44 protein-coding genes (2 of these 44 running past the window's edge) are annotated in these 57671 nt (G+C 54.1%); 12 read left to right on the forward strand and 32 right to left on the reverse strand.

The features are described from left to right. The 3 genes from N7268_RS22520 to N7268_RS25250 all read right to left on the reverse strand — a co-directional run. On the reverse strand, positions 1 to 11218 hold the 5' portion of the coding sequence (locus N7268_RS22520; RefSeq protein WP_260864548.1) for an autotransporter-associated beta strand repeat-containing protein. Its footprint begins 7556 nt before the window's first position; only the first 11218 of its 18774 coding nucleotides appear in the window; its start codon is at positions 11216 to 11218; its stop codon lies off the left edge, out of view. 173 nt (positions 11219 to 11391) lie between these two features. Then, positions 11392 to 12039, reverse strand: coding sequence for a hypothetical protein (locus tag N7268_RS22525; RefSeq protein ID WP_260864549.1), 648 nt, complete (start codon positions 12037 to 12039; stop codon positions 11392 to 11394). A 98-nt stretch (positions 12040 to 12137) separates the two neighbouring features. Then, positions 12138 to 12437: a LysR family transcriptional regulator gene (locus N7268_RS25250; RefSeq protein ID WP_409929215.1), complete on the reverse strand. Its 300-nt coding sequence runs from the start codon at positions 12435 to 12437 to the stop codon at positions 12138 to 12140. A gap of 466 nt (positions 12438 to 12903) precedes the next feature. Between N7268_RS25250 and N7268_RS22530 the strand changes: the two genes are divergently transcribed. Then, positions 12904 to 14463 (forward strand): cyclic diguanylate phosphodiesterase, encoded by a 1560-nt coding sequence (locus N7268_RS22530; protein ID WP_260864550.1) that lies wholly within the window; start codon positions 12904 to 12906, stop codon positions 14461 to 14463. A 166-nt stretch (positions 14464 to 14629) separates the two neighbouring features. Here the strand turns inward: N7268_RS22530 and N7268_RS22535 are convergent, their stop codons facing one another. The 3 genes from N7268_RS22535 to N7268_RS22545 form a co-directional block, all read right to left on the reverse strand. After that, on the reverse strand, positions 14630 to 16291 hold the full coding sequence (locus tag N7268_RS22535) for a hypothetical protein (RefSeq protein ID WP_260864551.1): 1662 nt from the start codon (positions 16289 to 16291) through the stop codon (positions 14630 to 14632). 75 nt (positions 16292 to 16366) lie between these two features. Further along, complete coding sequence (locus N7268_RS22540) at positions 16367 to 17029, reverse strand: ZirU family protein (protein WP_260864552.1); 663 nt, start codon at positions 17027 to 17029, stop codon at positions 16367 to 16369. A gap of 54 nt (positions 17030 to 17083) precedes the next feature. After that, complete coding sequence (locus N7268_RS22545) at positions 17084 to 20896, reverse strand: inverse autotransporter beta domain-containing protein (protein ID WP_260864553.1); 3813 nt, start codon at positions 20894 to 20896, stop codon at positions 17084 to 17086. Positions 20897 to 21479: 583 nt separating this feature from the next. Between N7268_RS22545 and N7268_RS22550 the strand changes: the two genes are divergently transcribed. Next, positions 21480 to 22457, forward strand: coding sequence for a LysR family transcriptional regulator (locus tag N7268_RS22550; RefSeq protein WP_260864554.1), 978 nt, complete (start codon positions 21480 to 21482; stop codon positions 22455 to 22457). A gap of 109 nt (positions 22458 to 22566) precedes the next feature. Continuing rightward, a complete protein-coding gene (locus N7268_RS22555; protein WP_260864555.1) occupies positions 22567 to 23307 on the forward strand; it encodes a substrate-binding domain-containing protein in 741 nt (246 codons plus the stop codon). Here the strand turns inward: N7268_RS22555 and N7268_RS22560 are convergent. From N7268_RS22560 to puuE, 4 genes are all read right to left on the reverse strand, one after another. Then, positions 23276 to 24028: an ABC transporter ATP-binding protein gene (locus tag N7268_RS22560; protein ID WP_260864556.1), complete on the reverse strand. Its 753-nt coding sequence runs from the start codon at positions 24026 to 24028 to the stop codon at positions 23276 to 23278. The genes N7268_RS22555 and N7268_RS22560 overlap by 32 nt on opposite strands. Continuing rightward, a complete protein-coding gene (locus N7268_RS22565; protein ID WP_260864557.1) occupies positions 24025 to 25041 on the reverse strand; it encodes a FecCD family ABC transporter permease in 1017 nt (338 codons plus the stop codon). The genes N7268_RS22560 and N7268_RS22565 overlap by 4 nt, the downstream gene beginning before the upstream one ends. Further along, positions 25028 to 26083 carry an ABC transporter substrate-binding protein gene (locus N7268_RS22570; protein WP_260864558.1) on the reverse strand — a complete coding sequence of 352 codons (1056 nt, stop codon included), beginning with the start codon at positions 26081 to 26083 and terminating at the stop codon, positions 25028 to 25030. The genes N7268_RS22565 and N7268_RS22570 overlap by 14 nt, the downstream gene beginning before the upstream one ends. A gap of 185 nt (positions 26084 to 26268) precedes the next feature. Beyond that, positions 26269 to 27534, reverse strand: coding sequence for a 4-aminobutyrate transaminase (gene puuE, locus N7268_RS22575; protein ID WP_260864559.1), 1266 nt, complete (start codon positions 27532 to 27534; stop codon positions 26269 to 26271). Positions 27535 to 27641: 107 nt separating this feature from the next. Between puuE and N7268_RS22580 the strand changes: the two genes are divergently transcribed. Next, complete coding sequence (locus tag N7268_RS22580; RefSeq protein ID WP_260864560.1) at positions 27642 to 29114, forward strand: PLP-dependent aminotransferase family protein; 1473 nt, start codon at positions 27642 to 27644, stop codon at positions 29112 to 29114. A 71-nt stretch (positions 29115 to 29185) separates the two neighbouring features. On the opposite strand, the gene N7268_RS22585 is transcribed toward N7268_RS22580, so the two are convergent. The 4 genes from N7268_RS22585 to N7268_RS22600 form a co-directional block, all read right to left on the reverse strand. Continuing rightward, on the reverse strand, positions 29186 to 30394 hold the full coding sequence (locus N7268_RS22585) for a c-type cytochrome (protein WP_260864561.1): 1209 nt from the start codon (positions 30392 to 30394) through the stop codon (positions 29186 to 29188). A 3-nt stretch (positions 30395 to 30397) separates the two neighbouring features. Next, positions 30398 to 32290 carry an NAD(P)/FAD-dependent oxidoreductase gene (locus tag N7268_RS22590; protein WP_260864562.1) on the reverse strand — a complete coding sequence of 631 codons (1893 nt, stop codon included), beginning with the start codon at positions 32288 to 32290 and terminating at the stop codon, positions 30398 to 30400. A gap of 88 nt (positions 32291 to 32378) precedes the next feature. After that, positions 32379 to 32852: an ester cyclase gene (locus N7268_RS22595; protein ID WP_198904335.1), complete on the reverse strand. Its 474-nt coding sequence runs from the start codon at positions 32850 to 32852 to the stop codon at positions 32379 to 32381. An 11-nt stretch (positions 32853 to 32863) separates the two neighbouring features. Continuing rightward, positions 32864 to 34291: an aminobutyraldehyde dehydrogenase gene (locus tag N7268_RS22600; RefSeq protein ID WP_260864563.1), complete on the reverse strand. Its 1428-nt coding sequence runs from the start codon at positions 34289 to 34291 to the stop codon at positions 32864 to 32866. 315 nt (positions 34292 to 34606) lie between these two features. Here N7268_RS22600 and N7268_RS22605 point away from each other — a divergent pair, with 315 nt between their 5' ends. Together N7268_RS22605 and N7268_RS22610 are read left to right on the forward strand one after the other, a co-directional pair. Further along, the gene (locus N7268_RS22605) at positions 34607 to 35332 is read left to right on the forward strand and encodes a FadR/GntR family transcriptional regulator (RefSeq protein WP_198904337.1); all 726 of its coding nucleotides are present in this window, start codon (positions 34607 to 34609) and stop codon (positions 35330 to 35332) included. 24 nt (positions 35333 to 35356) lie between these two features. After that, positions 35357 to 36055, forward strand: a complete 699-nt coding sequence (locus tag N7268_RS22610) for a cache domain-containing protein (RefSeq protein ID WP_260864564.1) — start codon at positions 35357 to 35359, stop codon at positions 36053 to 36055. Between the two features lie 20 nt (positions 36056 to 36075). On the opposite strand, the gene N7268_RS22615 is transcribed toward N7268_RS22610, so the two are convergent. From N7268_RS22615 to N7268_RS22640, 6 genes are all read right to left on the reverse strand, one after another. Beyond that, entirely contained in the window at positions 36076 to 37557 is a 1482-nt protein-coding gene (locus N7268_RS22615) for an APC family permease (RefSeq protein ID WP_198904339.1), read from the reverse strand. A 278-nt stretch (positions 37558 to 37835) separates the two neighbouring features. After that, positions 37836 to 38747, reverse strand: coding sequence for a dihydrodipicolinate synthase family protein (locus tag N7268_RS22620; RefSeq protein WP_260864565.1), 912 nt, complete (start codon positions 38745 to 38747; stop codon positions 37836 to 37838). Beyond that, entirely contained in the window at positions 38747 to 40459 is a 1713-nt protein-coding gene (ilvD, locus tag N7268_RS22625) for a dihydroxy-acid dehydratase (RefSeq protein ID WP_260864566.1), read from the reverse strand. Before ilvD ends, N7268_RS22620 begins: the two co-directional genes overlap by 1 nt. Further along, on the reverse strand, positions 40456 to 41826 hold the full coding sequence (locus N7268_RS22630; protein ID WP_260864567.1) for an MFS transporter: 1371 nt from the start codon (positions 41824 to 41826) through the stop codon (positions 40456 to 40458). Before N7268_RS22630 ends, ilvD begins: the two co-directional genes overlap by 4 nt. Before the next feature lie 34 nt (positions 41827 to 41860). Continuing rightward, on the reverse strand, positions 41861 to 42508 hold the full coding sequence (locus N7268_RS22635) for a 2-dehydro-3-deoxy-6-phosphogalactonate aldolase (protein WP_260864568.1): 648 nt from the start codon (positions 42506 to 42508) through the stop codon (positions 41861 to 41863). Continuing rightward, positions 42495 to 43400, reverse strand: coding sequence for a 2-dehydro-3-deoxygalactonokinase (locus tag N7268_RS22640; RefSeq protein WP_260864569.1), 906 nt, complete (start codon positions 43398 to 43400; stop codon positions 42495 to 42497). The genes N7268_RS22635 and N7268_RS22640 overlap by 14 nt, the downstream gene beginning before the upstream one ends. 192 nt (positions 43401 to 43592) lie before the next feature. Here N7268_RS22640 and N7268_RS22645 point away from each other — a divergent pair, with 192 nt between their 5' ends. Then, positions 43593 to 44324, forward strand: a complete 732-nt coding sequence (locus N7268_RS22645) for a FadR/GntR family transcriptional regulator (protein WP_260864570.1) — start codon at positions 43593 to 43595, stop codon at positions 44322 to 44324. Positions 44325 to 44418: 94 nt separating this feature from the next. Then, complete coding sequence (locus N7268_RS22650) at positions 44419 to 44559, forward strand: hypothetical protein (RefSeq protein WP_003832695.1); 141 nt, start codon at positions 44419 to 44421, stop codon at positions 44557 to 44559. Positions 44560 to 44664: 105 nt separating this feature from the next. Here the strand turns inward: N7268_RS22650 and N7268_RS22655 are convergent, their stop codons facing one another. Beyond that, positions 44665 to 44856 carry a hypothetical protein gene (locus N7268_RS22655; RefSeq protein ID WP_260864717.1) on the reverse strand — a complete coding sequence of 64 codons (192 nt, stop codon included), beginning with the start codon at positions 44854 to 44856 and terminating at the stop codon, positions 44665 to 44667. A gap of 248 nt (positions 44857 to 45104) precedes the next feature. On the opposite strand from N7268_RS22655, the gene N7268_RS22660 reads away from it, so the two are divergent. From N7268_RS22660 to N7268_RS22675, 4 genes are read left to right on the forward strand one after another with little or no spacing between them, the layout of a single operon-like run. After that, the gene (locus N7268_RS22660) at positions 45105 to 45938 is read left to right on the forward strand and encodes an ABC transporter substrate-binding protein (RefSeq protein WP_409929224.1); all 834 of its coding nucleotides are present in this window, start codon (positions 45105 to 45107) and stop codon (positions 45936 to 45938) included. 1 nt (position 45939) lies between these two features. Then, positions 45940 to 46758, forward strand: coding sequence for an amino acid ABC transporter ATP-binding protein (locus N7268_RS22665; protein WP_260864572.1), 819 nt, complete (start codon positions 45940 to 45942; stop codon positions 46756 to 46758). Continuing rightward, a complete protein-coding gene (locus tag N7268_RS22670) occupies positions 46758 to 47543 on the forward strand; it encodes an amino acid ABC transporter permease (RefSeq protein ID WP_260864573.1) in 786 nt (261 codons plus the stop codon). The genes N7268_RS22665 and N7268_RS22670 overlap by 1 nt, the downstream gene beginning before the upstream one ends. Further along, positions 47533 to 48210 carry an amino acid ABC transporter permease gene (locus N7268_RS22675; RefSeq protein ID WP_260864574.1) on the forward strand — a complete coding sequence of 226 codons (678 nt, stop codon included), beginning with the start codon at positions 47533 to 47535 and terminating at the stop codon, positions 48208 to 48210. The genes N7268_RS22670 and N7268_RS22675 overlap by 11 nt, the downstream gene beginning before the upstream one ends. Positions 48211 to 48219: 9 nt before the next feature. Here the strand turns inward: N7268_RS22675 and ydhT are convergent, their stop codons facing one another. The 11 genes from ydhT to ttrS form a co-directional block, all read right to left on the reverse strand. Then, a complete protein-coding gene (gene ydhT / locus N7268_RS22680) occupies positions 48220 to 49032 on the reverse strand; it encodes a protein YdhT (protein WP_260864575.1) in 813 nt (270 codons plus the stop codon). Between the two features lie 3 nt (positions 49033 to 49035). Beyond that, positions 49036 to 49821: a thiosulfate reductase cytochrome B subunit gene (gene phsC, locus N7268_RS22685; RefSeq protein ID WP_260864576.1), complete on the reverse strand. Its 786-nt coding sequence runs from the start codon at positions 49819 to 49821 to the stop codon at positions 49036 to 49038. Continuing rightward, a complete protein-coding gene (locus N7268_RS22690) occupies positions 49818 to 50486 on the reverse strand; it encodes a 4Fe-4S dicluster domain-containing protein (protein WP_198904351.1) in 669 nt (222 codons plus the stop codon). The genes phsC and N7268_RS22690 overlap by 4 nt, the downstream gene beginning before the upstream one ends. A gap of 64 nt (positions 50487 to 50550) precedes the next feature. Continuing rightward, the gene (locus N7268_RS22695; RefSeq protein ID WP_260864577.1) at positions 50551 to 51228 is read right to left on the reverse strand and encodes a YdhW family putative oxidoreductase system protein; all 678 of its coding nucleotides are present in this window, start codon (positions 51226 to 51228) and stop codon (positions 50551 to 50553) included. 10 nt (positions 51229 to 51238) lie between these two features. Next, the gene (locus tag N7268_RS22700) at positions 51239 to 53341 is read right to left on the reverse strand and encodes an aldehyde ferredoxin oxidoreductase (protein ID WP_260864578.1); all 2103 of its coding nucleotides are present in this window, start codon (positions 53339 to 53341) and stop codon (positions 51239 to 51241) included. Positions 53342 to 53461: 120 nt separating this feature from the next. After that, a complete protein-coding gene (locus N7268_RS22705; protein WP_198904353.1) occupies positions 53462 to 54088 on the reverse strand; it encodes a ferredoxin-like protein in 627 nt (208 codons plus the stop codon). A gap of 543 nt (positions 54089 to 54631) precedes the next feature. Next, positions 54632 to 54817, reverse strand: coding sequence for a hypothetical protein (locus tag N7268_RS25145; RefSeq protein WP_313958455.1), 186 nt, complete (start codon positions 54815 to 54817; stop codon positions 54632 to 54634). After that, on the reverse strand, positions 54799 to 55779 hold the full coding sequence (locus N7268_RS22710) for an IS5-like element ISKpn26 family transposase (protein WP_000019445.1): 981 nt from the start codon (positions 55777 to 55779) through the stop codon (positions 54799 to 54801). Before N7268_RS22710 ends, N7268_RS25145 begins: the two co-directional genes overlap by 19 nt. A gap of 45 nt (positions 55780 to 55824) precedes the next feature. Then, positions 55825 to 56013, reverse strand: a complete 189-nt coding sequence (fumD, locus tag N7268_RS22715) for a fumarate hydratase FumD (RefSeq protein ID WP_260864579.1) — start codon at positions 56011 to 56013, stop codon at positions 55825 to 55827. A 92-nt stretch (positions 56014 to 56105) separates the two neighbouring features. After that, positions 56106 to 56690 (reverse strand): tetrathionate respiration response regulator TtrR, encoded by a 585-nt coding sequence (ttrR, locus tag N7268_RS22720; protein WP_260864580.1) that lies wholly within the window; start codon positions 56688 to 56690, stop codon positions 56106 to 56108. After that, positions 56665 to 57671: the 3' portion of a tetrathionate respiration histidine kinase TtrS gene (ttrS, locus tag N7268_RS22725; RefSeq protein WP_260864581.1), read on the reverse strand. The gene runs 775 nt beyond the window's last position; only the last 1007 of its 1782 coding nucleotides appear in the window; the start codon falls outside the window, past its right edge; the stop codon is at positions 56665 to 56667. The genes ttrR and ttrS overlap by 26 nt, the downstream gene beginning before the upstream one ends.

Genomic DNA, 57671 nt, shown 5'->3' on the forward strand with positions numbered 1-57671 from the left:
CGGTACCCACCTGCGTGACGCGACCGCTGCCTGAAATCACGCCAGCGAACGTCGTCGCATCACTGCGGTTAAAGGCCAGCGTGCCATTGTTGGTCACGTTACCCGTGATGGCGCCACTCGTGCCCCCGTCACCCAGTTGCAGGGTGCCGGCAGAAACAGTGGTACCGCCGCTGTACGTATTGCTGCCGCTCAGGGTAAAGACGCCGCTGCCGGTTTTGGTCAGCCCGCCCGTCCCGCTCAGCGTGCCGCTGAAGGTGGTGTCGCTGACCGCATTCTCCGTCAGCATCGCGCTGCCCAGCGTCACGTTGCCTGCCCCTGACAGGTTATGTGCCGTCTGGTTGAAGTTGTTCAGATCCAGCGTCGCACCGGATGCCACCGCCACGTTTGCGCTCTGCGCAAAGGCATTGGCGATCCCGGCTTTCAGCGTGCCGCCGTTCACCAGGGTGTCGCCGGTGTAGGTATTGACCGACGACAGCGTCAGGGTGCCCGCCCCGGCCTTGGTCAGCGTTTTGCCGTCCCAGCCGCTGGTGTAGGTACCTGCCGCCTGGTCGCCCAGCGCCACGTCCACGTTGAAAGCGTCACTGGCATTCGCCAGCGTGAAGCTGCCGGTGCCGTAGGCCTGGCCTTCCAGCCAGCTCAGGCCGTAGCCCACGTTATAGTCGTTGCCGCTGACGCGGCCTGCCAGACGCAGGTAGTCCACGGAGCTCGCCGCACCGTTGAGGTTCACGCTGCTGAAGTCGCCGCTGATGCCATTAGTGGTGTGAATGACCGTGTACTGGGTACCGGCTATTCCGCTGGCGCTGGCCGGGGCAGCCGTGCCGTAACCGCTCAGGCTCAGCGTGCCGTTCAGGTTCGCCGTCTGGGCAGTGACCGCCGGCTGGGTGCCTTTTGCCACCGTCAGCGTCGAGCCTGCCGCCTGGGTCAGCGCCCCGCTCAGCATCAGATTACTGGTTGCCGCCACCTGAGTCGCTGCACCGGCCGCCGTGGTCAGGCTGGCCGCATTGAACGCGCCGCTCTGACCGAAGGCCAGCGTACCGCCGCTGACCGTTACCGCGCCCTGCGTCGAACCCGCGCCGGTCAGGGTGGTGGTGCCACTGCCGGTTTTGGTCAGCGTGCCGCTGCCGCTCAGCACATTCGCCAGCGTGCCGTTCGCCGCAAAGTCCAGCTGCAGGGCCGCGTTGTTGGCCACCGCGCCGGTGCCCAGCGCCGCGCCGTTCTGCGCCACCAGGGTGCCGGCAGAAATGGTGGTACCGCCGCTGTACGTATTGCTGCCGCTCAGGGTAAAGACGCCGCTGCCGGTTTTGGTCAGCCCGCCCGTCCCGCTCAGCGTGCCGCTGAAGGTGGTGTCACTGACGGCATTCTCCGTCAGCATCGCGCTGCCCAGCGTCACGTTACCGGCCCCTGACAGGTTATGTGCCGTCTGGTTGAAGTTGTTCAGATCCAGCGTCGCGCCGGATGCCACCGCCACGTTCGCGCTCTGCGCAAAGGCATCAGCGATCCCGGCTTTCAGCGTGCCGCCGTTCACCAGGGTGTCGCCGGTGTAGGTGTTGACCGACGACAGCGTCAGGGTGCCCGCCCCGGCCTTGGTCAGCGTTTTGCCGTCCCAGCCGCTGGCATAAGTGCCCGCCGCCTGGTCGCCCAGTGCCACGTCCACGTTGAAGGCATCACTGGCATTCGCCAGCGTGAAGCTGCCGGTGCCGTAGGCCTGGCCTTCCAGCCAGCTCAGCCCGTATCCCACGTTATAGTCGTTGCCGCTGACGCGGCCTGCCAGACGCAGGTAGTCCACGGTACTCACCGCACCGTTGAGGTTCACGCTGCTGAAGTCGCCGGTGATACCGTTAGTGGTGTGAATGACCGTGTACTGGGTACCGGCTATTCCGCTGGCGCTGGCCGGAGCGGCCGTGCCGTAACCACTCAGGCTCAGCGTGCCGTTCAGGTTCGCCGTCTGAGCGGTAACAGCAGGCTGGGTGCCTTTCGCCACCGTCAGCGTCGAGCCCGCCGCCTGGGTCAGCGCCCCGCTCAGCATCAGGTTACTGGTTGCCGCCACCTGAGTCGCTGCACCGGCCGCCGTGGTCAGGCTCGCCGCATTGAACACGCCGCTCTGACCGAAGGCCAGCGTACCGCCACTGACCGTTACCGCGCCCTGCGTTGAACCCGCGCCGGTCAGGGTGGTGGTACCGTTACCGGTTTTGGTCAGCGTGCCGCTGCCGCTCAGCACATTCGCCAGCGTGCCGTTCGCCGCAAAGTCCAGCTGCAGGGCCGCGTTGTTGGCCACCGTGCCGGTGCCCAGCGCCGCGCCGTTCTGCGCCACCAGAGTCCCGGCAGAAATGGTGGTACCGCCGCTGTACGTATTGCTGCCGCTCAGGGTAAAGACGCCGCTGCCGGTTTTGGTCAGCCCGCCCGTCCCGCTCAGCGTACCGCTGAAGGTGGTGTCACTGACGGCATTCTCCGTCAGCATCGCGCTGCCCAGCGTCACGTTACCGGCCCCTGACAGGTTACGCGTCGTCTGGTTAAAGTTGTTCAGATCCAGCGTCGCACCGGATGCCACCGCCACGTTCGCGCTCTGCGCAAAGGCATCAGCGATCCCGGCTTTCAGCACGCCGCCGTTCACCAGGGTGTCGCCGGTGTAGGTGTTGACCGACGACAGCGTCAGGGTGCCCGCTCCGGCCTTGGTCAGCGTTTTGCCGTCCCAGCCGCTGGCATAAGTGCCCGCCGCCTGGTTGCCCAGCACCACGTCCACGTTGAAGGCATCAGAAGCCCCGGCCAGCGTGAAGCTGCCGGTGCCGTTCGCCTGGCCTTCCAGCCAGCTCAGCCCGTAGCCCACGTTATAGTCATTGCCGCTGACGCGACCAGCCAGACGCAGGTAGTCCACCGTGCTCGCCGCACCGTTGAGGTTCACGCTGCTGAAGTCGCCGGTGATACCGTTAGTGGTGTGAATGACCGTGTACTGGGTACCGGCGATTCCGCTGGCGCTGGCCGGGGCAGCCGTGCCGTAACCACTCAGGCTCAGCGTGCCGTTCAGGTTCGCCGTCTGGGCAGTGACCGCCGGCTGGGTGCCTTTCGCCACCGTCAGCGTCGAGCCCGCCGCCTGGGTCAGCGCCCCGCTCAGCATCAGGTTACTGGTCGCCGCCACCTGGGTACCGGCACCGGCTGCCGTGGTCAGGCTCGCCGCATTGAACGCACCGCTCTGACCGAAGGCCAGCGTACCGCCGCTGACCGTTACCGCGCCCTGCGTCGAACCCGTGCCGGTCAGGGTGGTGGTGCCACTGCCGGTTTTGGTAAGCGTTCCGCTGCCGCTCAGCACATTCGCCAGCGTGCCGTTCGCCGCAAAGTCCAGCTGCAGGGCCGCGTTGTTGGCCACCGCCCCGGTACCCAGCGCCGCGCCGTTCTTCGCCACCAGAGTGCCGACGGAAACAGTGGTACCGCCGCTGTACGTATTGCTGCCGCTCAGCGTAAAGACGCCGCTGCCGGTTTTGGTCAGCCCGCCCGTCCCGCTCAGCGTACCGCTGAAGGTGGTGTCACTGACGGCGTTCTCCGTCAGCATCGCGCTGCCCAGCGTCACGTTACCGGCCCCTGACAGGTTACGCGCCGTCTGGTTAAAGTTGTTCAGATCCAGCGTCGCACCGGATGCCACCGCCACGTTTGCGCTCTGCGCAAAGGCATTGGCGATCCCGGCTTTCAGCGTGCCGCCGTTCACCAGGGTGTCGCCGGTGTAGGTATTGACCGACGACAGCGTCAGGGTGCCCGCTCCGGCCTTGGTCAGCGTTTTGCCGTCCCAGCCGCTGGCATAAGTGCCCGCCGCCTGGTTGCCCAGCACCACGTCCACGTTGAAGGCATCAGAAGCCCCGGCCAGCGTGAAGCTGCCGGTGCCGTTCGCCAGCCCTTCCAGCCAGCTCAGCCCGTAGCCTACGTTATAATCGTTGCCGCTGACGCGGCCCGCCAGACGCAGGTAGTCCACCGTACTCGCCGCACCGTTAAGGTTCACGCTGCTGAAGTTGCCGGTGATGCCACTGGTAGTGTGGACAACGGTGTATTGTGTACCGGTAAGGCCGCTGGCCGTCACTGGCGCCGCAATCCCAAAGCCAGTGATGTTCAGTGTGCCATTCAGACTGGCCGTCGCCGCAGTCACTGCCGTTTTAGCTTGTGTATCGGCGACACCATTGAATGTGGCACCCGCCGCCTGTGTATAGGTTCCGCTCAGCACGATATTTGAGATCGGATTGACCGTGATAGCCGCGCCACTCGCGACATTCATACTGGCTGCGTTAAAGGCGCCGCTCTGACCGAAGGCCAGCGTACCGCCGCTGACCGTCACCGCCCCCTGAGCCGATCCCGCGCCGGTCAGGGTGGCCGTGCCGCTGCCGGTCTTGCTGAGCGCTCCGCTGCCGCTCAGCACATTCGCCAGCGTGCCATCCGCCGCAAAATCCAGCTGCAGAGCCGCGTTGTTGACCACCGCCCCGGTGCCCAGCGCTGCGCCATTCTGCGCCACCAGGGTGCCTGCAGAGATATTGGTACCACCGCTGTACGTGTTGATGCCGCTCAGGATCGTTTTACCTGTGCCGATCTGGTTCACTACGCCGCTGCCAGATATCACCCCGGCCAGGGTTGATGTGTCGCTGCGGTTAAAGGCCAGCGTGCCATTGTTGGTCACATTTCCGGTGAGGGAGCCGCCGGTGCCGCCATTACCCAGTTGCAGCGTGCCACCCGAAATGGTAGTGCCACCGCTCCAGGTATTGCTGTTCGTCAACGTAAGCGTACCGGTATTGGTCTTGGTCAGCGCGCCGCTGCCACTCACCACGCCGCTCATTGTTAAGGTCGTGCCGGCTGCAGTATCAAGGGTACCGCCACCCGTATTAAGGGTGGTTGCCCGGCTCGTGTTGAAACTGGTCGTGGTCGCCAGTGTACCGCCGTCAAAACTGAGCGGTCCTGTCGCTGCCCCCAGATTCGCATCGGCGGATACCTGCACAATGCCGCCATTAATTGCTGTGCCACCGGTCCAGGTGTTGGTTCCGGTAAGCAGCAGTGTTCCGCTATTTGTCTTGGTGAGAGAACCCGTACCGCCAATAATACCGCTCATTGTCAGCGTCGTACCGGCTGCCGTATCCAGGGTGCCGCCACCCGTATTGAGTGTGGTTGTACGGGCCGTGTTGAAACTGGTTGTCGTTGCCAGCGTACCGCCGTCAAAGCTAAGCGCCCCGGAGGTTGCGCCCAGGTTAGCATCGCTTGAGACCTGCAGCACGCCGCCGTTGACTCGCGTTCCGCCGGTCCAGGTGTTGTTCCCTGTCAGTACCAGTGTCCCCAGATCGGTCTTGGTGACAGAAGTCGCCCCCTGCAGGACGGAAGCGATCGTCGCAGTCATATTTCTGCTGGCATCCGATCCATCACCCACACGCAGTTCAGGCGTACTGCCATCCACCGGGGAGTTCACTAAAGCGATAACACCGCCATTAAGCACATAGCCAGTGGTCGTAAACTGCATTCCCGAGGTCTCAACCTGACCAAACGCGTTATCGACAGTAACAGTACCCGCCGTACCGCCAAATACCGCAAAGGATCTATTGCCGTAGGCCGAGTTACTTGACCCAGAAACGTCGGCCCAGGATGTTTGCCCCAGCAAACGCCAGGTTCCTGTGCCACCTTCTCCGCTCCCCTGGTTATAGTTAGCCGAGTTCATGCCGTCCCAGAAGGCCAGCAGTTGTCCGGTACTGTTAATCAGGTTCACCTGACCAGGTACAGTACTTTGCAGGGCAAGCGTTGTCCCCGCAGGAACCGTCCCCAACACCAGGCCATTGTTGGTCAATGTACCGTTGTAGTTAAAGACGCGATAGACACCGGCTGAGAAGGTTCCGCCAGCCGGAGTAGAGACATTCAGGCGTCCATCCAGCGTCAGGTTACCGTTGACGTCAGTACGGGTATTTTCCGCGACGCCATTCACTTTACCGAACTGGTAATTCAGGATTGAAAGATCATTGAGCGCCAGGTTGCCATTGATGGTCAGCGTGCCGCCGGTGCCGTTTTCACTCCCTGGCATCAGCGTCGCCCCGTTCGCAATGGTGACATTGCCGCCGATAGTCCCGGTACCGCCCAGCGTTGCGCCGTTCGCAACGGTTGTCGACCCGGTTGCAGCCGACTGATTGCCATCAATATACAGCGTGCCCTCTGACACCGTGGTGGCGCCGGTATAGGTGTTCGCCCCTTTCAGAACGGTCGTGCCTAAACCCAGTTTTGTGACACCACCCGCACCCGAAATGAGGGCATTTTGATCGGTCATAGAGCCGTTGCTGGCGTTGAATGCCAGTGCGCCTCCGGTCATGTTGACGTTTCCGATAATAGAACCATCGGTCGTACCATCGCCCAGTTGTAAAATACCGGCACTGATCGTGGTGCCGCCGGTATACGCCTGGTTACCCGTCAGCGTCAGCGTATTTGTCCCTAACTTACTCAGGGATCCCGTGCCGGAGATAAGGTTTGACCATGTCACGTTATTGCTGCGGTTAAACGCCAGCGTACCGTTGTTGGTGATATTGCCGGAAATCTCCCCAGTAGTACCGCCATTGCCCAGTTGCAGCGTACCAGCAGAAATTGTTGTGCCGCCCGTATGGGTACTGTTACCCGTTAACACCAGCGTGCCACTGCCTATCTGCTCAAAAGAGCCTGCGCCACTGATTCCGCCGCTATAGAGGTAGGTATCCCCCCTGTTGAACTTCAACGCTGCACCACTGGCGACAACGGATGAAGAAGCGCCAATAGTCCCCCGGCTTCCACCATCACCTACAATGAGTGTTCCCCCATATACGCGTACAGGGTAACTGTCTCCGTTATCGTATCGCGCATTCGCTAATACCATTGTACCGGAGCCATTTTTAGAAAAACCATTCGCTGGCCTGTAACCACCAACGTTATTGATATTACCGGTTAGCGTTAATGTTGTTCCGGCATCCGTGATAAAGCCAATAGACTGTTGGCTACCGCTGCCGTAAAACGAGGTAAAGCCCAGATCGATATCATTGGCCAGCGTCATGGTTGCAGTCGTCCGCAGATTTCCACCACCACCATAAGCAACATCTTGAGAACGCCCGGTTATTTTACCTGTGCCCACCGCATTGGCGGAGTTAATGACAAGCGTTCCGTACTCGCTCAGGATAATTCCACCGCTGCTGGTATTATTCCCTGTTATATAGGTTGTTCCGCCCTGGAACTCGAGTGACCCAGTCCCGGAAATATTGCCGCTGAAGGTGGCACCATTGCTGAAAACCCTGCTTCCACTGGCATTGATCACAATATCGCGAGCAATGGTTGCGTTCGTTTGTAAATGACCACCATTAAAGGTCAGTCTGCCGGAAACATCGCCGAGGTTGTTATCGTTAGAAACCACTAACACACCACCATTCAGTACTGTGCCGCCGGTATAGGTATTCACCCCACTAAGTGTTGTCGTTCCGGATAGTTGCGAAACGTTTCCGCTGCCGGAAATCACGTTTGAGACGGTCTTGCTGCCATTAAACCTGAAGGCCAGTGTGCCATTGTTGGTCACACTACCGGCGATCGAGCCATCGTTATTGCTCGTCCCGTCACCGAGCTGCAGCACACCCGAAGAGATTATAGTGCCACCGGTATAGGTATTGGCGCCCGTAAACACCGTAGTACCCGGGCCGTTTTGCGTCACAGTACCGGTGCCGGAGATAACGCCGCCATAATTGATGGTCGTCGCCGTTTTCGGCATAAACACCAGCGCAGCGTTGTTCACCACGTTACCCGGCAGTGCGCCATTAGTGGTGCCGTCGCCAATTTGCAGGGTACCAGATGAAATCGTGGTACCACCCGCATAGGAGTTTGCTCCGGTCAAAATGGCAGTGCCGGTGCCGATCATCCTCAGCGCCCCAGCCCCCGAGATGGTGCCTGATACGGCCATTGAGGTGCCACTGGCAGGCTTAAGCGCCAGCGTGCCGGCATTCGCGATATTCCCCAGGACGGAACCATTGGTGGTGCCGTCGCCGAGTTGCAGCGTACCGCCGGAAATGTTAGTGCCGCCCGTGTAGGTATTGGCACCGGTCAGGATCAGCGTGCCCAGGTCCGTTTTGGACAGCCCAGAGAAGCCTCCCAGAATAGCGTCGATGGTTGCCGTGTAACCACTCCCGGCTGCGGTTCCATCACCTACCCTGACAATGGTATAGCCGCTGCCCACCGTTGTTTCATTCAGCGTGAGTTCATCACCGTTGATCCGATAGCCGTCAGCCATAAACTGCAGGCCTGTCGCGGCAACTTGTCCCAGACTGTTATCGACAGTGACCGTACCCGGCGTGCCCTGGAATACCGCAAAATTGGTGCTGTACGCGCCATTTGCAACACCTGAACCGTCCGTCCAGTTGCTGTTCGCACCTGGGCCGGTATTCCAGATGCCGGAGCCGCCGTTGATCGCACTGTTATCATGACCTGTCGCACCGTCCCAGAAAGTGGTGCCGGCATAGTTATTGATCAGGTTAACCTGACCGGCGACGGAGGTCTGCAGCGTTGCATTCGCGCCAGCGGGCAGCGACCCCAACACCATCCCGTTGTTGGTCAGCGATCCGGCATAACTGATAATGCGGTAGACACCTGCATCAAAGGTACCTCCCGTCGAGGTGGTCACGTTGAGGGTTCCCGCCAGCGTCAGGTTGCCATTCACCACGGTCAGGTCATTAAGTGACCCGCCCACCGTGCCAGCCTGACCGAGGTTGTAATTGAGAACGGCACCTGAGGAGAGTGCCAGATTGCCTCTGATCGTGAGCGTACCGGCAGCATCCGCGGAAGCCCCCGGCGTTAAGGTGCCGCCATCGGCCACCGTGACGCTGCCGCCGATGGTGCCGTTACCGCCCAGCGTTGCCCCGGAGGATACCGTCGTCAGCCCGGTCGCCGAGGACTGGTTGCCATTGACGTACAGTGTCCCCGCTGAAACAGTCGTTGCACCGGTGTACGTGTTATTTGCTGAAAGCGTTGTGGAGCCACTGCCAGATTGTACTACTGCACCTGTGCCGGAAATGACGTTGTTATACGAGTTAATGTCACTGCGGTTAAATGCGAGGGTACCGTTGTTGGTCACGCTCCCGGTTCCAAGCGAACCTGTCGTCCCACCGTTGCCAATCTGCAATGTACCGCCGCTAATCGTGGTCCCACCTGTCCAGGTATTTGCGCCACTTAAGACCAGCGTTCCTGCATTTGTTTTGGTCAGTCTTCCGCCGCCTGAAACCACACCATTCATGGTTAACGTGGTAGCTGACGCAACATCAATGGCACCAGCACCATTGAGATCGACCGCGCGCCCTGAGGCAAAGGTGGCCGTAGAGGCAAGCGTACCGCCGTTAAACTGCAGGAGCCCCGTTGCCGCCCCCATATTACTGTCACTCGCAACAACGACCCGACTTCCTGTCCAGAAGCCGATCCCGCCAGTATGGGTATTATTACCGGTCAGCAGTACTGTACCGCCAGGTGTCCCTCCGCCATAGAAATAGAGCCGGCCACCGCCTGATACGGTACCGTTTAAGGTGATAACCGAGCCATTATAAGCATCAAAATTCGCAGAAGCATTCATAGCAATATTGCGTGTCAGCGTACTGCTCGACATCACGCGCAAATAACCGCCAGCGGTATACGTTATTCCGGTCGCCGCATTGCTACTCAGATTGCTTTCATCGTTGATTTGCAGCGTGCCTGCATTGATGTTTGTCGTACCGCTATAGGTATTGTTGGTCCCGGCGAGAATTACCGTACCGCCGTTAACGCCAAAACTGCCTGCTCCGGTGACGGGGCCAGCAAGGGTTAACACCCCGCTCGAACTGTTTGTGTAGCCCGTCACACCGCTATTAATCACAATATCGCGAGAGGTCGTAAAGCCCGCCGATGCAGACAATGTGCTTGTACCCGTAAACGTAATACGTCCTGAAGTTGCCCCCAGATTGCTGTCACTGGCGACTCTCAGGGTTCCACCCTGAATTTCAGTACCTCCGCTGTAGGTATTGGCACCGGAAAGCGTCAACGTACCGGCTGAGTTGCGGACAACACCACTGCCTGAAATGACACCAGCAAAAGTATTTGTATCGTTGCGGAAAAAAAGTAACGTGCCGTTGTTCGTGACATCGCCAGTGAGCCAGCCAGTTGAGCCATTATTGCCCAGTTGCAATGTACCTGAGGCGATGGACGTCCCGCCGGTATAGGTGTTAGCCCCCGTTAGTATTGTGGTCCCGCTGCCCATATTTTGCAGTGAGCCCGTCCCTGAAATCACACCGCCGTAGGTATAGGCATTGCTGCGGTTAAAGGCTAACACGCCGTTGTTGACCGTCGCCCCCGTACCCAGTGTTCCCGTGGTACCGCCAGTACCTACCTGCAGAGTACCGCCGCTGCCGATAGTCGTCGTCCCCGTCCAGGTGTTTGCGCCATTCAGCACCGTTGTGCCAGTGCCCGTCAGATTCAGCGCGCCACTACCCGAGACCACACCATTGAAAGTCGCTGTCACACCGGGGGAGACATTGATGTTACCGCCACCCAGATTAAGGGTCACATTGCGGGTTCCGTTAAAGGCGCCCGTGATGTTCAACGTGCCCATGGAAGACGGGTTACCCAATGTCAAAACCCCGGCAGCCGCGCCGAGGTTATTGTCGCTGGAAACTTCCAGTACACTGCCACCTGAAACGGACGTTCCGCCGGCATAAGTGTTGGCACCGCTCAGGATCAGCTTGCCGCCACCGGTTAACGCCAGCATTCCGCTGCCGCTAATAAGAGAGTCAATCGTTGCTGTTGCGCCGCTGCTCACATTCACCAAAGACTGCGATGAAAAGGTATCCAGTGTCCCACCGGAGAGGATGTAGCCATCGGTGGTGAAGCTCAGATCCTGTACCCGGATCAGCCCAGCAAGCGTGACGGTGCCACCCGGGGCACCAAACCAGGCGCTGTCACCTGCGGCATTGTTCCACGGCATTGTAATGGTACCGTTATACCAGGCGCTGCTGGACGTATCCCAGGTACCACTCCCACCAGAACTTTGCCCTGTCGGTGACCAGATGAGTGTGGAAGCATTGGCCGCACTCAGCAGCGCCATGCCTCCCAACACCCCCATGGCCGCCTTCCCGGCTCTTTTGGCCAGGCGGCGTTCGCTTTTCGTTTTACCATGGGATTTTGCAATCTCAGAGACAACCACCCAGCACTGGAGGCCAGCATTCCAGACAATTTTAAATACTTTATTCATCATTAGCTCACTAATAAATAAAAAACCGTTTGCTTTCTGCTAATTGCTCAGCCAACTCATCGATTTCTTTGTTTTATTCCAGCCCCAGTACGGGTGTTCTCATTCAGTTGTGGATCAATGCCAGCGTAATTTTCAATTATCCAGGCATTTAAAACGGATACTTATTTATGTATTCATAGCTTTGCCAGCATCGAATCCATTTCACGGATATTAATATTCATGCGTTTAGATATTTTTTTACGGTAGGTGGCGGCGGTTTTGTAATGAATACCCATCCGCCGGGCCGTTTCTATCAGCCCCATTTTTTCCGTCTGGATAACTAACCACTCCAGCTCTCGTTGTGTGAGTCTGACGCCCCTGACCTTTTCGATCTTGTCTAATATCAGTGGACTGATAGTGGTGATATTTTTCTTATTTTTAGTCAGATATATCAGGCGGATGAGCACATCCAACGATTCATCGCGATGCACGATGACATGAGGTTCGCGCTCAATTACAGCGGATAATAAAAAAGGATCAGACAGTGCCGTACAGACCACCACTTTATAATGGCCAGCCTGTACACCTTCTTTAATGTTGTCCAGGAATTGCAAGCCTTCATACAGCGGTTCGCTGCCGCTCACCAGTTCAGTAATAACCAGAACCTTTTCTCCCGCAGCAGCACACACGTTAAGGTGCGTTTTTAATGCAGAAAACGTGGATACTCTTAAACTTACTGCCTGGCCAGCATAGTTATCAACAAGTGCGCAAAGTCCTACAGCACTTAAATAAACACTGTCCATAACTAACACACGATTAAAAGGAAAAAACAACGATTGCATATTTCCTCGGACCCACTGGTGCTAAATTAAGAATAAAAAGATCAAGAGGATATAATTTCTTGATGGATAGTTTAGGATTTATCAATATTTGATTAAAATTAATCTTTGCCTTTCGTAACAAAGGTGTCGAAGTTGATGAATAGGGATTTAAGTTGTTGGCTTAAATTAATAGCATATTCAGTAGGTTCAAGATTGCGCCCCTCCCGAATGAATAAGGGTTCGTTAAAGTAATGCCTGACTCGCTTCAGATGGATACTCACTGACGATGGAGAGCAACCCAGAATCAATGACGCACTGTATAAGCTTCCTGTTTCAACAAATGCAATAAAAACAATTATCGATCGAAAATCGACCTCCAAAAGACGACGATATTTAAAACTACAATCCATTGAACTCATATTTACCAGCCATCCAATATTGCTTTTTTAGCTACCAATAGCACTTAAAGTATAGAGATTTAATTCACTATTCAATACACACACCCAAATCATGGATTGGCGCATAAAATCAGAAAACAACAAAAACATGACAGAACAAATCACCAAAAACAAATCAAGCAGCATAAAAAACCACTAAAATGAATGAAAGCCAGTTTTTTATATTCACCACCAAACCCAAACCAAATGTTAACAACCTTTCAAATGTTGAATTTAATGTCATCATTTAAAAAACTTTAATTAAAATTTAATATCGCCGTTCATAAAACCTCTCTATCATAACGTTCTTATTTTTTTCAACCCATTGCAACACCTGGCATCACTGTCATTCCTCAAACACGAGCGCAACACCTCCAGCAATATCTTTTAAAACAGAGCATTACAGATGAAATTAAAAACGATTTTACCACTGTGCTGATCGCCGAAAATGATAATATTGCAAAATGCATTAAACGTTCGTCCGCTTAAAACCTGTCTGACGCGTGCAATCGCAGCCAGTCTTTTATTTCTCATTTTGGGGATGGGTATTACGCTTTGGCTCACGTTTAAAAACGTCGCGCAGGATTCTAAAATAGAGGTTCAAAATGCTCAACAATCCATTGAGCGCGCATTCGACACTACACGTCAGATAGCCTTAACAGCCGCTGAGAGTCTGGGGAAGCCGTGCAGCAATGTCATACAGAAACTCAAAATGCTGATCAAAACTTCATCAGAAATAAGCAGTATTGAACTTGCTCATGGAAATCGTATTTATTGCTCAACGCTTCTCATTCCGGGTAAAGAGCACATTGATTTTGATAGCAAATTAAAAAATCAGTTTTATCTGATTCAAGATGATGCATCACAGCAGGAACAACCTCGCATTGTTTACCGGGAAGTTTTTGGTCATGATGCCATTGAGATAAAACTTTCTGGTCATCATTTGATCGCAGAACTTGACGAGTTGGGTATCAATTCACCTTTAAATGTCGTTATTGGTACCAACAACTGGCGGTATAAATCTGCCTCGGTTGATGAAAGTCCGGTTTTTGACCTGTCCGAAAATATAGAACAGGCTTCCACCCAATACCCCTTTCGGGTTATTACCAGCATGTCTTTAACTGATTATGCGGAAAATATCAGGCGTTATTCATTACCTAATGTCATTGCATGGGCTTTTTTTAGTCTGGTTCTTGGCTGCTGGGTCTTTAAGAAAACAAAGCAAGCCACGCTTCCCCGGCAAAAATTACTGCGTGCGCTCGAAGAGCGGCAGTTCATCCCGTTTATCCAACCTGTCGTCGATGCACAAGATGAACGCTGGACGGGATGTGAAATCCTTATGCGCTGGCAGCATCCCCGTCATGGCATCATTTCTCCTGACATATTTATACCGATGGCAGAAAAGTGTGATCTTCTGGTACCGATGACGCGCGCGCTGATGATGCAAATTCGCGAACAATTTGTGCCGATGAAGCATCAACTGCCTAAGGATTTCCATTTTGCTTTCAATATCAGTGCCAGACATTGCAGTGATTTCACTTTAGTGGATGACTGTCGGGATTTTATTAGCGCTTTCGACGGCTATCCCATTACGCTGATACTGGAACTGACTGAGCAGGAGTTACTGGTTGCTGACGACGTTGCCCGTAAACTGTTTGCAGAACTGCATAGCCTGGGCGTGCTCATTGCGATTGATGATTTCGGTACGGGCAATTCGAACTTAAGATACCTGCAGAAATTAAAAATCGACTTTCTTAAGATCGACAAGAGTTTCGTTAGTATGATGGAAACCGACCTGCCTTCACGCCATATCGTTGATAACATCATCGATCTTGCTGCGCGACTGAACCTCTCGTTGGTGGCTGAAGGTGTGGAAGATAGATTCCAGGCCGCCTATCTGAAAAATTGCGGCGTTGATTACCTGCAAGGCTATTTATACAGTAAACCCATTTCTGTAAATGATTTTATTGCAGCATTGCTGTGTAAAAATAAACAAGACAACGCGTAATAATCATTAATTTACCGGGATGCATATATATGCAAATTTAAACACGGCAAAATGTTTATTAACCTATTTATTCGTTTTGCTCTTCTAAACAGTCTCAGGTTAAACGCAAATAACCGGCCTTTCTTTCCATCCACAGAAAGACCGGTTGCCATCAATGCAAAACCACTCACTCAAGATTCGCTATGCATACGACATGACTGCTTTTTCTGGCATATGTCACCATGCCGTTACTCATCGCCAGCGTATTTTGACTCCCCAGCTCATCAACCCAATACGCGGCATTAGCCCAATTGCCATTAAAATTGTACAAAGGCCCCCACTCGCTCCACCAGCGTCCTGTTGAGGCCGAGCGTTCGCCATTGTGCGTTGATTCGTCGGCGGTTGGTCTGCGATAGCCCTGACCTTGTTTACCGCACCAGTCATTATTAAACCCGGCTGGTGTCGAACTGGTGATTAGCCATTTGTTGACCGTAAAAGTATAAACATAAGATTCTCCCCCTTCTTTCGGCTGTATCGTGATGGCGGCGGTGTTATCTCCGTTTTCCGGTCTACGGGTAAACGTCACGATTCCTCTTTCATTCACGCTTAACCAGGGTTTGTCATCACTCCAGTTGTAGCCACGGTTGCTGGCGGCGTTGCCATTCATCTGTAGCTGGAAGCGGGCCCCGACAAATCCGGTACGCGGAAAGCCGCTTTCCGTATCAAATGTGGCGCCATTGGCGCGGATTGTCGTTGTCACGGGAACCCCTGATTCTCCCGCCGCTGTGACCGGTTCACTCACCGTACTCACCAGGGTTCCCACCACGTTGTCATAGCTTGCGGGTGTCGCTTCCACCACCAGGTAGCGGTTTACATCTTCCGCGACGGGGATATAGCTCTTTTCATCAGCACCCGGGATAGGCGTTTTGCCCGAGGTTCCGGCGGCATTGTCTGCACGAAACCACTGAAAACGTGAGCGGTCGGGGATCGTAGGATTTCCCACATAAAGGTAGGTTACCGTTACCACTTCGCCTTCCCGGGGAACGGGTAGCGATAATTGCTCAATGGCAGGGAGCGCTTGTGGTGTACCGGTTTTGGCACACAGAACCGTCTGCGGCTCGCCATTGGCCGCGATTTGTTTCTGCCCGTCGGTAAATGCCGCAATCACCGAGTGACTGCTTTCACCCATCGCTTTTGTCGTCCAGAGCGCATTCCTGGCTGGGATGCCATAGGTATTCTGTAGGTCGCCCCTGGAATCCTCACCGACTGTATTTGCCCGGGTAAAGGTCACAAACATTTCCTGCAATTCGTTCTCACTGGGTAAACGCAGCCTGTGATTTGCGCAATAGGTATAGGCATCTCCCCAGCGCGCTGTCTGCGGCGCATGATGAAAAGCGGCAAACAGCGCTGTGCGTGACGGCAGAACCGGAGCCGCAGTGGCCGGACTTTTGAAAGGCACATCCGGCCGATCCGGTTCCGACGGTTCTGCTTCAACGGGCAGCACTGCCGCCGTCAGAAAGTGTTTATTCTGTGCTTTACCTGGTGTGAACAGGTGTTGGTTCGCGCCTGCGATCTTGCGCCCGTCGGCCAACCACAGAAACAGGCTCTCGGATCGGCTTTCCTGCAATCCGTCCGGGTCGTGAAACAGGTAGGTTATCTCCAGCTCATCGCCCTGAGCAGGGTTTAACCCTGGTGCAGAGTTGTTGATGACCTGCAATTGATCTGCAACGGGCGGGCGTCCTTTTACCGTGTTTGTTTGTGCCGTCACCGCAAAGGTCTTCGTGGCAACAACGGCAAACAGCACGCCCGCAGCGCCGCGCAGAGTGAATGAGACATTCTTCAGCATCATTGCCAAATCAATCCGAACGTTGAGCGGTTACACGCAGCAACGACGGAATACGCCGTTGCTGCACTCGGGAGGGCATTAACGCACCTCGACCTGAATTCTACGTTTTTGATCCCCGGCGACAGGTGTATAGGTTTTTCCATTTGCACCCGCAATATTCTGGTACACGCCCGAGCCAATCGCCGTTTCAATCTTCCACTGATAGGTGCCGGCATCACCGGTGCTGCCGTCAGCCAGTTGCACCACTGCGCTGAGATCGGTATCAACCTGTGGGAAGCCGTTGACCGCACCGTCAATTTCTACGGCAACCGGGGTAGAGGCAGATGCCGCCGTCAGCGCATTGGAGGCCACCGCGATACCACTGTCCGGGTCCGTGATAGCCGGATCGGTATGTGGGGTGATAAGCACGGTGATCTTTTTCCCCAGATCGCTCGCCGTAATGGTATAGGTGTCGCTCGTAGCCCCCGAAATATCGGCACCATCGGCTTGCCATTGATAGGTTTTTTGGCCTTCAGCATCGCCATCCGGGTCGCTGAACGTCCCCTGCTGGCTTATCGAGATCACATCACCAATATCGAAAACGCCGTTACTGTTGGTATCTGCGGAGATGATGGTGGACGCCGTGAGTGCTGGCGCCCGACCTTTTACGGTGTCGGTCGGTTCAGACAGGATGGCTAACGCCGGATATGACAACAATAATAAAGCGCTGCTGGCGGTTAAAGCGAAGTTCTTACGTTTCATATGCATGCTCATTAATAAAAATGGGTTAAGGCATTAGCCGGGACAATAAAGGAATTACCGTGATGCTTGTGTTTCCACGCGCAGGGCACGTTTTTGCCATTCCCCGGACACGACATACTCACGTCCTGTCGCCTGGGGAATCGCGGTAAACTGGTGACTTCCCGCGGCGGTTTCCCCCTGCCACTGAAAGTGTTCGGGCTGCGCTTCGCAGGCCATCTCGCCACACATGACAACCGCGGACAGTCGGTCTCCAACCTGAGGATGTTCGGTCAGCGGTGTACCATTGCGCAGCACGTTCACAGCGGTCGCAAAGGGGGAAAAATTGACCGCGACGTGCTGACCGTGGCGATTGATAAGCGCCACAACTTCGCTACGTCCGGCCGTTGAGTTCGTCAGGATCGCCGTCATGACGCCATTCTCATCAGTGGCCTCCTGAGCAGAAACCACCGCGCCATGGCTGGCTTTAATTTTCACCTGCTGCCCGGGTACCGGATTCCCAAACGCATCCCTTACGGTTGCACTGACCTTATTTTCGGCAACACCGTTCGCCGCCGCGTTATCGTCCACGACGCGCAGTTCACCCGGGAAAATCGTGGCACTGCTGGCATCAGCCTGAAATGTCAGCTCAACCTGTTGCACATGCCCGTTGAACATCGCGGACACCACCGATTTACCGGCAATGCGGTTTGTCACGGTGGCGATCGCTTCACCATCGCTGTTCGTCATGACAGACGTCGGCATCGCGGCACCGTTTGTCGCGACAAATCGAATCGCCTGGCCACGCGCAGGCGTCCCGTCGGCATAACTGACGGTGACTTTCACCTGGTTGGCAGATTCACCATTCGCCAGCGCATTGTCTGTGACCACCACCGTTTTGCCGTGCCCCGCTTCACCGGTAACTGGCGTCAGCGTTACGTTCACCGGAGGAATCGCAAAATCGTTACCATTCACGCTGACCGTGATCCCGGCAACCCCGGCGACCACGCCCGCAAGCGACGCTTTATAGATACCGTTTCGGGTATCGCTCACCGCGCTGATCGTGGTGCCGTCCAGGCTACTGTGGAAAGTGACCTGTTGACCGGGAACCGGATTCCCCTGCTGATCCTTTAATAAAAAATGAATAAATGATTCCGCATTGCCGTTCGCTTCGATCTGTTCTGGCACGACGTGCAGCCGGGACTGCGCCGGGTCGAGACTGCCCTGATCGACGGCAAAATTCGTTTCAACTTCCTCAGTACTGCCGTTGAGTTCGACGATGACCATAACCTCACCCGCCACTTTGCTGGTGAAGGATACGATCGCTTCACCGTGAGCATCGGTGGTCGCAGACTGCGGAATGTCCGCACCGTTGTTTGCGTAGAGGCGAACCGTCTCACCCGGCGCTGGCGCACCTTCTGCGGTATAGGCCGTCACTTTGATGACATTCTCATCTTCACCATCTGCCAGCGCATGATCGTCAAGCACCACAAGCGCGTCGATGCTGACCGCATTGTCATCCCGTATCAGCTTGACCACTGTCGGCGGGATCGCGGTCAAAAATCCGTTTACGTGTGCGCGGATCTTTGCATTCCCGGTTGCGGTACCGGTTAATGTTGCAACATAGGTACCGTCTTCACGGTTAGTGACATCGCTGATCGTGGTCCCCGCGAGAGTACTGGTAAATCTGACATTCTTTTCTTTCAGCGGATTCCCACTGCTGTCTGTTAACTGCAGTACCAGCGTTGACTCCGCGTTACCACTGGCGGAGATCCTTTGCGGTGTCGCATTTAAAGATGACTGAGCCGGATCAACAGGATTACCTGTTGCGATCAGCGTAACCGGACGCCGCAGTGTTTTTGACGCCACGCCGTCCTGAACCACCTGCACCACGCCTTTGCCTGCGTTGATGCCGCTGAGTTGAGCGTGGTAGACGCCAGGTGATAACTCCTGCACTTTGCTTGTCGTGGTCTGATCAACGCCCGCTACCTGAAATGAAACCTCATCCAGCCCGACAACGGGTTCACCCTCAGTGTTAAGGGCTTTATAGGTAATGTCGGCGACATCTTCGCCATCCGCCCGGATCACCGCCGGGCTGACCAGCAACGATGATGTCAGTTCATCCGCCTCCTGATTTGCCGGACTGAACAACACATTTACGCTCTGACTTAATTCCTGGACTCTGGCCGTGGCTGTCGCCTGACCGGCAACATGCGAGACCACGCTGTAGACAGCCTGACCCGCCGCATCGCTCATCACATCCGCGGCGGTTTGGCTGCCATCGGCGAAGGTCATCCCCATGGAGATGGTTTTTCCGCTGACCGGTTTTCCCTGCTCATCCACCAGTGTCGCGGTAATGGTGACAGGCGTCTTGCCATCGGCTGGCGCCCCGTTGCCGGTCACCTGCAACGCATCACCAAATGCCAGCTTGACCGGCAAGACGTCAATCAACAGCGTCTGCGCCTCGCTGGTGTTCCCCTCGGCATCTTCTGCCACGGCCACCAGCCGATAATGGTTTGCGCTCCCGTCTGCAGAGTGTGCGTACTGATAAGGGGGTAACGTGAGTGAAAACATATTGACGCTCAACTCCCGAAACTGGCCGCCAGCCGCCAGAAACGCCGCGTTATCCCATCTGACGTGTTCCAGTGGATAGCGACCCGTGATGTTGACCGAAAGGGTATGAACCGTAAATTCCGTATCCTGAATAGACTCTTCAGAGAGCGTCATCTGCAAAGGGTCCTGCTCGCGATACTCCAGCGTAATGACATTATTGCGCTCGACGAGGCTGTAGCGACTCCCATCAAGCTCACGCAGCGATGCAACCTCATCCGGCGAAAGCTGGGATTGCAGAGACTCGCCCGGCCGCCAGGCCAGTTCCATCTGCACGCTGGTGTCGCGCCCATCGCCTTTTTCCCGGGTCTGCTCAATACCCAGCGTCATCAGAGGAAATGGCGTCCAGGTTATTCCGGTCGTAAAGGCCCAGGCATTTTTTTCTCGCTGATCGTCACCAGAGAGCGCAACTTCATCGCCAAAATAGTGTTCATAGATAAACTTACCGCCGAGATGTGGATAATCAGGCAGCCATCCCTGTAGCCTGAGATCGAAGCCGTTCGCGGGTCGTTCGTCGTAATCATTCACCTCTTCGGAGGATTTCCAGTCAGAGAGCCGAAAATAGCCATTCCCGGAAAGTTGAAAATAATCGCGCCACAACTCGACCCCGACGCCTAATCGACGATGATCGCCGGTCAGATCGGCGTCATAGAAGGTATTGAAGCCCAGCATCCAGGCGTGACGAAAATGACGCATCCCCACACCGGCATTCACCGTGTCACGCTCATCCTGGTTTCTGTACCCTAACTGGGTAAACAGCAGATTGTTTGTCGTTTCATGAACGGGAACGAGCCAGTCAATGCTGCTCTCATCAAGGGAAAACTGTTCCCCTAAATTCAGTTGCGCCTGCACGGTGCCGAATTGTCCCAGCCATCCATTGACCGTATCGTTCGCCTTACTGTTTATTTGCGTGCGCACAAGGTTGCCGGCCGCCTGGGCGGTATCTCCGTTTTCCAGCATATTCGCCAGACCTGATGCCCCACCGGCCAGCCGTTTCATACTCGCATCGCTGTCTTGCGCTTCGCCCGGCACCTGCCTGGTGTTGCTCCCCGCGGATGCCTGCACCGGAATATCAATTTCATCCCCCTGTCCCAATTGCTCAAACGGCTTATTAAAGGTTCTGAATTGGTTGAAATAGCGCAACTGCGTTGTCGTCAACCCCAGACGTTCTGCGACGACTGCGGTAGTTTCGCCTGCCTGCAAGACATAGACACCCGCAGGCCGCGCGAGCAATTCACGTTGCCAGGGTGATGAATGTGATTCTGTTGTTATTGCTGCCATCATCGGCGTCGTTATGATCGACAGTTGTATGGTCAGACAAAGCCAGGCCGTTCTTCGAATCATAGTGTGTATAAAATTTATGCAGGACAGAGAAATCAACGTCTATCGGAGGTAAAAAAAACGTTACCGTGCTATTAACACTGTTTTAAGAATTAATAGGTAAAGCATTGAATTAAGCGACAGCTGTAAATTTGCGCGGTACTTTAGTCGGATTACTCTCATTCGTCCCGTATTAGATGTGCATAACATTATACGTAATAGATATAGTATGTTAGCGGCATCGCTGCTGATGTATTTCAGCTTGTCTGAATAAGGCATTTACTCCAGATAAACACTCATTGCGCAAATCATTATTATCTGGATAACAAACTGAGTAATGACGACAGAGATATTTATGGGCTTTTGTTTTATTAAAAAATCATGTTATCTTACGAGCCAACAACCTATAAAAACATTATTGCATCGATACTCACCCTACCGTTTTAAGTGGCACGTGCCCGCTACCCAGCGTATTTAATTCTCTTTTACATTGGGCGGACTGTCGTACCTGTCATTTTAAATAGCACGTGCTGTCTCCTGCAAAATGGATACGGCTATCATTTTCAAGGTATTACTGGGGCGCGAAGTGGTGCAAAAAATAAGTTTCAACGATAACGAGCTGCGTATCCTGTATGAACTTTCCTGTACCCGAAGCCTGAGTCTGGCCGCTGAAACGCTTAAGATTGCGCAGCCCAATATCAGCAGGACGTTGCAGCAACTGGAGGACCGTTTTGGCTTTTCAGTGTTTGATCGCTCCTGTCGGCCTATCAAATTAACCCGTTTCGGGGAAGAGCTTCTCCCCTATGTTAAAAGGCATCTGAAATCCGTCGATGATATTCAGACGTTTATGATGGCGTATAAGCAGGCGTCTGATGGTTTTGTCAGGATCCATGCCCCTACCGGACAGCTGTTGTTCATCACCAAACATGTCATTCCTGGGCTTAAGGCAAAACACCCCGACATTAAATTAATGCTGACGACCAGCAACCTCAGTAACTCAGAAATTACCCTCGGCGTACCTTTTAGTGACAGTTGCGATATTCTCTTTACGCATTCGTTGCCGGATAACGACGAACTGATTGCGCGCAATATCGCGTCTATCCCCGCCAATATTTATGGTACCCAGGATGTGATTACGCGATATCCTGTCCGCACGATTGAGGATTACGCCAGCTACCCCTGTATTCTTTTTTTCTCCCATATGGAAAACAACCACAATGTCTGGCATATCAATGACGGGCTCAGTGGAGAAAAAAGAAACATTATCATTAACGGCGATTTTGCATGTGATAACTCTTATGCAGCCATTGAACTTGCTAAAGCGGGACTCGGCTATTTATTCATGCCAGACTTAATTATTAAAGAGACCGGTATTGAGGGGCTCATTCCCACACTCCCCGACAACTTCACAACCCATCTGGATCTCTTTGTTATTTATAGTAAAAAGACGCAACAACCTTTCCGGGTTCAGTTAATAATTAATTCAATTGTCGATATTCTCAGAGAGTTATTACTCAAATAACACTGTTATTTATTTTCACCACATCCTCATTTATAATCCTCCCTTATTTTAAAGATCTGCCCCATCATCTGATGTTCCGCTGTTTTATTATTTGAAGGACCTGGCCACGATGCCACACTCGATCACGTTATTCGCTGCAGGCAGTTTACGGCTGGCATTTACGCCGCTACTCAACCGTTTTACACAGATGAGCGGAATCGTGGCGAAGGTTGAATATGGCCCGGCAGGTTTATTGCGTGAGCGAATTGAAGCCGGTGAACCGTGCGCGTTATTTGCCTCGGCAAACCGTGAGCATCCGCAGCACCTCCTCTCCCGTGGCAAAGCCGTCTCCACCCACACGTTTAGCGGCAATCAACTCAGCCTTACCACGTGCCAAACCGGCACATGGCTCGATTTACTGCGCGATCCTACCCTGCGTGTCGGCACATCGACTCCCGGTTGCGACCCTTCCGGTGATTATACCTGGGCGCTTTTCGACAAAATGGATTTGCTGGAACCCGGTCTTGGTCAACAACTTCGCGAACGCGCCATCCCCCTGGTCGGTGGCCGTGACACGCTCAACGTACCGCAAGGTGAACTGGCAAGCCGGTGGATTATTCGCCAGGGGCTGGCCGATCTGTTTATTGGCTACGCGCATTATGCAAAAGCGCTCAGCGGCGAGCCGGATATCCGTGTCGTCGCCATTCCTACCGAGCACAATATTCAGTGTGAATACCAACTGGCGGTCCTCGATACCGCCAAAGAGGTGACGGCGCTGGTTGAGTTTATTCTCAGCCACGCCGGGCAACATTTTTTGACAGAGGCCGGATTCTTACCGCTTAGCAGCGGATCGCAAACAGAGGCGCAATAACCGGTGTGGGATGGTTATCCACACTGAGTTTTCGCAGCGTTAAGCCATAAGCCTGAAACAGATTTTCCTCCGTCACAACGCGTTCTGTGGGTCCCGCGAGCCATTTCCCCTGGGGTAATAACAGCAGAGTATGGCTGGCTATTTGCAACGCATGCAGCGGATCGTGGGTTGAAAAGAGGATGCTGCAGCCCTGGCGATGCGCCAGATCGCTGATAAGCTGCAACACCACCTGTTGGTTCGCAAGATCCAGCGCGGAACAGGGTTCATCAAGCAGCAACGTCTGGCACTCCGTGACTAACGCCCGGGCGATCATCACCAGCTGTTGTTGCCCGCCGGAGAGCGCGCTAAAGCTGTGGTTAGCAAGATGGGCGATGTTTAACTGTTCCAGTGCCTCAGCCGCCCTTTGCTTATCCTGAACACTCGGTTGAGCAAACAGCTTCACATGCTGCGCACGCCCCATCAGCACCACATCACTCACCGTATAAGGGAATGGCAGATGGGTATGCTGCGCGACCATCCCTGTTCCGCCGTCACTTTCTATATTCCCGCCAAGCGCAGGCAGCGTGCCGGTCAGCGTATCCAGCAGCGTGCTTTTCCCCAGCCCATTCCGGCCTAACACGGCCCAGATCTCGCCTTTCTCGCAGCAAAACGTCAGCGGCTCAAACAGTGGCGTCTGGTAGCCCCAGGCAAGCTGATTAACGCGTAACACCGCAGATTTCATCGTTTTCCCCTACGGCTGGACTGAATGAGCAAAAAGGCAAACAGCGGCGCGCCAAGCAGTGCGGTGATAATCCCCAGCGGTATTTCCGCATGCATTAACGTACGCGCAATGTCATCTACTGCGATCATAAAACCGCCTCCCAGCCAGAAGGCACACGGAAGTAAACGGCGATGATCGACGCCCACCAGCAGCCTCGCCAGATGTGGAATGACCAGCCCCACCCAGGCAATGCTGCCGCTGACAGAAACTTGTGCCGCGACTAACAATGCGCAGCAGAGCAATACGCTGCGCCGTAGCGGAACCACCGCCACACCCAGCGCCTTTGCGTCTTTATCATTGAGCGACAGCAGGTTTATCCGCCAGCGCAGCTGGTACAACACCGTCGCCGCAAGGCAGACCGGGATCGCCAGCAGCCAGACTTTATGCCAGTTGGCCGTTGCGAAGCTGCCGAGCAACCAGAAGACAATATTGGGTAACGTTTCTTCGGTATCGGCCTGATACTGAATAAGGCTCACCAGCGCAGCAAAAAAGCCACTCAAAATGATGCCCGAGAGGATCAGAACCAGCGCATTTTCCCGCCCCTGGAGAGCGGCAATGGCGTACACCAGCATTAACGCCGCCAGACCGAAAAAGAACGTGGAGCCCATCATCAGCACCGGCTCCAGCCCAAGCAGAATAGCCAGCGTGCCGCCAAACGCCGAACCCGACGTTACGCCAATGATGTGCGGATCAACCAGAGGATTATGAAACACGCCTTGTAGCGTTGCGCCGCACAGACCAAGCGCGCCACCCGCCAGTAATGCCATCAGGATGCGCGGCAGCCGAACGTTCCACACAACCTGGTTTGCAATGCCTTGTGAATCGGCGTAATGGCTGAGCTGATAAAAGACATCACCCAGCGACAGAGGATATTGCCCAAGGCAAAGCGAGACGACGCCCAGCAACAGCACCGAAATGATGAGGATCAGTTGCTGGGGTACCCTTCCGTTACTGATGCCGTTACTGAGCGGCATCAGACTGCCAGTTCACGCGGTAAAAACGCTGGTAATAGTCCTGTGCCTGCGCATCGACATCGATATTTTTATAGGCATCCGGGTAGAGTTTTTTCGCCATCCATAACTCACCAATCGCCAGCGCTTCCGGCATCGGATACCCCCAGGCCTTAGCGTATTCCGGCATCAGCCAGACACGGTGGTTTTTGACGGCATCAATCCCCTGCCAGTTGGGATCGTTTTGGATCTGCACCGCCACCTGCGGATAACGATCCTGAACAAAAATCACCTGCGGGTTCCACTGCAATACCTGCTCAAGCGAAACCTGTCGCGCGCCTTTCACGCTGGCAGCCGCAACGTTCAACCCGCCCGCGTGTTGCATCATTAATCCCGTGTACTTCCCTGAGCCATAGGTCATGAGGTCGGGGTTAGCCATATAAATACGGACTTTTTGCGCCTGCGGAATATTCGCCACCGGCGCGTTAAATTTTGCCCGCGCGGCAAAAACGTAGTTGATCAGCGTTTCAGCCTGCGCCTTACGCCCGACCACTTCCGCAATCAGACGAATCCCCTGCTTTAGCCCTTCGTTATACACCTGCTCTTCATCGGCCATGGTCGGGTTCATTTTGTTTTGCTGCCCGGCCACATCCTGACGTAACGAGATAGCCACGACCGGGATACCGGCATTCTGAATCTGCTGAATCATCTCCGCTGGCGCGTAGTTGGCCACAAACACCACCTGCGGATGAATCGCCAACAAACTTTCGATATTCACGCTGGTGAGATCGCCAGGCGTTGGCAACGAGGAAATTGTCGGCATAAAGCGGGCAAACTCCGGGCCAAGCTGCTTTTTCCAGCTCGACATCACACCAACGATATCCTGTTGGGCATCGAGTTGAACCAGAATATTCAGCGTCTGGTGTTGGAGAACCACCACTTTATTGATGTGGTCTGGTAGCGTGACCTGACGGCCAAGTTGGTCAGTAATGGTGCGGTCGGCCTGCGCGGAAAACGCAAACAACATGCTGGCGAAAACCAGCACAAAAGAACGAAGAGTAAGCATAGATACCATCTGGACAGGGAGAAAAAACGATATGCATTAGATTATATAACGATGTGGCTGGCAACCCATTATTGATGAATCCCCCCATTCAACAGATGAAGATCAATATAAGGATAATAAACGGGCAAAAGAAAAGCCGACGGGCATCGAGACCGTCGGCTTACAAGCGAGCTATGCGTCAAATCTTACGATTGGGTGGCTGCTTTGATGATACCCAATGCTTTGACGAACTGATCCTGTGGGATAGTCAGCGGATAGAGGAAGCGGATGACGTTGCCATACTGACCACAGGTCAACAGCAGTAACCCCTGCTCCAGCGCTTTCTTTTGCACGCGTTGCGCTACCGCCGCGCTGGGTTCTCCCGTTTTCGCATCACAGAACTCAGCGGCGACCATCGAACCTAACCCCCGCACTTCAGCCAGTTCCGGGCATCCGCTGCGGGCATCGTTCAGCGTCGCGCGCAGTTGTTCACCGAGTGCAGCCGCACGCTGGCACAGTTGCTCGTCATGAATAATATCGAGTACCGCGTGAGCCGCCGCGACTGCCAGTGGGTTGCCAGCGTAGGTTCCGCCCAGACCGCCCGGCGCAGGCGCATCCATAATCGCGGCTTTACCCACCACGCCAGACAGCGGCATGCCGCCAGCAAGGCTTTTCGCCATCGTCATCAGATCGGCTTTATGGGCATAGTGATCCATCGCGAAGAGCTTACCGGTACGCGCAAAACCACTTTGCACCTCATCAGCAATCATCACGATGCCATGCTCATCACAGATACGGCGAATGGCAGCGACAAATTCCGGCGGCGCCACCACAAAGCCCCCTTCGCCCTGGACGGGTTCGAAGATAATCGCGGCCACCTGGCTGGCATCAATATCGGCCTTAAACAGACGCTCGATGGCTTTTACCGAATCGGCAGTGGTAATTCCCTGCAGCTCTGAAGGATACGGCGCATGGTAAACAGACCCCGGGAACGGACCGAACCCTTTTTTGTAGGGGGCGACCTTACCGGTCAGCGCCATCGTCATATAAGTACGACCATGAAAACCGCCGCCAAACGCGATCACACCCGGACGCCCGGTATGTGCGCGGGCAATCTTAACCGCATTCTCTACCGCTTCTGCACCGGTGGTGAAAAAGGTGGTTTTACGCGGGCCATCAATTGGCGCAACGGCGTTAATCTTTTCGGCCAGAGAAACATAGCTTTCGTACGGGACAATCTGATACGCCGTATGGGTAAAGGCCTGAAGTTGCGCTTCTACTGCCTGCACCATACGCGGGTGGCGGTGTCCGGTATTCAGTACGGCAATCCCGGCTGCGAAATCAATGTACTGATTGCCCTCAATATCGGTAATCGTGCTGTTTTCCGCCGACTGCGCGAAAAAGTCACACATCACACCCACGCCACGCGGGGTGGCATCCAAACGACGCTGTTGCAGGTTTTTATTGTTCATTCTCTACACCTTGTCCTAAATATATCCGGGGGTTGAATTACCCTTTAAATTTAGACGCCATCTGGTACTTTAATCGAGAGCCAAATCGTTTTATTTTAGGGAGCCAAATGCGTTCACTTGCCGGAGATGTGATCAAACATGCATTTAGCCAACAGACTGATGAAAAGCTACACCGTCGTCTGTATGCCGCTATCTGCAGTTGTATTCTTGAAGGGAGCCTGAAGCCCGCAACCCGTATGCCCCCTTCGCGGGATCTGGCGGGCGAGTTATCGCTCTCACGCAATACCGTATTGCGCGTTTATGAGCAGTTGCAGGCCGAAGGCTATATCTCTGCGCGTACCAGCAGCGGTACATTTGTTACCGACAGCGTGCTGGATAATCTCAACCTGCGCGCCGACAAAGAACCCGCTGTCGCCGCGCAAGAAGATCGCACCCGCTTATCTGCCCGTTGCCTCGAACTGCTCGGCTATGCCAGCGCCAGCCCTCGCCAGTGGGGAGCCTTTATCCCCGGCGTGCCGGACGTGCAGTATTTTCCTCACCGCACGCTTAAAAAGATCCAGGACCGTCTGGCAAGACGGCTGCGGCCTGAGTTTCTCACCTATGATGCCGCAGGCGGCGTGAGTGAACTGAAAGAAGCGCTGGCAGATTATCTCCGCACCGCTCGCGGGGTCAGATGCTCCCCGGATCAGATCCTGATTACCGAAGGCATTCACCAGGCGCTGGATCTGGTGACCCGTAGCCTGTGCAACCCTGGCGATAACACCTGGATTGAAGAGCCGGGCTATTGGGGAATCAAAAATATTCTGCGTATTAATGCCGTTAATTTTTCGGCAATCCCGGTTGATGAACAGGGTATGGTGCCGCCGGTCTCGTCGGAATGTGCGCCGAAACTGATTTTTGTGACACCGTCACATCAGTACCCGCTCGGGTCTGTTATGAGTCTGAACCGACGCCGCCAGCTTCTTTTTCGTGCGCGGGAAACACAAAGCTGGATAGTGGAAGATGACTATGACAGTGAGTTTCGTTTTTCGGGTCAGCCGATCCCGTCACTGCAGGGACTGGAAGAAGATAGCCCGGTCATCTACATCGGCACGTTCAGTAAAACACTCTATCCCGCACTGCGACTGGGCTATGTGGTGCTTCCTAAGCCGCTCGCCGCACCGCTAAAGAAAGTGCATACCGAACTTTATCGCGGGGGACATCTTCTGATTCAGGCGGCGCTGGCGGAGTTTATTAAAGAGGGATATTACGCGGCGCATATCCGCAAAATGCGCCAGCTATACAGCCGCCGCCGTCACACGCTGGTGGAACTCATTACCAGGGAGCTTGGCGAGGAATATCTTGGCTCCTTCAGCAGCAACGCCGGGCTGCATCTGATTTTGCAACTGCCCGCTCAGGGTGATGATGAAGCCATCGCCAAACAGGCCAATGCCGAAGGTTTATTGGTGCGCCCCCTGTCGCGTTATTACGTCAATGAAGAGAAACGCTGCGGGCTGCTGCTGGGTTTTGCCAGCCTTGAAGAGCATGAAATGGCCGCGGCGTTTTCCCGGCTGGCGGGGATTATCAAAGCCCATCTCTGAGATCGCTTATCCGGCCTACACATCGTGTGTCTGTAGGCCGGATGGCAGGGTAATCACCATTAATATCACAACTAATGTGACGCTTTTTTAAGCCCGGCAAGCTCTTCCTGCGTGACCTCGCCATTGCCCTCGCCCCAGCTTTTACGCACGTAGTTGATCACGTCGCGCATTTCACTCTCTTTCAACATGCCACCGTATGCCGGCATCTTGAACGAGACATTTCCCCGCGTCGTAGGGGTTTCCGCTCCCTGCGAAATCACTCTGTACAGCGGCGTCGGATCATCCACCATAATCAACGGATTGTTGACCAATGAAGGGGCATTATCATCCGTACCTTTACCTTCCAGCCCGTGACAGGTTGAGCAGTAGCGGTTGTAGATGACCTTGCCTGCATCAGGCGAATTCGACCAGGCGACCGTTTTAGCCGCCGCGCGCGTCGGTTCCGTTTTCGCACCTTTCAGACTCAACAGATACTGCGCAATCGCTTTGGCGTCTTCATCGGTCAGGTACTGCGTACTCTGACTCACAACCTCCGCCATCGAACCCGAAACGGCGGCATGCTTGCTTTTACCGGTCAGCAGCAGTGATGTTAACGCCTGTTCTGATAAGTCCGTCCCTCTGAGCGACGGCGCATACCAGCCGTCGATCATGGCGCCGCTCAGGTATACATCATCATCACGGGTGTACGCTTTTTCCTGCATCGCTATCCCTCTCGGGGTATGGCACGAACCGCAGTGCCCCGGCCCTTCGACCAGATAGGCGCCGCGTTTCACTAAATCGGCGCTGCCCTCAGTGGTATGACTCGCAGATGGCGTCGCAGAGGCGTCAGTAAACAGCCAGTTCCAGAGATGAAGCGGCCAGCGGGGGGATAAGAGCCAGGGGATATTGTTCTCTTTATTCGCGACCGCCGACGGCGCAACATCATGCATGAAATAGCGATAGAGCGCCTGCACATCCTCGTCGGAGAGCTTCGCGTAAGAAGGATAAGGCATCGCCGGATAAAGCGGATGACCGTCTTTGGCTATGCCTTTGCGAACCGCTTTTTCAAAATCGTCGTAAGAATAGTTGCCAATACCGTGCGTTTTGTCAGGGGTAATATTGGTTGAGAAAATATCGCCAACCGGCGTGGGAAACTTTTTGCCCCCCGCCATCGCAGCGCCCCCTTCGGCGGTATGACACGCCACACAGTCAGAAATCCGGGCAATATATTCGCCCTGAGACTCGGCTGCAGACACCGTAGCCGACAATAAGCTGGCGATAACAACGGTTAAAATACGCATAGATCACCCCATATCCTTGAGTTCATTGACCGCACGCCATGCCTGATCGATGGCCGCATGCGCATACGCATTCCAGTCGGCATCGGAGTTGGCTATCGCAATGCGGCCGATCGGTTTACGCGCCCGCTCGATAATCTCGGGCATTTTATCCATGTCATCGAACAGCGATGTGGGGTAATACGCATAACCATGCGCCCAGCGGTTAACGGTAATGGCGGCGATATCCCGTTGGTTATCAAAGCCCGTGGAACCAAACATTTCCTGTAATTGCCCGCGAACCATCTCTTCATGGGCGGCAAAGCTGGTACCCAGCAGGTACGCGCGCCCGAGGCGGAACTGCTCCCTGGCCGACAAGTTACTGCCCGGATAGGTCGGCACATAAACCATATGGATCACCATCGGCTCGTCCGGCGAGGCCGGATGTTGATAGCCCCCGAGGCTCACCGGATAATCGAGTTTCACACGGCTGTAAGGTGCTGCAGGAGAGTAAAACTCATGCACGCCAAGCTGCTTAAACGCGCTCCAGTTTTTGACCACCACGTTGGTGTAAACCAGCGGCGCTTTCACGTTTAGCTTGAGATCGGCTTGCTGCTGCTCCGGTGTTTCTGGCACCAGGTACGGGATCATCATGTTGTACCCGGCCATGATGGCATTGCGTCCACGAACGCGATGCAGCTTACCGTCGCGTAGATAGGTTACGGCAACGCCACCCTCAACGTTCGCCGCATTAATTGCGGTGCTGTTCAGACGCAGGCGTGTTGTCTTTTCCGGCTGATCCAGTTTTTCATAGTGAAGCCTGGCGAGAACCGAATCCTCCATCGAATTGCCCGGCAATGCTTCCGGCAGTAAATGCCTGACCAGCAGTCGCGCCAGACCGGCGTTACCATCCGGGAAATGATAAACATACGGCTCTTCCAGGTCGGCCAGTGATTCGCCGTCCAGCGGCGGCAATCCTAATGCCTCCATACCGGGCAATGCGCAGGCGCGGGCGTCGCTACAGGAAATCCCTTCAATACCGATAGCAAAGAAATCGTTGGAGCGCTGCTGGAAATAGAGCAGCGCCATTTTGCTCAACCCCACTTTCGTTGCGAGGAATTCGCTGTAGCTGTGGGCATCCATCCATTCGTTTTTCTCCTCCACCGTCATGCCCTGAAGGTAATCACCAGGACGGACGTGCAAGTCGATCAGCGCCTTGCGGTCACTCTCACTTAACGGAAAATCGTTGATAAACGCTTCAATATCACGGCCATTCAGCCTGTCTGGCGGAATATCATCGGACACCGCGCGTCCGGGATCGCCGCTAACGATTTTGGTCTCGCCAAAATTCTTTTTGTCGAAAAAGACGCCGCGACTGAGCTGCCAGTCGGGATAGAAATTAACGTCAAAATTGTCTTTCAACCGCATGGCGCTAACGCCGACGGTCTTCATCAACTTTTGCACCTCGGGGCTGAAATTGTGATCGGGTGACTGAAATGATTCGCTGCCGCCATAGCCAATCAGCTTTCTCCCTGCGGAAGTAAATTCGTTCCGTTTTGCGTGACCGCCGAAATCATCATGGTTATCCAGGACCAGCACCCTGCTGTTTTGCCCGGCGAGTTCACGCCAGAAACACGCCGCAGCCAGTCCACTGATGCCGCCGCCCACAATCACCAGATCGTACTCTTCCTCAATGGGCAACGCCGTTAAATCAAATTTTTTATGCTCACGCCCTAACGCATGAGCCATCTCGAACGACCCCGGATGATTGCCCCGCAGGCCCGTCAACGCTGGCGGGTAATAATTCCCATCGATAAATTCATTGCTATTTCCTGCTGCCCGGACCAGATCCAGAGGGGTCAGTCCCGCGGCGATAGTGACCGCCACACCATTGAGAAAATCACGTCTGGTAATTGCCATTAACGTTGTCCTTTTGCCACTGACACACTGCCAACAAACCGCACAAAGAAAGAGGTTCCCCCTCTTTTCGCAGGGGGGAGACCGCCGGTTACTTCACTGGCTTCAGCTCTTCATCCAGTTTTTTCGAATCATAATAATCACCCTGCCAGGTGATTTTTCCTGCTTTTACATGAATATAGCTGACACCCTCGAATTTGATCGGATTATTTGTTGCCGGACTCCCTGCCCATTCGCCGCTATTTTTACCCGAAAATTCCCAACGAAAAGCCACGGTGTCTTCGTCATAAACGGGTTTGCCAATCATTTTCCAGGTCAAGTCAGGGACCGCTTTAATAAAGGCGCCAATCACCTCTTTCTCTGCGTTTTCCTTGCCATTTACCGGCTCACCGGCTGCCGCGTCGTAATAGACCACGTCATTCGCCAGGTACTGTGCGGCACGCGATGCGTCATGCGCATTCCACGCGGCCATATACGCTTTTACGGTACTCAGCGAGGTGTCGTCAGCCAGGCTATAACCCGAGAACATCACCAACGAAAGAAGCGCTACTTTTACTGTTTTCATCGTATTACCTGCTATTCAGAAATGTCGCACATGATATGTTTCACGCGGGTATATTCATCGAGCGCGTAAGAAGAGAGATCTTTGCCATAACCCGATTTTTTGAACCCACCGTGTGGCATTTCGGCACACAGCGGAATGTGGTTGTTAATCCAGACGGTGCCAAAATCCAGGGCGATGCTGAAGCGTTGCGCACGACTGTGGTTGGTGGTCCAGACGCTCGCGGCCAGGCCGTATTCCACATCATTGGCTTTATCCAGCGCCTCTTCGTCGGTAGAAAACGACTGAATCGCCATTACCGGACCGAAGACCTCGTGTTGGATAGCTTCATCGCTCTGATGCAGGCCAGAGATGATTGTCGGTTCAAAATAGAATCCCGGTCCCGGCCCCGCTTTTCCGCCGGTTTCAACGTTGGCATGCGCAGGCAGACGTTCAATAAAGCCTTTCACCTGCTCAAGCTGGTTACGGCTGTTCAAGGCGCCATACAGGGCTTCGCGATCTTCAGGAGGGCCGAATTTGATACTGCGTGTTTTTTGGATCAGCTTTTCCAGAAACTCGGCGTAAACGGACTGTTCCACCAGGATACGCGTGGCGGCGGTGCAGTCCTGACCGGCATTGAAAAAGCCCGCCGTGGTGATCGTATCAATCGCCTTGTCCAGATTTGCATCAGCAAAAACAACGGCAGGCGCTTTTCCGCCAAGCTCCAGGTGCGCTTTAGTCAGGTTGGCCGCCGCGGAGGCGGCCACCTGCAGACCGGCGCGAACGGAGCCGGTAATCGAAACCAGCGAGGCCATCGGATTCGACACCACCAGCGATCCGGTACTGGCTTTCCCCAGTACGACGTTAAACGCGCCTTGCGGAAACAGCGGCGCAGCCAGTTCGGCCAGCAGCAGCGTACTGACCGGCGTGGTGTCGCTCGGTTTTAGCACCACGGTGTTCCCTGCCGCCAGCGCCGGTGCAATCTTCCATACCGCCATCATAAACGGGTAATTCCACGGCGTGACTTGCCCGACAATGCCCAGCGGTTCACGACGGATCGTAGAGGTAAAACCGGCGGAATATTCTCCGGCCGCTTTGCCTTCAAGACAGCGTGCCGCTCCGGCAAAAAAGCGGATGGCATCGCAGGAAGCCGCGATCTCCTCTTTCTCAATAAAGTGGCGCAGCTGACCGGTCTCCTGGCTCTGAGCCGTGACCAGTCGTTCTACATTGCGCTCGATTTCGTCAGCCAACGCCAGCAGCGCTTTTTGTCGTTGCGCGGGGGTGGATTTTTTCCAGATGCTAAACGCCGCAGCCGCAGCCGAGTAGGCAAGTTCCACCTCCGCCGCACTGCCGTTGGGAGATAACGCGTATGTTTCACCATCAACCGGGCTGACCAGTTCAAACGTCTCTTCTGTGTTGCCCGCGACATACTGCCCGTTGATAAAGTGCTTCAGGGTTTTCATGAGTGTCTCCTGCCAGTTAATACATAAAGAATCTTATGTAATATATATATTGTAAAATTTTTTCAAATGCGCAACATTGACACTATGATAAGCCTCGCATTTTTAACTTAATTTTTACATTTAAAGTGAGAGACTGTTCATCATCAGCAGACGCAGTGCGCGCAGCTGACGATCACGCTATCGGGACACACATCCGTCCGTGCCAAAACAGTACGCACGGGCATGTAAAATAACGCGACTATTCTGACCTTCCTTGCCTGTTGGGCTTGTGTTAGAAAGGGTCGTTGTTTCAGGGAATTGAGTGCAGAAAAGATTATGATTACTCATGCGGTCATATTTGCGCCTATCGGGCAGGTCAGTCGTTCAGACCAGATAGTGCAGCGCCTTTCAAACGCCATTATCACGGGATTGCTGGAGCCGAAAGAGCAGCTCCCCAACGAAACCGATCTGGCAAAGATGATGGGTGTCTCACATATCACAATCAGAGAAGCGCTCAACACGCTTCGGGCTAATAATCTTATCCACACGGTTCGTGGTCGTAATGGCGGGAGTTTCGTTTGCGAAAAAATCGACGGCAAAAATAGCGCCCTGCACCCGTTTAAATCGATCAGTACTGATTACCTGTCCGATTTGGGTGAAATGCATTGCGCCATTATTAGCCATAGCGCCAGACTCGCCTCAAGGCGAATGACCGGTGCCGATATCGCTAAATTTCGCGAATTTGTCGAGGTGCTCAAAAAGGCAGATTCCCCCGAGCTGATGACCCAGGCGGATATGCGTTGCCTGCTGGCTATCGCAGCCAGTTCACATTCGGCGCGACTGGCAAATCAGGAGCTGCAGGTGCAGGCGGAATGGGCCTCGCTGGTGGCTATTTTGTATCGTTCAGGCAATATTCATGCGGAAATTATTGCGCTCTATTCGGCGTTGGCCGACGCACTGGCCGCCCATAACGAAGCTGAATCCGTACAGTTTGCCACACAGATTATCGACACGTTCACCTATTACCTTATTGAAAAAAAGCTGAAATATAACTCGAACTAGCAATCCGTGAAGGCAGGACAGACAATGACCTCTTCGACATCCTTAAGCGCATTACTCCATAAAATTGATGATATTACTGTCTCTACCGTAGATTCTACCGTTGCGCTGGCAAGGAGTATCCACGAGGCCATTGCCGGTGTGCAAAAAGCCTCTGCAGAGGTTGTCCTCGACCCGACAGTGAGAACCACCATTCAGCAGCATATAAAACGTACGCTCAACGCGAATCACTATTGCTCAGGTGCCGGGTTTGCCAGCCACATTGAGAGTACCCCAACGACGAAAGAGTACTGGCTTTTGGAGTGGTGGTATAAAAAAGATAATGGCTTGAGCCAGGCGCACCTGGATTTGGATCAGGCCACGCAGCAGCGGCTGGATTTCAGAACCTTCGAATGGTTTAAACACTCGCCACCCGCCGGTGAGGCGTATATCCACGGTCCGTATGTCGATTATATTTGTAACATCTCTTACACGCTGACATCGGCCGTCCCTGTCTATTACAACGATCAGTTTCTTGGCGTTGCCGCGGTTGATCTGCTGGTCAGTCAGATAGAAGCAGAGTTGCTCTCCTGCCCCCACCCTGACTATGTCATTCTGACGAATCTGGAGAACAGAATTATTTTCTCCAGTTGGCCGCGCTTTCGCGTGGGTGAATTGTTGTCGCCTGCAAAGACGACGCTGGTTTATCAGAGCGACTACTTTCTTCTTTATCAGTATCAAAACTAAGGGCCCGCAGGCCCTTGTTTTTAGTTGTCCTGCCCCATACTGAGCTTGTTTGCGTAAGCAATGGCATCATTTTCTGGCGCAGCCGAGCGGCCAAACGGACGGGTCAGGAACATATAGACCAGACCCGATCCGACGACGATGGCCAGGCCAAACAACACCGTCCAACGGTCGATAAAGTCGCTGCTGTCTGCTGGCTGTGCCAACAGCCAGATACCGCACAGACCGTAGGCTAATGCCAGCACGTTCACGAGGGTTCCCCAGCCGCCGATAGTCCACTCACCGGCAGGTTTCCACCCCTTCAGACGCTGGCGCAGCGCAGCAAGCACCACCATCTGGAACGAAATGTAGATACCGATAACCGCAAAGGCTGTGATGCGTGACAGATTGTCAGGCTGGAAATAGACCCACACACAAATGATCACCGGCAGTAAGCAACTGACCACCATGGCATTATCCGGTACACCGTTTTTGGAGATTTTTGCCATCCACTCACTGCCCGGCAGCATTCTGTCACGGGAGAAGGAGAAGATCAGGCGGCTCAGCGCAGCCTGAAGAGACAGAATGCACGACAGCATGGCTATAATCGCCACCACGATAAAGACGGTCGCCCCCGTTTCACCCAGCGCCTCATTGAGGATTGCCGGGATCGGGTCAGCCGTTTTGCCGTTGACAATACTCACCAGGTTAGGTGACGCAAGCAGATACCCCATCACGGAAATGATGGCGGAGATCGCGCCAAACACGATACTTAAGATCATGGCGACCGGGATTTTTTTGCTCGGGTTCTTCACCTCTTCCGCGACGTTACCGCACGCCTCAAAGCCAAAGAACATAAACAGCCCCATCAGCGCCGCAGACATAAAGGCGGTGGAATAGCTTCCGTCCTGAGCCAGCACGCCCATCGAGTCAAAGATGACGGAGAATGGCTGCGAACGATGGAAGATCAGCAGATAAATACCCAGCGCGATCACGCTGACAATTTCACACCAGAAGCCAATTTTAGCGACCCGGGCAAGGTTTTTCGTCCCGGACATATTCACCGCCATCATTAAAAGCAGCAGCACCACCGAGGTCAGCAACATGGTGGCCGGTGTCTGACCATAGTGGAACAGCGACTCAACGAACGTGGAGGTGTATTCCGCGATAGAGGTAATGGTTACTACCAGCGCCCATAAGTAGATCCAGGCTGCGATCCACGCGTACTTCTTCCCCCACAACCTTCTGGCCCAGGGGTATAACCCACCGGTAATCGGATACTGAGAAGCCACTTCACCAAACACCAACGCCACCAGAAGCTGTCCACACGCGACAATTAAAATCCACCATACCGCGGGAGGACCTGCCAGCGTCACCGCCAGAGCAAACAGTGAGTAAACGGCGGTAAGGGGCGACAGGTAGGTAAAACCCAACGCGAAGTTTGATATAAGACCGATTGAGCGATTGAACTGTTCTTTGCCATTTTGTTGAAAATTATCGTTTTTCTTATCAGGTGTCTGTTCCATATGTCTTTCTCTTTTGTGGAATAGTCGCAGGGTTGAACAATTAATGTATAAAAGATATTAAGTTATATGTATAGTGATTTTGTCGCGTAATTGTTAAAACAAATCGCACGTCACATTGCTGAATAAACAGGTCATGCGGGTGAACCTGTTACAAATAAATAACAACTACAGCACTTATGAGAGGGTTCAGAAGGAATGGCGGTATCAAACGAAGGTTGTCGCGCACCGGATCAGCAAGTCTGCTCTGGTGCGCGATATTCAGGCGGATGTTGACGCTGTCATTCGGTTCGGATCGACAAACCGAACTGAGAAATAAACCGATCGATGGTGCGAATATCCTCTTGCGTTAACGACCACCCAGGCTTACGGCAATAGTCATCCGTGATGATGCCTCGCCGTTGCAAGATGGTTTTTTCAACCTGAATGATATATTCACAATGTTGCATCCAGCGCTGGATGTACGGCAGCAGCGCCTCATGTAACTGCGCCGCCTGCGGGTATTCTCCGGCCAGCCAGTGACGATAGATTCGGAGATAAATTTCACTGAACGAACACCCTGGCATCACCCCTTTCCCGCCCGCCGCCAGCATTTGCAGCATATAAAGACCGGCATAACCGTTCAGAACATGGGCCTGCGGCGCATATTGCAGAAATTCGCGGGTGTACTCTACCGGCGGGTTACACTCAATCTTAAACACCGCATGCGGATAGCGTTTTGCCACATCGGCCAGTTGTGCAGGCGTGACCGGAAACCCCGTTTCGCCCGGCGCATATTGCACCATGACGGGGATTGTCACCGCTTCCAGCACGGCAGAAATATGCGCCTGTACTGCCGCCAGCGAAGGCTGAAGGAAAAACGGTGGCAGCAGCATCAGCGCGTCAGCCCCCATGCTCTGATAGCGACGCGCCCGGCGTACCGCAAGATCGGTACTATGGTCAGTGATGGACAGCGCCCGAAACAGACCTTTCCCAGCCAGTTCATCGAGAAAAACGTCCGCCAGTTGTAACCGTTCGCTATCGTCCAGCTTCGGAAACTCACTGGCGATACCGAACAGCGTCAGGCCGTTCACCCCCAGGCCAGAAAGGTGCGCCAGCAAGCGTCGAAAACTCGCCCAATCAACATCGCCCTGTGCGCTAAACGGCATGGCAACGATCGGATTAACGCCCTGAATCTTTGCAACCGTGCTCATCATTGATCCTCCCTGTCAGCCAACACCGCCCCTTGCGCTGCGGGCAACGCCCAGCGACGATACAGCCTCAGGAACCCACGTGGCACATCCTTATGCACCAACTGGCAGTGTTGCTGGCGTTCCGCTAACACTGCGTCGGCGACGTTCAACGTTAAGGTGCGCTGCGGGATATTAATGCTGATGGTGTCACCGGTTTCAACGAGCGCCAGCGTACCGCCGTCACTGGCTTCCGGTGAAATATGGCCAACAAATAACCCGCGGTTAGAGCCCGAAAAACGCCCATCGGTGATCAGCGCACAGGAATCAGAGAGGTTCATGCCTTCGAGGAATTTCATCGGTTTGTACATTTCCGGCATTCCTGGCCCGCCCTTCGGTCCTTCATAGCGCAGCACCAGCACGCTACCCGGCTGAATATCACCGGAAAGAATCGCCGCGACGGCTTCGTCTTCACTGTTAAAGACAACCGCAGGCCCGCTAAAGACCATCAAATGCTCCGGGACGGCAGCCGGTTTCACCACGCATCCCATCGGGGACAAGTTGCCATGCAGCACGGCAACACCGGATTCATTGCGTACCGGAATAGCCAGCGTATGGATCACTTCCGGGCGACGGGTGGTCGGTACCTGCATCAACCATTCCCCTTTTGTCTGCCCGTTAACCGTCAGACAATGGAGATCCAGTAGATTGGCGATCTCCTTCTCCACCGCCGCTACGCCGCCCGCTTCCCAGAAATCGATCATGTCATATTCCGACGCAGGATAGAGCGAAGCGACCAGAGGCACCTGATGACTCAGGGCATCAAACTCCGCCAGCGGCAGATGGCCGAGTTCCGCTTCATAGTAAATCGCCTGCAGGTGCAGAATGGCGTTTGTTGACCCCCCCGTCGCCAGCAGATAGGTCATCGCATTGCGAATGGATTCGCGCGTAATGATCTGACGGGCATTAACCCCGCGCTTTACCAGATCCACCGCGGTCACGCCCGTTGCATAAGCGCAATCCCGTCGCTCACGAGAAATCGCGGGAAGCATACTGCTGCCAGGCAGGCTCATCCCCAGCACTTCCGCGAGGCAGCACATGGTATTCGCCGTGCCGTACATGGTGCAGGAGCCGTGTCCTGGCTCCGCGATATCTTCAATATGGCGGAATTCCGCGTCATCAATTTCACCGCGACGTTTCCAGCCGATTGCCTCGGTAACAATGTTGCCGTCCCAGTGTTTTCCTTTGTATTCAGCAGGATACATTGGTCCACCGTTGACAAGGATCGCCGGAATATCAAGACGTGCCGCAGCCATCAGCATGGCGGGTACGATTTTGTCGCACGAGCCCAGCAGCACCATGCCGTCAAAGCGGTGAGCACGCATCATCACTTCAATAGAACTGGCGATAATTTCGCGCGCCGCCAGGATATACCGCATCCCCAGATGGCCTTCGGCAATACCGTCGCAAGGGGCGATAGTGCCAAACACCATCCCCACGCCACCGGCCTCCTCAATGCCTTGCAGCACATGCGCAGTCAGTTCATTCAGGTTCGCATGCCCTGCCGTCGCATTGGTATAGCTGTTCACGACGGCAATCACTGGACGGCGAAGCTGCTCGTCCGTATGTCCCATCGATTTGTAGAGGGCGCGTTTTAACGCGCCATCATCACCACTGAGGATCGGGTTGAAGTGATCGCCACCGCAACCTGCGCATCCGCTGCCACAACTGCTCATATATGACCTCTTTTCGTTAATACGCTGCTTTCTGTCTGTGCTGTTGCTTTTCGGTCGCGGGGATTAACCAACCGTGCCGGGATCAGGAAAATCAGCGGTGCGCAGAGCACCAGGAACCCTGCCAGGATATACAGCCCGCTGCTGGTGCTGCCGGTCGTATCTTTCAGCCAGCCGAGTACGGTTGGGCCAAAAAAACCAGCCAGGTTGCCGATTGAGTTCACTAATGCGATACCTGCTGCTGCCGCGGTGCCTGAAAGCAGTGTTCCCGGCAGGCTGATATACGTTGGAATGAGCGATAACGTGCCGGACATGGCGACGCAGATCCATGCCATCATCCAGAACGTTGAGCCTTCATTCAGAGCGCTGAATGTCAGGCCGATGGCGCCGACTATCGCCGGGATCGCAATGTGCCAGCGACGCTCCTGTTTCAGATCGGAATGACGGCTATTCCACAACATGCAGGCCGCACCGAAGATATACGGCACCGCCGCCAGCAGACCAATGGTGAGATCGTCCTGTACGCCGGAGCTTTTGATGATCGACGGTAGCCAGAAATTAATGCCGTAATAGCCAATGTTGAAGCTGAAGAAAATCAGCGCCAGCAGCCAGACGAAGCGGTTACGGAACATGGCTGACAGGCTGTGCTGCGGCATGCCCGCATTGGCAGCGACTTTATCCTGTTGGTCTTTTTGCAGATCCTGCTCAATGACCGCTTTCTCTTCTGCCGACAACCATTTCGCCGATTTCACGTCGTTATCGAGATAACGCAGCACCACAAATGCCAGCAGGAATGAAGGGATCGCCTCAACCAGGAACAACCATTGCCAGTTGTGCAGATGGCCCACGCCTTCAAACATTTTCAGGATCAACCCCGATAACGGGCTACCGATAATGGTGGATAGCGGCGTCACCAGAATAAACAGTCCCAGCGTGCGAGCAGAGCGCCATGAGGGAAACCAAAGGGTTAAGTAGTAGACAATGCCGGGGAAGAATCCGGCTTCCGCTACGCCGAGCAGGAAACGGATGACATAGAACTGAGTGGGCGTGGTGACAAACATCGTCAGCGCAGACAGCACAGCCCAGCTCGCCATGATGCGCGCAATCCAGAACCGGGGCCCGAATCGCTGCATCAGCAGATTGCTGGGAACTTCAAAGATAAAGTAACCGATAAAAAAGATACCGGCTCCAATCCCATACACCGTGTCGCTCAGATTCAGCGCATCCTGCATATGGAGTTTGGCGAAGCCCACATTCACACGATCAAGGTATGCAAAGAAATAACACAGGATTAAAAACGGGATCAGCCGTCGGGTCACTTTACGATAAACCGCATTTTTATTTTCTGTCTCGAGGGTACGCGTATTCATCTTTCAGCCTCTTAAAGGGTTATTGACGCTCGTTTCAGGTGTTAACCTGCTGCCATGCCTGCGCATAGGCCTGCGCGTGATGAAAAACCTGTTCGCGGCTTGCGCCCGCACGGTACAACCCGCCGCCGCAGCCAAAGCCTTTTGCTCCTGCCGTATACCAACGTTGCAGTTGTTGCGCCTGCGCGGCGACACCTCCGACAGGCATGCAAACAACGTGCGGCGGTAAAACCACGCACATGGCATGCAATACCTCGGGAGAAATCATCTCCGCCGGATAAAACTTCAGTCCGCTGGCCCCTGCCTCCAGCGCGGTGAACGCCTCACTTGGCGTCGTAACGCCCGGTAGGCTGATGACCCCTCGCGCTCTACTGCGCCGGATCACCGACGTGTTCATGTTCGGCGAAATAATCACTTGCCCCCCTGCATCCACCACGCTATCCACCTGCGCGGCGGTCAGTACCGTACCCGCTCCGACGATAGCACGCTCACCTACGCGTTCGCGGAGCAACGCCACGGAATCCAGCGCACGGGGAGAATTGAGCGGTACCTCGAGCCAGGTAAATCCTGCCTCCAGCAATATATCCCCTATTTCCGGCGCTTCTTCAGGCGTCAAACCGCGCAGAATCGCGATCATCGGAAGCGGCGTTTTCTGCCATAACGTAGCAAAATCAAAACTGTCCATTGTGTTTCTCTGTTAGCCGATGTTGAAGAGACTGCATCCCGGCGATAAAGCAGCGGTCGCCATCCATGCAGCGTGTCTCAATACCCAACGCGGTGGCGGCCAGCTGGTAGCGCGCAGTTAATGCCGCGCTGCCTACCAACCAGACTGGACCGGTGTGGTCAGTGGTAAACTCCGAACCAATCAAGAGTCCGGAGAGATAGTCGCCTACTGATGCAGCAGGCAATTCTCCCGACAGCCGTAGCGTGCGGGCGGAAAAAAGTCGGTGGCTAAGCGGTGTCTGCAGACGGGATGCAGCAACCCCGCGCAAAAACGCATCGTCATCCCTGACCGCCAGGGGAAGTGCGCGTCCGAGCAGCGAATGTGAGATCAGCACATTGAATAGCTCACCGGTCATGTACGTTGAAAATTCAACGATGTGACGCTGCTTTACCTGCGCGTGCTTACTGTGCGTTCCCGGCAACATGGCCCGGAAATCGTCAAGGTCTTCGAGCATAGTCAGCCCCAGAAGCTGAACTTCTTCGCCCCGCATCACATCTGGCAGGCCATCAGATGACGAGGTACGCAGACCCGGCACAATCCATGCTTCGCTTCCCCATGACGTTGTGAAATGGAAGCGGTGCGCGATGAGATCATCGGTTTTTGCCGGTAGCGGACAATAATCCACGTCATGCCATCCCTGCTGTGAACCCACCATCCCCGCCATCGCAATTCCAGGCGTGGCGTTGACCACCCACTCTCCCAGCAGGTTTTTCAGCGTGGCATCGAACTGACCTTGCTCAACGTGAAGAAGCCCGCAACTGGCGCTGCGCTTATCCAGCACGTGATCCCCTGCCATTAACCATGCGCGAAAATTCGAGGTTCCCCAGTCAACGGCAATCCACTCCTTTTTCATCTTGTAACCTCAACTTATATATCTTGTATGACAAGAATGTAGATAATTTTATGTGAGCGATCTGTGAGCAAGATCGTGAAGTGAAAAAAACGTGTGATTTCGTGATCAAGGCAGACATGTCATGCTCACTGGTATGCATAACGCCTTGTTTTATGCTTACAATGCGCGAATCTCTTTTCTCAAGGGCTGACTATGACAACTGCTTTAGCCACAATTTCCGAAACGATCACCCGCGATCTGGCGATGAAAATCATCCGCGGAACCCTGAGCGATGGGGAGATGCTCCCCGGTGAAAATGAGCTTGCCGTGCAGTATTCAGCGTCGCGTACGTCTGTGCGCAATGCACTGCATGTGCTGTCAGCGAAGGGCATGCTCTCGATCCAGGCCAAACGCCGCAGCACGGTGAATCCGCGTGAGCTCTGGAGTTTTCTGGATACCGATGTGTTGGGCTGGATGGAAGAAGTGGGGATCCCGCCTGATGTCGCGGAACAACTGGTGGTGACGCGTCTGATGTTTGAACCCAATGCCGCCGCGCTGGCCGCCGCCAATGCAACAGCCCGCGATCTCGCGGCGATTGAAGAAGCATGGATGTTGATGTCGCGCGGACAGCAACAGGATCAAATCGCCCTGTTTGAAGAGGGGGATCTTGCCTTTCACACGGCGCTGTTAAAGTCCTGCCATAACCCGTTTTTGATGTCGATTGGCAATGCGCTTTCTGCCGCCATGATGCTCTCTTTTAAACAGACACAGGAGTCATCGGTCAGAGAAACGGAGCACGCCGTTGAGCAGCACCGCTTGCTGCTGGAGGCCATCCGTCTGCGTCAGGGAGTGGCGGCACGTGAGCGCATGCGCGATATTATTTTAAGCGCCGCCAACCGCCATCTCTGGGCGACGTTGCCGGAAAAATATGCGGAGCTGTTATGAGAAACGTGCTGTATTCACAATAATCACTGCTGTCAGGCAACATTTATGCAATATAATAGTGGGATGTTAAACGCTGAATCACGACAGGTGACTGATGGAAATTGATCTCGATAATCTGGTCTTTGATGGACTGGAAGAAGCGCAAGAGCGTAATGCGGAACGTCTGGAAGATGCAGACAAAAAAGCGCAGGAAATTATTGCTGATAATGACTGCGGCGACGCCTGCAAAATCTAATCTCTGAACCGGCATAATGCCGGTTTTTTTATATTCCAGGCTCGCTACTGACCTTATTGCGCAATGCACACTTCATTCCAGTATATTTCGCGCGTCAGGCGCAGTTCAGCGTGTTGTTTTATCACGAAACCACTCCGGATCAATGTTCGCGATATCCACCCCATACAGGCTGGCGACAGGAAGAACAGACTCCACAACGCGCTGAAGATTTGACTCCGCGCGCTGTTGCGAGGGCTGATGTGGGGGCGATTTACGCCACCTCATCACACTCAACCAACGATACTTAACCCCATTCATCTTCTGCGCCTCCTCAGTATGTCGGATGCGTTTTATTCCAGCGCACAATCATTCAAAAATGAAATGCGAATTATTGCCAACCTTTTGCACTATTTTGCATTTCACCGTTGCGGTGCCGTTCCCGGTAATTAACACTTTTTTCACTAATATCATTTTGTATATAGATAAGAATTTTTTCTTATTTGGTCATAAACCCAACTTATGGGAGCGTAAAAAGCACAAACCAATAACGACAGGGATTTAATATCATCATGGCAACGAATATTCACAGCGCTAAAAACACACTGTTGGCTCTTAGCATCCTGCTGGCTTCCGGCATTGCCGCAACACAGGCCCAGGCAGACCAACTGGCAGATATCAAAGCCGCAGGCGTGGTGAAAGTCGCCACCTTCGACGCCAACCCGCCCTTTGGCTCCGTTGATGCGCAAACCCATAAGATTGTCGGCTACGACGTTGATTTCGCCGAAGCGCTGGCAAAATCCCTCGGGGTAAAACTTGAACTGGTCGCTACCAACCCGGCAAACCGTATTCCGTTACTGCAATCCGGCAAGGCCGATTTGATCGTCGCAGATATTACGATCACCCCTGAGCGAGCGCAGGTTATTGATTTTTCCATCCCCTATTTTGTCACCGGTCAGCAGTTCCTCGTACCGGCCAAATCCCCGGACAAACTGGATGAATACAGCCGTGCCCGTATCGGCGCGGTAAAAGGCACCACCGGTGAGCAGGCATTACATCAGCGCTTCCCGCAGTCACGCGTACTGGCTTATGACGATATTCCGCTGGCGTTAACAGCCTTACGCAATGGCAATGTCCAGGCAATTACTCAGGACAGCACTATTCTGGCAGGCTTATTAGGTGGCGCGCCGGATAAAGCGGATTTCAAAATTTTGCCCGATCTACTGAGCAAAGAAGAGATCGGCGTTGGGGTGAAAAAAGGCGAGCCAGCACTGTTGAAAGCGGTCAACGATGAGCTTCTGAAGCTGGAATCTGATGGTCGGGCAGCCAAAATCTATGATGTCTGGTTTGGGCCTGAAACCAAAAACCCGCAACCCCGCGCCTTTAAAATAGAAGCGAAGTAATATGTTCTCAGCTCTGTTTCCTCTTTCCGCAGCGACGGCTGCGGATTTTGCGCAGTTGCGCCAGCCGCGCGTTGAACTGCGCAATGTGGTTAAGCAGTACGACGCGCACACGGTATTAAACGGGGTCAGTTTGTCCGTTGAACCTGGCGAAGTGGTCACCATCCTGGGGCCTTCCGGCTCCGGGAAATCCACCCTGATTAGACTGATCAATCAGCTTGAGTCACTGAGCGGCGGTGAAATCTACATTGATGACAAGCCCATCGGTCAACTCCGCGGCGCGGCATTACGCCAGTTACGCAGTCGTATTGGTTTCGTGTTTCAGCAATTCAATCTCTATGCCCATCTGACCGCGCTGCAAAATATCACGCTGGCGCTGGAATATGTTCATGGCTGGAACAAGACCGATGCCGAACGCCGCGCACGTGAACTTCTGCAACAGGTTGGGCTGGAAGAGAAAGTCGATGCCTATGCCGCCCAGCTTTCCGGTGGGCAGCAGCAACGTGTCGCCATCGCGCGGGCGCTGGCCTCCTCACCGCAAATCATTCTTTTTGATGAGCCGACCTCAGCACTGGACCCTGAAATGATCGGCGAAGTATTGCAGGTCATGAAAAATCTTGCGCATAGCGGCATCACCATGATTGTCGTCACCCATGAAATGCATTTTGCCCGGGAGATTGCTGATCGGGTGGTTTTCATTGATGGCGGCGAGATCCTGGAAGTGTCGCCACCGGAAGAATTTTTCACCCGTCCGCAGCACCCCAGAACCCAGCGTTTCCTGAAAAAAGTGCTCGATCCGTTACACCAGGAGTCATCGTTATAATGCATGCAATGGACTGGCAGGGGGTGCTGAGCGGACAGCCTCTGCAATGGATAATTTCCGGCTTCCTGACCACACTATGGGTCACGCTGGCAGGTATCGCGCTCGCAACACTGCTGGCCGTTTTGTTGCTGACTCTGCGCCTGACGGGCAACCGCGTCGGCGGCGGTGTGGTCAACGTGTGGGTTTCCGTTTTTCGCAATACGCCGTTGCTCGTACAACTCATGTTCTGGTATTTCGCTGCCTGGAATCTGCTCCCCCGTGAAGCAATTACCTTCATTAATGCAGAGCATCCCTGGTCAGTGCTGCCGGGAGAGGTCTGGTGGTTAACGCCTGAGTTTATCTGCTCAGCGTGGGGGCTGGGGGTCTTTACTTCGGCTTTTCTGGTAGAAGAAATCGCAGCCGGTTTGCAGTCGGTACCCGGAGGTCAACGAGAGGCCGCCATTGCTCAGGGCTTTTCTTCATGGAAGATGCTACGCCATATTCTGCTTCCCCAGGGGCTGGCAAATGCCTGGCAGCCAATCGTCGGACAGTATCTCAATCTGATGAAACTCTCTTCGCTGGCAAGCGGTATCGGTTTTGCCGAACTGACCTACCAGGTGCGGCAAATTGAGAGCTATAACGCGCATGCGCTGGAAGCCTTCGCCGTTGGGACGGTGCTCTACCTGCTCACCGGCATTGTACTGGGCGTGCTGTTAACGCGTCTTGGTCCAGGCGCGGGGTCAGCGAAGTCAGTTGTCGGCAAACCGCGCGTTCTCAGTTTCAGGAGTCCGCAGCATGATCGCTAACATTTCGGTCATTACCGACAATCTCGATTACCTCCTGTGGGGACGCATGGCGGACGGTCAGCCCGGTGGCGTTTTGCTGACGCTCTTGATGGCACTCGGTGCCGCCGTTCTGGCGCTACCCGGCGGCATTATCCTCGCCTGCTGCTCATGGCAGTTTCCGGGCATAGTGCGCAAAACGCTGTTTATCTGGGCGGAATTGATACGCGGCATTCCGTTAATCTTCGTGATTTTCTGGATGTGGTATCTGCTGCCAATGTTGACCGGAAGCGATCTTCCTGGTGCGGTTACCGTGACGCTGGCGCTGGCCTGGTTTACCGCCGCCTCGGTGATGCACTCCATTTATGCCGGACTCAATGCACTGCCCGCAGGCCAGTACGATGCGACGGTCGTTCAGGGATTTCGCCCGTTTCAGGCATTATGGCTCGTCATACTGCCGCAGGTGCTGCGCAATGTTCTGCCGTCATTAACCGGAATTTTTATCGGTTTACTGAAGGACACATCGCTGGCGTTTATCGTCAACGTCCCTGAACTGACAACCGTGGCCGGTCAGGTAAACAGTCGGGTACAAATTTACCCGGCGGCGATTTTTATCTTTACCGGGCTGGTTTATTACCTGTTGTGTTTCGGGCTGGAGAGATTCACCCGACGTCGGTTCGCCCTAAAATAGCGCCACGGCTCAACAGGCCACGAACTGATGGTCTTCGTTGAGCCGATACCTCACCCCGGCACGGATATTGTTCTCGCCCTCGATGGCAACCGCAAAGCGCATTCTTTCACCGTCGTGATAGGCAAGCGCGGCGCAACCACCGGGGCCGAGAATGATCGAATCAACGATGCCAGTACTGGCAATCACCGCATTCTCCCCGCAGGCGTTAATGTGTACGTTGTCCGCGCAATTCACAATTTTCGACTCTGCGCCAAAACTGGCAATCTGGGTTAAATCACCGCTACTGGCAATACGGCTTCGATCCCCCAACGAACTGATCCGCACACGCATGCCGGTACTGGCAATGCGCGTACCGTCCCCCACACTGCTGATGCGAGAAGAGTTACCCGCTACGGCTATTCTGGCGCGTTCGCCGGAACTGCCGATATGCGCGTTATACCCCACGCTGCCAATACGTGCGCTGTAACCCGCGCTGGCAATTTGCGCGGCGTATCCGGCGCTGGCGATTTTGACGTTATCACCTGCACAACCAAAGCTGGCGCTATCTGCCGCACTCGCCATCTGCCTGCCGTTGTCACCCGCAGTCTGCGGGCTGGCAGAACTTTCCATGGCGCAAATATCCTGACGAACAAAACTCTCTTTATCCAGCCATTTTGACCACGCGTATTCCACCAGACTGTTCGCCCAGTCAACGTAGCCTTCCCGATGGAGTGCGCAATGCACATCTGCATAATTGCCACCCGCGGGAAAAGCGCGCAGAAACCAGCGATATATGACGGGCCCAACGCGCCAGGCCCGTAAGTCACTGCGTGTAATCATCATCACTTAATGCCGGTGGTAGCCATCGATCATACACTTGAAGGTTTCACCCGGCGTACGGCCCGTGGTACAGAGATACAGGTGTCCGAAAATGAAAAACAGGCTCACGATTGCCAGCGCAAAGTGCGCCTGCAGCAGCCAGTAACGCACGCCGGGGAAGAGATCGCCTACCGCCTGCGGATAAAGCGATAACAGACCCGATATCAGCAACAACGGCACCAGCCCATACATCACGCCGACGTAAGCCGCCTGCTGTAAGGGGTTGAATTTTGAACGTGTTGATGCCGGGAACGGATGGGCTTCACCTTGCATGATGCCAAACAGATAAAACCGCGTCTGTCTTAGCGCTCGCCCGACCCAGCCCTGCCGTTTGATGATGTAATGATGTCCGTTCCCGCCTATCAGGTTGATCAGGACAAAGCCAACCCAGCATGCGAGCAGCAAAAAGCCGCAAACCTCATGCACGGTCAGTAAGCTTTTCATCACCGCTACGCTGACCGCAGAGAAGTGGTTTACCAGACCACTGACAAGCAGCAGCAGAAATAACAGCGCATTCGACCAGTGCCACAACCTGACAGCCTTCGAATATAAGTACACTTTTTCGCCGTGTCCTGCGGATGCCTTATTGGCGGAACGAAAGCGCAGCATGGCGTGTAACGCCAGTACCAGCCACATCCCCACCAACATGAGTCCGGCGATCACCAGCCAGACCGGCCAGTACTCTGGCGAAAACAGGGGGACATACTGCGCAAGCTGTGCGTGAAACTGTTCGGCATTCTGCGACGCGTTCATACATTTTCCTTCTTAATCAAATGTTGACCGAACCGACGATACAGATGGGGTTTCCCGGCGCCTGCAAGTTGATATTCGTAATACTTGTTTTCCCGCAGCCATGTCTGAATTTCCGGGCTGTCTTCACGCCCAAAAATCAACGCATGCTCAGGGCAAGCGCTCACACAGATCGGCGGGAAACCTTTCGCCAGACGGGATTCAGCACAGAAATCACATTTATCTGCCACTTTGGTATGCGGATTCAGGTAACGCACCTGATACGGACATGCGCCAATACAGTAGCTGCATCCAATACAGTTGGCGGTATTGACCCGCACAATCCCGTTTTCGTCCCGCCAGGAGGCACCGGTCGGGCACACGTCAATACAGGGCGCGTCATCACAATGCTGACAGGACTGACGGAAGTAGTGATACAGCGTTTCATTGTCGTTATCCGATACCGGAATATGGGCAATCGACAAACGGCTCCCCTGGGCAGGAACATGGTTCGTCTTCCTGCACGCGCGGGTGCAAATATTACATCCATTGCACAGTGATTCGTCGTGGATCATGACGTAACGCACGTCTTTCGTCGTCTTCGTACTGGCTAACAGATTTTGACCTGGGCCGGTGAAAAAGATCACCGTCCCCATGCCTATGACAAATTTTCGTCGGGTGAAGGACATCGGATTATCCTCTAATGCTGTGACAGTGATCGTCCACACGTTCCATGACATCAACCTGAAGAATTCAGGGGTTCTGGTACTGCTCAACCTCAAGCCATTCGCACAGACCGTACGCTTTGCCGAAGCTCATAAAGCGCTCGCTGAACAGATAAGGTTCGTCGTTCGACGCTTCCACGGTGCGTATGTCTGCGTAATCAGGATGCGTTTCCATCGCCGTGAGCGCCGCCGCGACTTGCTGAGGTTCAAAGCAATACGGAGGTTGTTCCAGCAACGCGGTCTTATAGGGACGCGGGTAGGTGCGGCAGTCAAAACGCACCGCCTCCGCGATAGCACGACAGATATCGTTTTCCACCACTTGCATACACATGCTGGCGTAATTGGCCGTCATGGTTTGCGTCGAATAGAAATACGCCTCTTCCGCGCCCTGCACGCAGGCGATATCCTGCGCAGCGTCGTTCTGAAGCATCGCCTCCAGCAGCGTCGTCAGGTCAGTTTCAGGCACCGAGTAAGGTGGCTGCAGAAACACGCTACGCGCTACCAACTGTCCCGATGCCGAATGCTGGCGGATAAAATCCGCCATAATGGACTCCGGGGTAGCGGGTTCCTGAACCTGCGGCGCATTGACGCGTTCTACAGGCTGGTGCAACGCGTGTAGCCACTGTCTCTTTTGGCCGTCAACCTCGTCAGGCAGCGCGTCAGGCGCGTCCGTGTCAGAGGTCAGAACGTTGCTCACGTTAGTCATCTCGCCTTCCTTACGCCGGCAACAGATTCTGCGCAGCCAGGTCGGCTGCCACATCCTCAAGACCGAGTCGATTCAGGGTTTCGCGAGTGGGGCAACCCAGCTCTGGATCCCAACCCATTTCCTGATAGAACAACGTCAGCGACTGGCGCATATCTTCCCTGTCCATCTTGTCGGTCCCTTCGGTGAAAACAGGGATCTTAGGATCTTTGTCAAAGACCCAGGAGCAGATCAGATCGTGTTCGTTGCGCATATCCTTGGTTTGCATCAGTTTTACCGTGTAGGCACGATGCAGCGTAAAGATGCGCTCGGCGGCCAGATCCAGACTCGCCTGCGTCGTTTCATCACCGGTCACGGCCTGGAAGAATTTTGCTTCCAGATCCAAATCACCGCGGTAGTTGCGGCTTTTCAGCGGTGAAACCGTCATCGGCCAGACCCAGTTACACAGCGTCACGGCGTTATGCAGACAGACTTTCAGCAGCGTCCATTTGGCATATTTGATTTTGGCGGCGTTGATGGGGGTATAGTTTTTCGTTTCGTCGTAAGCATCTTGTGAACCAAACAGTTCGCCTGCCACTTCCCGCTGGAGTTTCAGCGGCAAGCCGGAGCCAATAAAGTTGATATGGGTGTGCGTCATGCAGTCACGGTTAAACATGCAGTTGGTAATCGCACCAACCTGCGCTGACGCTTCGTTCGCATGGTGAACAGGGAAGCCAAACGGTGACCACAGTTTGTTCTTCTCGTAACTCCAGTACTCTTCACCCAAATTCCAGCGCTCAGCAATGGCATAAGAGCCATCCGCAAGGTGGCTTAATTCACCCACGCGATGCGCCAGTCGGTAGTAAAAGTCTTTGATAAAGTTAGGATCGCCTGCTTCCAGCTGATCCCAACGGATCTGCGCATATTCTTCCGCCGGGAGTACGCGTTTAAAGACGCCTTTGGAGTAGCAGTAGGTGAAGTCACGATGTAATTGCCCGTAGTTACACCAGATACCGTAATCATCAAACAGGTTCAGACCAATCAAGTTGCCCACGACACGCCCGTCGTCCTTGTCGTCAAAATCTTTCGGGCCATGCGGGAAAATCGTGGTGTGCACAAAGTTCGCCACGCAGGTGTTACCCCCGGTACTGGGGACGCCAAAGTCTTTTACCCGCGGGACATTGAGCTGAGACATACAGCGGATCGGACACGAATGGCAGCCACTCATTTTTACCGTGTATTTTTCAGCGGCAGGACCGAGATCAAACACCGATTTATAGGTACGGTAACCGACGGTATTCTGGTTGCCCGGCGGGATTTCCCCTGTTTCGATCGGTCCCCCTTCCGCCGCCCCCCAGAACAGCCCTTTACGCGCAGTCCAGCGTGAATTTGGAGAGGAGTACTCAGCCCATGCCTGCGGTGTGCTCGGCACAACATGGTTGTTATTCGCACCGATAAGCTCGGTCATCATGTAGTCATTCAGCCGCTTCATCTCTTTGCGATCGGCGATGTTGACCCCTTTTGTCCCTTCAACGGCAATGGCTTTCAGGTTCTTCGAACCCATCACCGCACCGGTGCCCGCCCCGCCGCTGTGGTTACGGCTGTTTAACATGCACGAAAGCGGCACCAGGTTTTCACCCGCCTGGCCGATGGCCGCAACGCACGTTTCCGGGCTGGTTACGCGACAGATTTCTTCGGTCGTCGCGCGCGTCCCCTTGCCCCACAGGAAATCGGCTTTTTCGATGCTGACGTTGTCATCTTTAATATTGATCCACACCGGTGATGGCGACTTGCCTTCGATAATAATGGCGTCGTAACCGGCAAATTTCATTTGCGCCGCGAAGAATCCGCCCATATGGGCATCAACCACTAAATTGCCTTTGGTAAAGGTCGATAAGGAGGTGATATTGACGCGAGAGCTGCAGGGTGCGCCAGATCCGGTTAATGGCCCGGTGGCGAAAACCAGTTTATTACCTTCATCAAAAGGTTTGGTGCCAGGCGGGACTTCGTCGTACATAATTTTATAACCAAAGCCCATCCCACCGACAAATTTTTTAAATTTACTGGAATCTTCTACGGTGATATTCCCCGTTGTGAGATTGACCCGTAAAATATTACCTGTCCAGCCATTAGCCATCATGTTTTCCTTTGCAAGAAGGTTCGATAGATATACCCGTCACCTTTCAGGCAGCTTTTTTATTCAAAACTGCAATAGTTTCGGCAATTAATGACGCGTATCAGACGTGCCTGCGATCCATCAAACAGTAATATCTTTCCACTCGATAATTTTTAATGCGCCAGTGGGGCACGCATTAGCGCATTCACCGCATAAAACACATTTTGAGGATTTTTTGGTTTCGGTATTGACGGTTGCCATCATCCACGGGCAGGCCGTGGTACAGGCGCTACAGCCGATACAGCGTTTGTGATCAACGGCAATGCAACCGTCTTCCTGTTTCCAGGTAATGGCGCCAATCGGGCAGACTTTCATACATTGCGGGTCTTTGCACTGACGGCAGGTATCGGCGGTGTAGTTTAAATCGCCATACAGGCCGCCGCCCGACCCTACGCCATTGTCGCCAAAGAAGAAATTGCGATGGATTTTTATGCGGGAAAAGAACGTACCCACTGCGCCATCGTTATAATTCGTACAGGAAATTTCACAGCGGTGGCATCCCGTACAGCGGGCTCGCTGAGTCACCAGCACCCCTTTCGGTGTATTGATAAGCCCCACGGTACCGTTATCAACATCTTCCTGCTTGCAACCAAAAAGCGATAACAGCGCAGGGGCAATGGTTAATCCCGCCAGACCCTTTCCTGATATACGCAAAAATTCAAGCCGCGTTAAACCACAATCTAAAAATGGACGATCAACCTGGTTCATTTATTTCGCATCCTCTTCGCAAACGCAGTAGCAGCAACACGTCCAGGCTAAATTGATGAGCGCGGGTCAGGCCATATTGGGCCACTTATGTTGCCAACAACACGTGATTTTTTGCCCTAACCTGATCGCATAAATGACGGCGGTTAAACTGAACCAATCTCTGCTCTAAAATAATTCGAGCTGCATGATGGGCATAATCCTTTAGGGTTAGGCGAATAAATAATGTGGTTATTCACCCCCCTTAACCTTGATCGTTATCAATTAAAAAACGGAAGAGGAATAATTAATGCGGAGTGATAGTTATTATCATTCAAGCGACTTGAAATAGCATTTCATCTGCGTTGCAGATATTTGTGAAGCGACTTCCAAATATGGATATATATTGCGATCGATGTATTCTTAAATATATAACGAGTTGGGAAATTTTCTTTAGGTTATTATTTTCAACAGAAAACGCGTTACACCATGACTTAATAAGAGGGCGGTAAATATGCTTCACCGCCCTCTTATGTGGATTAACCGGCCAGCGCTTTGATGACTGTCTCAATGGCCTGTTTTTCTAAGGAAGGTGCGAATAAGCAGGTCATTTCTTCCCAAGCTGACTCGCTGATTAAAATTTCGCGGATCTGGGCCGATTTTTTTCCCGCAAACACATCGAATCAGCCTATTTAGGCTATTTTTTCCACCATTTCTGGCGTTATTTCCGGTTTTTACTGAGATCTCTCCCACTGACGTATCATTTGGTCCACCCGAAACAGGTTGGCCAGGGTGAATAACATCGCCAGTTGGTTATCGTTTTTCAGCAGCCCTTTGTATCTGGCTTTCACGAAGCCGAACTGCCGCTTGATGATGCGAAACGGGTGCTCCACCCTGGCACGGATGCTGGCTTTCATGTATTCGATGTTGATGGCCGTTTTGTTCTTGCGCGGATGCTGCTTCAAGGTTTTTACCTTGCCGGGACGCTCGGCGATCAGCCAGTCCACATCCACCTCGGCCAGCTCCTCGCGCTGTGGCGCTCCTTGGTAGCCGGCATCGGCTGAGACAAATTGCTCCTCTCCATGAAGCAGATTACCCAGCTGATTGAGGTCATGCTCGTTGGCCGCGGTGGTGACTAGGCTGTGGGTCAGGCCACTCTTGGCATCGACACCAATGTGGGCCTTCATGCCAAAGTGCCACTGATTGCCTTTCTTGGTCTGATGCATCTCCGGATCGCGTTGCTGCTCTTTGTTCTTGGTAGAGCTGGGTGCCTCAATGATGGTGGCATCCACCAAAGTGCCTTGGGTCATCATGACGCCTGCTTCGGCCAGCCAGCGATTGATGGTCTTGAACAATTGACGGGCCAGTTGATGCTGCTCGAGCAGGTGGCGGAAATTCATGATGGTGGTGCGATCCGGCAGGGCGCTATCCAGGGATAATCGGGCAAACAGGCGCATGGAGGCGATTTCGTACAGGGCATCTTCCATGGCACCGTCGCTCAGGTTGTACCAATGCTGCATGCAGTGAATACGCAGCATGGTCTCCAGCGGATAGGGCCGTCGGCCATTGCCCGCCTTGGGATAAAACGGCTCGATGACAGCGGTCATATTCTGCCATGGCAGAATCTGCTCCATGCGGGAGAGGAAAATCTCTTTTCGGGTCTGACGGCGCTTAGTGCTGAATTCACTATCGGCGAAGGTGAGTTGATGGCTCATGATGTCCCTCTGGGATGCGCTCCGGATGAATATGATGATCTCATATCAGGAACTTGTTCGCACCTTCCCTAACTCACTGCGCTTTACGCGTTGATTGGCGAGGGTCGTTCTCAGTACACCAGCAATGACAATATGCTTAGGCTCTTGTCCCAGATCGCGCATTTCCAGCACTACTTTCCCGACTACTCTGCACATCTCGCGGTACAGCTCGTCGTCTTTGGTCTGATTTCCCATATTTGCCCGCTCGTCATTGAATCAAGCTAACAGCATATATCACTCTGATGAATTTAACAAAAATCAATGAAAATCAATGAAATGTCATCAATCTAGAGCACGCGTTGCAGACGGTTAACCAGTTCAGCCAGACTCCCGGCCTGCATTTTTTCCATCACCCTTGCCCGATGAACCTCAACCGTTCGCACGGCAATATTCATCGCATCCGCGATTTCCCGGTTCATTAATCCTGTTGCGACCAGATTTGCCAGTTCCCGCTCTTTAGGGGTGAGCTGTTGATAGCAGGCCACAATTTCGTGTCGCGAGAAGGCCGCTGCGGAGACCCGCAATGCGCGCTCCAGTGCGCTTTGCAGTGGTTCAGCTGAAACCGGCTTTTGCAGAAAATCGACCGCGCCGCGCTTCATTTGCTCCACCGCCATCGGCACATCACCATGCCCGGTGAGGAACACGACTGCCAGCGTACTTTCGCATTGCCTCAACGCCTCGTGCACACCGTGTCCATCCAGTACCGGCATCCGCATATCCAGCAGCAACACGCCTTCCTGATGCAGGTCAGCCTGAGTCAGAAACGTTTCGCCCTGATCCCAGCATCGAACGTCGTATCCCAGACTTTCCAGCAAAAATGCACAGGCCTGAGTGACGGCAACATCGTCATCCAGCAGATGAATTATCGCCACAACGGTCCCCTTTCTGTATCGGTTTAAATTGTAATGTCACCACGGCACCCGCCTGACCGTCAGGCGCGACCTGGTTTTTGAGCGTAATCTCGCCCCCCCCATAGCGAACCAGCCGCTGACAAATCGCCAGCCCCAGTCCCATCCCCTCTTTACGCGTCGTCATAAAAGGCTGGAACGCCTGATAGAGCTGGGCTTCATCTATGCCCCCCGCGTTATCCTGCACCCAAATGCGCACACCATTGTCCTCACGCTGCGCCGTCACCCACACGGTTTTTGCGCCTGCCTGCGCGGCGTTGAGCACCAGATTCGCCAGCACCTGTTCAAGCAGTACAGTCGGTAATGTCACTGTCAGCGTATTGCTGATCTTCGTTTGTAACGACACGTCCGGGAATTGTTGCGCCATCCGCAATAATTGCCAGACGTGGTGGATAGCGTCCTGAACGTTAATCGGTTTCCAGTCATCGGCCATCACCGGATTTCCCTGTGCCTGACTGACCCACAGACGCAGATTGCGCAACGTATCGGCTCCCCGCTGCGCCTGAGCATCAATCTGTTCCAGTGCGGGTATCAGTGCATGCTGCGGGTCCTGGCCGCGCAGGCGGATCAGGCTGCCTTGCGCATAGTGACGGATGGCCGAGAGCGGCTGGTTGAGTTCATGGGCAAACCCGGATGTCATCTCGCCGAGGACGCTCATTTGCCGGGCCGTTTCCAGCGCCTGCTCCTGTTTGCGCAATAACACGCTGTTACGCTCCAGTTCCCTACCACGGCGGCGAACCAGCAGCATGACCCAGATATAATTAAGCGCGAGTACCAGCAGCACCACAACCACGGCACCCATTGCCAACTGATGTTGAATAAACCAGCTTTTGACATCCAGCCACAAGTGGCGCTGCTGCGGATGCTGACGCACGTCGCGTAGCAACGTTTCTACCTCACGGGTCGAGGCAGGCGCACCCCAGCGGAAAGCGGCACTTTGCGGCG

The organism is Citrobacter sp. Marseille-Q6884 (assembly GCF_945906775.1).
Classification (GTDB): domain Bacteria; phylum Pseudomonadota; class Gammaproteobacteria; order Enterobacterales; family Enterobacteriaceae; genus Citrobacter.

What these genes read in the sequence shown, in the direction of transcription:
- N7268_RS22525 (WP_260864549.1), bottom strand. Translation starts at nt 12,039, where the DNA reads ATGCAATCGTTGTTTTTTCCTTTTAATCGTGTGTTAGTTATGGACAGT.
- N7268_RS25250 (WP_409929215.1), bottom strand. Translation starts at nt 12,437, where the DNA reads ATGAGTTCAATGGATTGTAGTTTTAAATATCGTCGTCTTTTGGAGGTC.
- N7268_RS22530 (WP_260864550.1), top strand. Translation starts at nt 12,904, where the DNA reads ATGATAATATTGCAAAATGCATTAAACGTTCGTCCGCTTAAAACCTGT.
- N7268_RS22535 (WP_260864551.1), bottom strand. Translation starts at nt 16,291, where the DNA reads ATGATGCTGAAGAATGTCTCATTCACTCTGCGCGGCGCTGCGGGCGTG.
- N7268_RS22540 (WP_260864552.1), bottom strand. Translation starts at nt 17,029, where the DNA reads ATGAAACGTAAGAACTTCGCTTTAACCGCCAGCAGCGCTTTATTATTG.
- N7268_RS22545 (WP_260864553.1), bottom strand. Translation starts at nt 20,896, where the DNA reads ATGGCAGCAATAACAACAGAATCACATTCATCACCCTGGCAACGTGAA.
- N7268_RS22550 (WP_260864554.1), top strand. Translation starts at nt 21,480, where the DNA reads ATGGATACGGCTATCATTTTCAAGGTATTACTGGGGCGCGAAGTGGTG.
- N7268_RS22555 (WP_260864555.1), top strand. Translation starts at nt 22,567, where the DNA reads ATGCCACACTCGATCACGTTATTCGCTGCAGGCAGTTTACGGCTGGCA.
- N7268_RS22560 (WP_260864556.1), bottom strand. Translation starts at nt 24,028, where the DNA reads ATGAAATCTGCGGTGTTACGCGTTAATCAGCTTGCCTGGGGCTACCAG.
- N7268_RS22565 (WP_260864557.1), bottom strand. Translation starts at nt 25,041, where the DNA reads ATGCCGCTCAGTAACGGCATCAGTAACGGAAGGGTACCCCAGCAACTG.
- N7268_RS22570 (WP_260864558.1), bottom strand. Translation starts at nt 26,083, where the DNA reads ATGCTTACTCTTCGTTCTTTTGTGCTGGTTTTCGCCAGCATGTTGTTT.
- puuE (WP_260864559.1), bottom strand. Translation starts at nt 27,534, where the DNA reads ATGAACAATAAAAACCTGCAACAGCGTCGTTTGGATGCCACCCCGCGT.
- N7268_RS22580 (WP_260864560.1), top strand. Translation starts at nt 27,642, where the DNA reads ATGCGTTCACTTGCCGGAGATGTGATCAAACATGCATTTAGCCAACAG.
- N7268_RS22585 (WP_260864561.1), bottom strand. Translation starts at nt 30,394, where the DNA reads ATGCGTATTTTAACCGTTGTTATCGCCAGCTTATTGTCGGCTACGGTG.
- N7268_RS22590 (WP_260864562.1), bottom strand. Translation starts at nt 32,290, where the DNA reads ATGGCAATTACCAGACGTGATTTTCTCAATGGTGTGGCGGTCACTATC.
- N7268_RS22595 (WP_198904335.1), bottom strand. Translation starts at nt 32,852, where the DNA reads ATGAAAACAGTAAAAGTAGCGCTTCTTTCGTTGGTGATGTTCTCGGGT.
- N7268_RS22600 (WP_260864563.1), bottom strand. Translation starts at nt 34,291, where the DNA reads ATGAAAACCCTGAAGCACTTTATCAACGGGCAGTATGTCGCGGGCAAC.
- N7268_RS22605 (WP_198904337.1), top strand. Translation starts at nt 34,607, where the DNA reads ATGATTACTCATGCGGTCATATTTGCGCCTATCGGGCAGGTCAGTCGT.
- N7268_RS22610 (WP_260864564.1), top strand. Translation starts at nt 35,357, where the DNA reads ATGACCTCTTCGACATCCTTAAGCGCATTACTCCATAAAATTGATGAT.
- N7268_RS22615 (WP_198904339.1), bottom strand. Translation starts at nt 37,557, where the DNA reads ATGGAACAGACACCTGATAAGAAAAACGATAATTTTCAACAAAATGGC.
- N7268_RS22620 (WP_260864565.1), bottom strand. Translation starts at nt 38,747, where the DNA reads ATGAGCACGGTTGCAAAGATTCAGGGCGTTAATCCGATCGTTGCCATG.
- ilvD (WP_260864566.1), bottom strand. Translation starts at nt 40,459, where the DNA reads ATGAGCAGTTGTGGCAGCGGATGCGCAGGTTGCGGTGGCGATCACTTC.
- N7268_RS22630 (WP_260864567.1), bottom strand. Translation starts at nt 41,826, where the DNA reads ATGAATACGCGTACCCTCGAGACAGAAAATAAAAATGCGGTTTATCGT.
- N7268_RS22635 (WP_260864568.1), bottom strand. Translation starts at nt 42,508, where the DNA reads ATGGACAGTTTTGATTTTGCTACGTTATGGCAGAAAACGCCGCTTCCG.
- N7268_RS22640 (WP_260864569.1), bottom strand. Translation starts at nt 43,400, where the DNA reads ATGAAAAAGGAGTGGATTGCCGTTGACTGGGGAACCTCGAATTTTCGC.
- N7268_RS22645 (WP_260864570.1), top strand. Translation starts at nt 43,593, where the DNA reads ATGACAACTGCTTTAGCCACAATTTCCGAAACGATCACCCGCGATCTG.
- N7268_RS22650 (WP_003832695.1), top strand. Translation starts at nt 44,419, where the DNA reads ATGGAAATTGATCTCGATAATCTGGTCTTTGATGGACTGGAAGAAGCG.
- N7268_RS22655 (WP_260864717.1), bottom strand. Translation starts at nt 44,856, where the DNA reads ATGAATGGGGTTAAGTATCGTTGGTTGAGTGTGATGAGGTGGCGTAAA.
- N7268_RS22665 (WP_260864572.1), top strand. Translation starts at nt 45,940, where the DNA reads ATGTTCTCAGCTCTGTTTCCTCTTTCCGCAGCGACGGCTGCGGATTTT.
- N7268_RS22670 (WP_260864573.1), top strand. Translation starts at nt 46,758, where the DNA reads ATGCATGCAATGGACTGGCAGGGGGTGCTGAGCGGACAGCCTCTGCAA.
- N7268_RS22675 (WP_260864574.1), top strand. Translation starts at nt 47,533, where the DNA reads ATGATCGCTAACATTTCGGTCATTACCGACAATCTCGATTACCTCCTG.
- ydhT (WP_260864575.1), bottom strand. Translation starts at nt 49,032, where the DNA reads ATGATGATTACACGCAGTGACTTACGGGCCTGGCGCGTTGGGCCCGTC.
- phsC (WP_260864576.1), bottom strand. Translation starts at nt 49,821, where the DNA reads ATGAACGCGTCGCAGAATGCCGAACAGTTTCACGCACAGCTTGCGCAG.
- N7268_RS22690 (WP_198904351.1), bottom strand. Translation starts at nt 50,486, where the DNA reads ATGTCCTTCACCCGACGAAAATTTGTCATAGGCATGGGGACGGTGATC.
- N7268_RS22695 (WP_260864577.1), bottom strand. Translation starts at nt 51,228, where the DNA reads ATGACTAACGTGAGCAACGTTCTGACCTCTGACACGGACGCGCCTGAC.
- N7268_RS22700 (WP_260864578.1), bottom strand. Translation starts at nt 53,341, where the DNA reads ATGGCTAATGGCTGGACAGGTAATATTTTACGGGTCAATCTCACAACG.
- N7268_RS22705 (WP_198904353.1), bottom strand. Translation starts at nt 54,088, where the DNA reads ATGAACCAGGTTGATCGTCCATTTTTAGATTGTGGTTTAACGCGGCTT.
- N7268_RS22710 (WP_000019445.1), bottom strand. Translation starts at nt 55,779, where the DNA reads ATGAGCCATCAACTCACCTTCGCCGATAGTGAATTCAGCACTAAGCGC.
- fumD (WP_260864579.1), bottom strand. Translation starts at nt 56,013, where the DNA reads ATGGGAAATCAGACCAAAGACGACGAGCTGTACCGCGAGATGTGCAGA.